The organism is Stutzerimonas chloritidismutans, assembly GCF_038562055.1.
GTDB classification, from domain to species: Bacteria; Pseudomonadota; Gammaproteobacteria; order Pseudomonadales; family Pseudomonadaceae; genus Stutzerimonas; species Stutzerimonas chloritidismutans_A.
The window spans coordinates 1-56879 of record NZ_JBCFXD010000011.1 but is presented as its reverse complement, the minus strand read 5'-3'; the positions used below and the strand labels follow the sequence as shown (position 1 = coordinate 56879).

General features: G+C 61.2%; 53 protein-coding genes and 1 pseudogene (1 of these 54 running past the window's edge). 22 read left to right on the top strand and 32 right to left on the bottom strand.

From position 1 onward, the window contains the following. Positions 1 to 621, top strand: partial view of an SPOR domain-containing protein gene (locus AAGW23_RS16465; RefSeq protein ID WP_342407422.1) — the 3' portion only. Its footprint begins 45 nt before the window's first position; only the last 621 of its 666 coding nucleotides appear in the window; its start codon lies beyond the left edge, outside the window; its stop codon occupies positions 619 to 621. 76 nt (positions 622 to 697) lie between these two features. On the opposite strand, the gene AAGW23_RS16460 is transcribed toward AAGW23_RS16465, so the two are convergent. The 4 genes from AAGW23_RS16460 to trxA all read right to left on the bottom strand — a co-directional run bounded on the left by AAGW23_RS16460 (position 698) and on the right by trxA (position 5114). Then, positions 698 to 1675, bottom strand: a complete 978-nt coding sequence (locus tag AAGW23_RS16460) for a CDP-6-deoxy-delta-3,4-glucoseen reductase (protein WP_342407421.1) — start codon at positions 1673 to 1675, stop codon at positions 698 to 700. A gap of 34 nt (positions 1676 to 1709) precedes the next feature. After that, positions 1710 to 3176 (bottom strand): 4-hydroxy-3-polyprenylbenzoate decarboxylase, encoded by a 1467-nt coding sequence (ubiD, locus tag AAGW23_RS16455; RefSeq protein ID WP_342407420.1) that lies wholly within the window; start codon positions 3174 to 3176, stop codon positions 1710 to 1712. 122 nt (positions 3177 to 3298) lie between these two features. Next, positions 3299 to 4558 (bottom strand): transcription termination factor Rho, encoded by a 1260-nt coding sequence (rho, locus tag AAGW23_RS16450; protein WP_045430829.1) that lies wholly within the window; start codon positions 4556 to 4558, stop codon positions 3299 to 3301. A 229-nt stretch (positions 4559 to 4787) separates the two neighbouring features. Continuing rightward, a complete protein-coding gene (trxA, locus tag AAGW23_RS16445) occupies positions 4788 to 5114 on the bottom strand; it encodes a thioredoxin TrxA (protein WP_019341284.1) in 327 nt (108 codons plus the stop codon). Between the two features lie 201 nt (positions 5115 to 5315). Between trxA and ppx the strand changes: the two genes are divergently transcribed. After that, positions 5316 to 6818, top strand: a complete 1503-nt coding sequence (gene ppx, locus AAGW23_RS16440) for an exopolyphosphatase (protein ID WP_342407419.1) — start codon at positions 5316 to 5318, stop codon at positions 6816 to 6818. Between the two features lie 55 nt (positions 6819 to 6873). Here ppx and ppk1 read toward each other — a convergent pair whose 3' ends face one another. Together ppk1 and hemB are read right to left on the bottom strand one after the other, a co-directional pair. Further along, positions 6874 to 9078, bottom strand: a complete 2205-nt coding sequence (gene ppk1, locus AAGW23_RS16435) for a polyphosphate kinase 1 (protein ID WP_342407418.1) — start codon at positions 9076 to 9078, stop codon at positions 6874 to 6876. Between the two features lie 19 nt (positions 9079 to 9097). Continuing rightward, entirely contained in the window at positions 9098 to 10111 is a 1014-nt protein-coding gene (gene hemB, locus AAGW23_RS16430) for a porphobilinogen synthase (RefSeq protein WP_342407417.1), read from the bottom strand. Positions 10112 to 10427: 316 nt separating this feature from the next. On the opposite strand from hemB, the gene elbB reads away from it, so the two are divergent. Further along, positions 10428 to 11090: an isoprenoid biosynthesis glyoxalase ElbB gene (gene elbB, locus AAGW23_RS16425; protein WP_342407416.1), complete on the top strand. Its 663-nt coding sequence runs from the start codon at positions 10428 to 10430 to the stop codon at positions 11088 to 11090. Positions 11091 to 11248: 158 nt separating this feature from the next. After that, positions 11249 to 11716 (top strand): thioesterase family protein, encoded by a 468-nt coding sequence (locus tag AAGW23_RS16420; RefSeq protein ID WP_342407415.1) that lies wholly within the window; start codon positions 11249 to 11251, stop codon positions 11714 to 11716. A gap of 46 nt (positions 11717 to 11762) precedes the next feature. On the opposite strand, the gene AAGW23_RS16415 is transcribed toward AAGW23_RS16420, so the two are convergent. The 5 genes from AAGW23_RS16415 to AAGW23_RS16395 are packed head-to-tail and all read right to left on the bottom strand — an operon-like array spanning position 11763 to position 16168. After that, complete coding sequence (locus AAGW23_RS16415; RefSeq protein WP_342407414.1) at positions 11763 to 12242, bottom strand: YaiI/YqxD family protein; 480 nt, start codon at positions 12240 to 12242, stop codon at positions 11763 to 11765. Beyond that, on the bottom strand, positions 12239 to 12871 hold the full coding sequence (locus tag AAGW23_RS16410; protein WP_342407413.1) for a LysE family transporter: 633 nt from the start codon (positions 12869 to 12871) through the stop codon (positions 12239 to 12241). Before AAGW23_RS16410 ends, AAGW23_RS16415 begins: the two co-directional genes overlap by 4 nt. Before the next feature lie 50 nt (positions 12872 to 12921). Then, positions 12922 to 13683: a TerC family protein gene (locus AAGW23_RS16405; protein WP_342407412.1), complete on the bottom strand. Its 762-nt coding sequence runs from the start codon at positions 13681 to 13683 to the stop codon at positions 12922 to 12924. A gap of 5 nt (positions 13684 to 13688) precedes the next feature. Beyond that, positions 13689 to 14261 carry a mechanosensitive ion channel family protein gene (locus tag AAGW23_RS16400; RefSeq protein ID WP_342407411.1) on the bottom strand — a complete coding sequence of 191 codons (573 nt, stop codon included), beginning with the start codon at positions 14259 to 14261 and terminating at the stop codon, positions 13689 to 13691. Next, the gene (locus AAGW23_RS16395) at positions 14258 to 16168 is read right to left on the bottom strand and encodes an ATP-binding cassette domain-containing protein (protein WP_342407410.1); all 1911 of its coding nucleotides are present in this window, start codon (positions 16166 to 16168) and stop codon (positions 14258 to 14260) included. Before AAGW23_RS16395 ends, AAGW23_RS16400 begins: the two co-directional genes overlap by 4 nt. 66 nt (positions 16169 to 16234) lie before the next feature. Between AAGW23_RS16395 and AAGW23_RS16390 the strand changes: the two genes are divergently transcribed. After that, the gene (locus AAGW23_RS16390) at positions 16235 to 16714 is read left to right on the top strand and encodes a TIGR02444 family protein (protein ID WP_342407409.1); all 480 of its coding nucleotides are present in this window, start codon (positions 16235 to 16237) and stop codon (positions 16712 to 16714) included. On the opposite strand, the gene AAGW23_RS16385 is transcribed toward AAGW23_RS16390, so the two are convergent. From AAGW23_RS16385 to AAGW23_RS16345, 9 genes are all read right to left on the bottom strand, one after another. Next, positions 16687 to 17439 (bottom strand): AlgP family protein, encoded by a 753-nt coding sequence (locus tag AAGW23_RS16385; protein WP_342407408.1) that lies wholly within the window; start codon positions 17437 to 17439, stop codon positions 16687 to 16689. The genes AAGW23_RS16390 and AAGW23_RS16385 overlap by 28 nt on opposite strands. A gap of 118 nt (positions 17440 to 17557) precedes the next feature. Continuing rightward, positions 17558 to 18022 carry a sigma D regulator gene (rsd, locus tag AAGW23_RS16380; protein WP_342407407.1) on the bottom strand — a complete coding sequence of 155 codons (465 nt, stop codon included), beginning with the start codon at positions 18020 to 18022 and terminating at the stop codon, positions 17558 to 17560. 252 nt (positions 18023 to 18274) lie between these two features. Beyond that, positions 18275 to 18766 carry a disulfide bond formation protein B gene (locus AAGW23_RS16375; RefSeq protein ID WP_342407406.1) on the bottom strand — a complete coding sequence of 164 codons (492 nt, stop codon included), beginning with the start codon at positions 18764 to 18766 and terminating at the stop codon, positions 18275 to 18277. A gap of 129 nt (positions 18767 to 18895) precedes the next feature. Next, positions 18896 to 20134: a heme biosynthesis HemY N-terminal domain-containing protein gene (locus AAGW23_RS16370; protein ID WP_342407405.1), complete on the bottom strand. Its 1239-nt coding sequence runs from the start codon at positions 20132 to 20134 to the stop codon at positions 18896 to 18898. After that, positions 20131 to 21405 (bottom strand): uroporphyrinogen-III C-methyltransferase, encoded by a 1275-nt coding sequence (locus AAGW23_RS16365; protein WP_342407404.1) that lies wholly within the window; start codon positions 21403 to 21405, stop codon positions 20131 to 20133. Before AAGW23_RS16365 ends, AAGW23_RS16370 begins: the two co-directional genes overlap by 4 nt. A 16-nt stretch (positions 21406 to 21421) precedes the next feature. Next, a complete protein-coding gene (locus AAGW23_RS16360) occupies positions 21422 to 22192 on the bottom strand; it encodes a uroporphyrinogen-III synthase (RefSeq protein ID WP_342407403.1) in 771 nt (256 codons plus the stop codon). Next, the gene (gene hemC / locus AAGW23_RS16355; protein ID WP_342407402.1) at positions 22189 to 23127 is read right to left on the bottom strand and encodes a hydroxymethylbilane synthase; all 939 of its coding nucleotides are present in this window, start codon (positions 23125 to 23127) and stop codon (positions 22189 to 22191) included. The genes AAGW23_RS16360 and hemC overlap by 4 nt, the downstream gene beginning before the upstream one ends. 137 nt (positions 23128 to 23264) lie before the next feature. Further along, positions 23265 to 24011 (bottom strand): LytTR family DNA-binding domain-containing protein, encoded by a 747-nt coding sequence (locus AAGW23_RS16350; protein ID WP_342407401.1) that lies wholly within the window; start codon positions 24009 to 24011, stop codon positions 23265 to 23267. Then, on the bottom strand, positions 24008 to 25090 hold the full coding sequence (locus tag AAGW23_RS16345; RefSeq protein WP_342407400.1) for a sensor histidine kinase: 1083 nt from the start codon (positions 25088 to 25090) through the stop codon (positions 24008 to 24010). The genes AAGW23_RS16350 and AAGW23_RS16345 overlap by 4 nt, the downstream gene beginning before the upstream one ends. Before the next feature lie 270 nt (positions 25091 to 25360). On the opposite strand from AAGW23_RS16345, the gene AAGW23_RS16340 reads away from it, so the two are divergent. The 4 genes from AAGW23_RS16340 (at position 25361) to AAGW23_RS16325 (ending at position 29922) form a co-directional block, all read left to right on the top strand. Further along, positions 25361 to 27292 (top strand): methyl-accepting chemotaxis protein, encoded by a 1932-nt coding sequence (locus AAGW23_RS16340; RefSeq protein ID WP_342407399.1) that lies wholly within the window; start codon positions 25361 to 25363, stop codon positions 27290 to 27292. Between the two features lie 98 nt (positions 27293 to 27390). Continuing rightward, positions 27391 to 28785, top strand: coding sequence for an argininosuccinate lyase (gene argH / locus AAGW23_RS16335; RefSeq protein WP_342407398.1), 1395 nt, complete (start codon positions 27391 to 27393; stop codon positions 28783 to 28785). Between the two features lie 55 nt (positions 28786 to 28840). Next, positions 28841 to 29323, top strand: a complete 483-nt coding sequence (locus tag AAGW23_RS16330; RefSeq protein WP_342407397.1) for a GNAT family N-acetyltransferase — start codon at positions 28841 to 28843, stop codon at positions 29321 to 29323. Positions 29324 to 29394: 71 nt separating this feature from the next. After that, positions 29395 to 29922 carry a hypothetical protein gene (locus AAGW23_RS16325; protein ID WP_200636289.1) on the top strand — a complete coding sequence of 176 codons (528 nt, stop codon included), beginning with the start codon at positions 29395 to 29397 and terminating at the stop codon, positions 29920 to 29922. Here AAGW23_RS16325 and AAGW23_RS16320 read toward each other — a convergent pair whose 3' ends face one another. Then, on the bottom strand, positions 29923 to 30888 hold the full coding sequence (locus AAGW23_RS16320; RefSeq protein ID WP_200636288.1) for a magnesium transporter CorA family protein: 966 nt from the start codon (positions 30886 to 30888) through the stop codon (positions 29923 to 29925). It abuts the gene before it with no gap. Positions 30889 to 31043: 155 nt separating this feature from the next. Here AAGW23_RS16320 and AAGW23_RS16315 point away from each other — a divergent pair. The 3 genes and pseudogenes from AAGW23_RS16315 to AAGW23_RS16305 all read left to right on the top strand — a co-directional run. Then, positions 31044 to 31301 (top strand): annotated as a pseudogene (locus AAGW23_RS16315) (hypothetical protein); the annotation flags it as partial. A gap of 77 nt (positions 31302 to 31378) precedes the next feature. After that, positions 31379 to 31624 (top strand): TIGR02647 family protein, encoded by a 246-nt coding sequence (locus tag AAGW23_RS16310; RefSeq protein ID WP_102837279.1) that lies wholly within the window; start codon positions 31379 to 31381, stop codon positions 31622 to 31624. A gap of 174 nt (positions 31625 to 31798) precedes the next feature. Further along, positions 31799 to 34630 carry a class I adenylate cyclase gene (locus tag AAGW23_RS16305; protein WP_342407396.1) on the top strand — a complete coding sequence of 944 codons (2832 nt, stop codon included), beginning with the start codon at positions 31799 to 31801 and terminating at the stop codon, positions 34628 to 34630. Between the two features lie 33 nt (positions 34631 to 34663). Here the strand turns inward: AAGW23_RS16305 and rnk are convergent, their stop codons facing one another. Together rnk and cyaY are read right to left on the bottom strand one after the other, a co-directional pair. Next, on the bottom strand, positions 34664 to 35071 hold the full coding sequence (gene rnk, locus AAGW23_RS16300) for a nucleoside diphosphate kinase regulator (protein WP_102837277.1): 408 nt from the start codon (positions 35069 to 35071) through the stop codon (positions 34664 to 34666). Positions 35072 to 35221: 150 nt separating this feature from the next. After that, positions 35222 to 35554, bottom strand: coding sequence for an iron donor protein CyaY (cyaY, locus tag AAGW23_RS16295; protein ID WP_342407395.1), 333 nt, complete (start codon positions 35552 to 35554; stop codon positions 35222 to 35224). A gap of 201 nt (positions 35555 to 35755) precedes the next feature. On the opposite strand from cyaY, the gene lptM reads away from it, so the two are divergent. The 6 genes from lptM to AAGW23_RS16265 all read left to right on the top strand — a co-directional run bounded on the left by lptM (position 35756) and on the right by AAGW23_RS16265 (position 40360). Beyond that, positions 35756 to 35896: an LPS translocon maturation chaperone LptM gene (gene lptM, locus AAGW23_RS16290; protein WP_342407394.1), complete on the top strand. Its 141-nt coding sequence runs from the start codon at positions 35756 to 35758 to the stop codon at positions 35894 to 35896. Positions 35897 to 35906: 10 nt separating this feature from the next. After that, complete coding sequence (lysA, locus tag AAGW23_RS16285) at positions 35907 to 37154, top strand: diaminopimelate decarboxylase (RefSeq protein ID WP_342407393.1); 1248 nt, start codon at positions 35907 to 35909, stop codon at positions 37152 to 37154. 10 nt (positions 37155 to 37164) lie between these two features. After that, positions 37165 to 37995, top strand: coding sequence for a diaminopimelate epimerase (gene dapF, locus AAGW23_RS16280; RefSeq protein WP_342407392.1), 831 nt, complete (start codon positions 37165 to 37167; stop codon positions 37993 to 37995). Beyond that, positions 37992 to 38687: a DUF484 family protein gene (locus AAGW23_RS16275; RefSeq protein WP_342407391.1), complete on the top strand. Its 696-nt coding sequence runs from the start codon at positions 37992 to 37994 to the stop codon at positions 38685 to 38687. Before dapF ends, AAGW23_RS16275 begins: the two co-directional genes overlap by 4 nt. 81 nt (positions 38688 to 38768) lie before the next feature. Then, positions 38769 to 39668 carry a tyrosine recombinase XerC gene (xerC, locus tag AAGW23_RS16270; RefSeq protein ID WP_342407390.1) on the top strand — a complete coding sequence of 300 codons (900 nt, stop codon included), beginning with the start codon at positions 38769 to 38771 and terminating at the stop codon, positions 39666 to 39668. After that, positions 39665 to 40360 carry an HAD-IA family hydrolase gene (locus AAGW23_RS16265; RefSeq protein ID WP_342407389.1) on the top strand — a complete coding sequence of 232 codons (696 nt, stop codon included), beginning with the start codon at positions 39665 to 39667 and terminating at the stop codon, positions 40358 to 40360. The genes xerC and AAGW23_RS16265 overlap by 4 nt, the downstream gene beginning before the upstream one ends. 102 nt (positions 40361 to 40462) lie before the next feature. Here the strand turns inward: AAGW23_RS16265 and sutA are convergent, their stop codons facing one another. The 5 genes from sutA to glnK all read right to left on the bottom strand — a co-directional run bounded on the left by sutA (position 40463) and on the right by glnK (position 44506). Next, positions 40463 to 40798, bottom strand: coding sequence for a transcriptional regulator SutA (sutA, locus tag AAGW23_RS16260; protein ID WP_342407388.1), 336 nt, complete (start codon positions 40796 to 40798; stop codon positions 40463 to 40465). A gap of 73 nt (positions 40799 to 40871) precedes the next feature. Next, the gene (locus tag AAGW23_RS16255) at positions 40872 to 41297 is read right to left on the bottom strand and encodes a secondary thiamine-phosphate synthase enzyme YjbQ (RefSeq protein WP_342407387.1); all 426 of its coding nucleotides are present in this window, start codon (positions 41295 to 41297) and stop codon (positions 40872 to 40874) included. A gap of 97 nt (positions 41298 to 41394) precedes the next feature. Next, positions 41395 to 42648: an ammonium transporter gene (locus tag AAGW23_RS16250; protein ID WP_102837268.1), complete on the bottom strand. Its 1254-nt coding sequence runs from the start codon at positions 42646 to 42648 to the stop codon at positions 41395 to 41397. 80 nt (positions 42649 to 42728) lie between these two features. Then, entirely contained in the window at positions 42729 to 44045 is a 1317-nt protein-coding gene (locus AAGW23_RS16245; protein WP_342407386.1) for an ammonium transporter, read from the bottom strand. A 122-nt stretch (positions 44046 to 44167) separates the two neighbouring features. After that, a complete protein-coding gene (glnK, locus tag AAGW23_RS16240; RefSeq protein ID WP_003096476.1) occupies positions 44168 to 44506 on the bottom strand; it encodes a P-II family nitrogen regulator in 339 nt (112 codons plus the stop codon). Between the two features lie 393 nt (positions 44507 to 44899). Between glnK and AAGW23_RS16235 the strand changes: the two genes are divergently transcribed. The 3 genes from AAGW23_RS16235 to AAGW23_RS16225 all read left to right on the top strand — a co-directional run bounded on the left by AAGW23_RS16235 (position 44900) and on the right by AAGW23_RS16225 (position 48893). Continuing rightward, entirely contained in the window at positions 44900 to 45163 is a 264-nt protein-coding gene (locus AAGW23_RS16235; RefSeq protein WP_102837406.1) for an accessory factor UbiK family protein, read from the top strand. Positions 45164 to 45196: 33 nt separating this feature from the next. Further along, positions 45197 to 46696: a YifB family Mg chelatase-like AAA ATPase gene (locus AAGW23_RS16230; protein ID WP_342407385.1), complete on the top strand. Its 1500-nt coding sequence runs from the start codon at positions 45197 to 45199 to the stop codon at positions 46694 to 46696. A gap of 226 nt (positions 46697 to 46922) precedes the next feature. Continuing rightward, positions 46923 to 48893: a choline BCCT transporter BetT gene (locus tag AAGW23_RS16225; RefSeq protein ID WP_342407384.1), complete on the top strand. Its 1971-nt coding sequence runs from the start codon at positions 46923 to 46925 to the stop codon at positions 48891 to 48893. Positions 48894 to 48927: 34 nt separating this feature from the next. Here AAGW23_RS16225 and AAGW23_RS16220 read toward each other — a convergent pair whose 3' ends face one another. After that, positions 48928 to 50568 (bottom strand): bifunctional diguanylate cyclase/phosphodiesterase, encoded by a 1641-nt coding sequence (locus AAGW23_RS16220; protein WP_342407513.1) that lies wholly within the window; start codon positions 50566 to 50568, stop codon positions 48928 to 48930. Between the two features lie 264 nt (positions 50569 to 50832). Between AAGW23_RS16220 and rep the strand changes: the two genes are divergently transcribed. After that, complete coding sequence (rep, locus tag AAGW23_RS16215) at positions 50833 to 52842, top strand: DNA helicase Rep (RefSeq protein ID WP_342407383.1); 2010 nt, start codon at positions 50833 to 50835, stop codon at positions 52840 to 52842. Positions 52843 to 52956: 114 nt separating this feature from the next. On the opposite strand, the gene AAGW23_RS16210 is transcribed toward rep, so the two are convergent. From AAGW23_RS16210 to AAGW23_RS16200, 3 genes are all read right to left on the bottom strand, one after another. After that, positions 52957 to 53721: an IclR family transcriptional regulator gene (locus AAGW23_RS16210; protein WP_342407382.1), complete on the bottom strand. Its 765-nt coding sequence runs from the start codon at positions 53719 to 53721 to the stop codon at positions 52957 to 52959. Between the two features lie 117 nt (positions 53722 to 53838). Beyond that, positions 53839 to 55341, bottom strand: coding sequence for a CoA-acylating methylmalonate-semialdehyde dehydrogenase (locus AAGW23_RS16205; RefSeq protein ID WP_342407381.1), 1503 nt, complete (start codon positions 55339 to 55341; stop codon positions 53839 to 53841). 3 nt (positions 55342 to 55344) lie between these two features. Further along, complete coding sequence (locus tag AAGW23_RS16200; protein WP_342407380.1) at positions 55345 to 56511, bottom strand: iron-containing alcohol dehydrogenase; 1167 nt, start codon at positions 56509 to 56511, stop codon at positions 55345 to 55347. Between the last annotated feature and the right edge of the window lie 368 nt (positions 56512 to 56879).

Genomic DNA, 56879 nt, shown 5'->3' with positions numbered 1-56879 from the left:
TACCAGGCACCGGCGAAGAAGCCGGTGCCCGGCTGGATCTGGCTCGTTTGTGGCTTGGTCATCGGTGGCTTCATCGTATTCCTGATGAATCTCGAACCTGGCGGCGATGAAATCAAACGCACCAAGGACACAGCCAAATCCAAGGAGCAGCCGAAGCGTTCGCCCCCCGCCACGGGCCAGCCTGCGAAACCAAAGTATGACTTCTATACGCTGCTACCTGAGTCGGAAGTGATCTTGCCGCCCGAGGCGCCCAAGCCTGAGCCCGAGCCGCCCAAGCCGGTCACACCAGAGGAGGCGGCCAAGGTTGACGCCGCGCGTGCCGAAGCCGCCCTGAACGGCCAGGTTCCTCCGCCTCCGCCTACAGTGGCCAAGGCACCGGTAACTCAGTTCTTCTTGCAGGCCGGTTCGTTCCGCAAGAAGCCCGAAGCGGAAAAGGTCAGGGCGCAGATCATTCTGCTCGGCCAGGATGTACGGGTTGAGAACGTAACCGTGCGTGACGAGGACTGGTATCGAGTATTGGTCGGGCCATTTGCCGACCGGGAAAGGCTCGATCAAGCCCAAAAGGCGCTATCATCGAGCGGTTACAAGAACCTGCTGCTTCAACAGCGCCAGGCACGCTGAGCCGAGGCCTTATCTCAAGCACGAGGGCAGCGCTGTAACCAGCGCTGCTTCATAGACATGCGGGCCCCGCACGCGCTCAGCTTTTGCGGTCCCGAGGCGCATAGGCGAATACGTCTGCACGCATCTGTTTTGCATCCATCCCCGCCTCCACCAAAGCATCCAGCGTGCCATAGACCATCGCGGGAGAACCGCTGGCATAGACGTGAATTGGCTCGAGATTAGTGAAGTCCTCGCAGACCGCTTCGTGCAGCATGCCGCGCCGTCCCGACCAGTCGCCGACGTCGCTGACAATCTTGTGCAGAGACAGATTGGGCATCTGCTGCCATTCCTGCCAATGCGGCAACTGATAGAAATCTTCCGGCCGCCGCACGCCCCAGTACAGGTGTACCGGATAGGCGAAGCCCTCGGCCCGGCAATGCTCGATCAGACTGTGCATCTGGGCCATTCCAGTGCCTGCTGCAATCAACACCAGCGGCCCCTCCGGCAATTCGGCGAGGTGGGTATCCCCAAAAGGCATCTGCACGCGGGCTGTAGCCGTGCGCCTGATCAGCTCCAGCAGGTCGATGGCTGACGATTCGCGCGCCAGTACATGGAGCTCAAGCTCACGCCCGCCCCCTGGCGCGGACGCCAAGGAAAAGGCGCTGTACTCACCGTCTTCCCGCTCCAGCAGCACGTATTGCCCGGCGTGATAGCGTGGCAGTTTTCCGGCCGGCGCGCGCAGCAGCAGGCGAAAAACGTCGCCGCCCACATCGTCGCAGCTGACGAGCTGGCAACTGAGCGTGCGCACCGGGAGCTCCCCCGGTGCGAGCACTCCGTCCCACAGCAGGACGCAATCTTCTTCGGGCTCCGCCAGGCAGGCGAAGACTTCGCCATGATCATGGGTTTCACCACGTTGACGCACCCGACCGTCTACCAGCAGGGCAGCGCAGATTAGGCAGTTACCGTTACGGCATGCCTGAGGACAGTCATAACCCAGCCGGCGCGCAGCGTCGAGGATCAACTCACCACGCTCGACGTCGAGCACTGCTCCGGAGGGCTGCAGAGTTACTTTCATCAATAAAAAACCTGAGTAAATGCGCGACTGGTCATCAGTCGATGCCCAGGTCGGCCCAGAGTTCGTCGACCCTACGCTTGACGGCCTCATCCTGCACGATGGCGCGCCCCCATTCCCGAGAGGTCTCGCCGGGCCACTTGTGAGTGGCATCGAGCCCCATTTTGCTGCCAAGGCCGGACACCGGCGAGGCGAAGTCGAGATAATCGATCGGTGTGTTTTCGATCAGCACCGTATCGCGCTTGGGATCCATGCGCGTGGTGATCGCCCAGATCACGTCATTCCAGTCCCGGGCATTGATGTCATCGTCAGTGACAATGACGAACTTGGTGTACATGAACTGCCGCAGGAAGCTCCACACGCCCAGCATCACACGCTTGGCGTGGCCGGGGTACTGCTTTTTCATGGTCACCACCGCCATGCGGTAGGAACAGCCTTCCGGTGGTAGATAGAAATCAGTGATTTCCGGGAATTGCTTCTGCAGGATCGGGACGAACACCTCATTGAGCGCAACGCCGAGAATTGCCGGCTCGTCCGGCGGCCTTCCGGTATAGGTACTGTGGTAGATCGCATCGCGCCGCTGAGTGATACGCTCGACGGTGAACACCGGGAAGCGGTCGACCTCGTTGTAGTAGCCGGTGTGATCACCGTACGGCCCCTCGTCCGCCATCTCGCCAGGCTGGATATACCCTTCAAGAACGATCTCCGCCCCGGCCGGTACTTGCAGATCGCTACCCCGGCACTTGACCAGCTCGGTACGGCTGCCGCGTAACAGGCCAGCAAAGGCGTATTCAGACAGCGAATCCGGGACCGGCGTGACAGCGCCAAGGATCGTCGCCGGATCAGCGCCGAGCGCCACTGCCACCGGATAGGGCCGGTCAGGATACTTCTCACACCACTCACGAAAGTCCAGCGCGCCGCCTCGATGACTGAGCCAGCGCATGATGACTTTGTTGCGACCGATCACCTGTTGGCGATAGATACCGAGATTCTGCCGCTCCTTGTTAGGACCTTTGGTGATCGTCAGGCCCCAGGTGATAAGCGGCCCAGCATCGCCTGGCCAGCAGGTCTGCACAGGCAACCTAGACAGATCGACATCGTCACCTTCGATGATCACTTCCTGACAGGGCGCGTCCTTGAGGACCTTGGGCGCCATGCTGATGACCTTCTTGTAGATCGGCAGCTTGTTCCAGGCGTCCTTCAGACCCTTCGGCGGCTCCGGCTCTTTGAGAAAAGCCAAGAGCTTGCCGATCTCGCGCAGCTCGGATACTTCGTCGGCACCCATGCCCAGGGCAACACGCTTGGGCGTGCCGAAGAGGTTGCCGAGAACCGGCATATCGAAGCCGGTCGGATTCTCGAATAGCAGCGCCGGGCCCTGCTTGCGCAGGGTCCGGTCGCAAATCTCGGTCATCTCCAGAACGGGGGAAACGGTGGTTGAAACGCGCTTGAGTTCACCGCGCTGTTCCAGACCTCGGATAAAGTCGCGCAGATCGCGATACTGCATGCTTGAGCCTCACAGGGGCCGGCAGGTGTCCGGGCGGAAAGTGTAGCCTTGGCGCAGGCCGATACAAAACCTGCAGACAGACAAAGGCCGGGTTTCCCCGGCCTCGGCAACAACCACAGACCTTATTTGCGCTTCATTGACATGAAGAATTCTTCGTTGGTCTTGGTGTCTTTCAGCTTGTCGAGCAAAAATTCGATCGCCGCGCTTTCGTCCATCGGATGCAGCAGCTTGCGCAGAATCCAAATGCGCTGCAGCTCTTCCTCGCTGGTCAGCAATTCTTCGCGACGAGTACCCGAACGGTTGATGTTGATGGCCGGGAATACCCGCTTCTCGGCGATACGGCGATCAAGCTGCAACTCGAGGTTACCAGTACCCTTGAACTCCTCGTAGATCACCTCATCCATCTTGGAGCCGGTTTCGACCAGTGCGGTGGCGATAATAGTCAGCGAACCGCCTTCCTCGATGTTCCGCGCGGCGCCGAAAAAACGCTTGGGCTTTTCCAGGGCATGGGCGTCGACACCGCCGGTCAGCACCTTGCCGGAGCTCGGGATCACGGTGTTATAGGCACGCGCCAGACGGGTGATGGAGTCCAGCAGGATGACCACATCTTTCTTATGCTCGACCAGGCGCTTGGCCTTTTCGATGACCATTTCAGCAACCTGCACGTGGCGGGTCGGTGGCTCATCGAAGGTAGAGGCAACCACTTCGCCACGCACGGTGCGCTGCATTTCGGTCACTTCTTCCGGGCGCTCATCGATCAGCAGGACAATCAGGTGACACTCGGGGTTGTTGCGGGTGATGTTGCTCGCGATGTTCTGCAGCATGATCGTCTTGCCCGCTTTCGGCGGGGCCACGATCAGACCGCGCTGCCCCTTGCCGATAGGAGCACAGAGGTCGATCACACGACCGGTCAGGTCCTCGGTCGAGCCATTTCCGGCTTCCATCGTCAGCCGCTTGTTAGCGAACAACGGGGTCAGGTTCTCGAACAGGATCTTGTTCTTCGCGTTTTCCGGCCGATCGAAGTTGATCGTATCGACCTTGAGCAGCGCGAAATAACGCTCGCCTTCTTTTGGCGGGCGAATCTTGCCGACGATGGTATCGCCGGTGCGCAAATTGAAGCGGCGGATCTGGCTCGGCGAGACGTAGATATCATCCGGGCCGGCGAGGTAAGAAGAATCCGCGGAACGCAAGAAGCCGAAGCCGTCTTGCAGGATCTCCAGCACGCCGTCACCGGAGATTTCCTCACCGCTTTTCGCGTGCTTTTTCAGCAGAGAGAAAATCACGTCCTGCTTGCGCGAACGGGCCATGTTGTCGATGCCCATCTGTTCGGCCATTTCCAGCAGTTCGGTGATGGGCTTTTGCTTAAGTTCGGTCAGATTCATAGAGAGAGATCAGAAGGGATGAAGAAAGCGATTTGCTTGAGAAGCCGCGCAGCAGGAGACGAACAGGTTCGTTGTGCTTTATGAGGCTGAAGTGCGTCGGCGACGGCATGCAGAGGGCGACGGAGAAGCGTCGCAGGGCCGAATTTAGCACCGTGCAGGCGAAGCGTCCACCCTGCAGTGATAAAAAACCCCCGCATTTGCGAGGGTTTTTTTGAGGCGCAACGATGGATCAGATATTGCTGTCCAGAAACGCGGCCAGCTGAGACTTCGACAGAGCGCCTACTTTGGTCGCTTCGACGTTACCGTTCTTGAACAGCATCAACGTTGGAATGCCGCGCACCCCATACTTTGGCGGGGTTTCCTGGTTCTCGTCGATGTTCAGTTTGCAGACTTTGAGCTTGCCTTCGTATTCCTTGGCGATCTCATCGAGCACTGGAGCAATCATCTTGCACGGTCCACACCACTCGGCCCAGTAATCGACCAGAACAGGACCATCGGCCTGGAGCACGTCCTGCTCAAAGCTGCTGTCACTGACATTGTTGATGTATTCGCTCATGGAGTTTCTCCAGGGTCAAAATCAGAAGTGACGCCATCATAGCCCGGCTTGGTGCGGATCGAAAGTCGCAGCCTGTCGCTCGGGCAATAGACCATGGGCGGCACCATGGAATAGACAACGGCAGATGGTGGCCCAGCGCTGCGCGTTGGCGGATGTCGACGATCATGTCAGGATGTCGGGGTTTTGCACAGAGACTGCCCCATGCGCCCAACAGCCGCCGAACCCTTTCCGATGATTGCCGCCCTAGATCTCGGCTCGAACAGCTTCCACATGGTGCTGGCCCGCACTAGTAACGGCGAGATGCGCATCCTCGAGCGGCTCGGCGAAAAGGTCCAGCTGGCCGCCGGCATCGACGAAAACAGACAGCTCGACGACGCTGCCATGCAGCGCGGGCTGGACTGTCTTCGCCGCTTCGCTCAGCTGGTCAACCATCTTCCCCAGGGTGCCGTGCGCGTGGTCGGTACTAATGCCCTTCGGGAGGCGCGGAACCGTGCACAGTTCATTCGCCAGGCCGAGACGATCATCCAGCATCAGGTCGAGGTCATTTCCGGCCGAGAGGAAGCGCGGCTCATCTACCTGGGTGTATCGCATACATTTCCCGCCTCGAGCGGCAAGCGCCTGGTCGTCGACATTGGCGGTGGCAGCACCGAGTTCATCATCGGGGAAGGTTTCGATTCGCTGTTGCGTGAAAGCCTCCAGATGGGCTGCGTGAGCTTTACTCAACGATTTTTCCAAGACGGCAAAATCACTCCGGCTCGTTACGCCCAGGCTTATACCGCGGCCAGATTGGAGCTAATGAGCATCGAGCACGGGCTGCGCCGACTAGGCTGGCAGGATGCAATCGGCGCCTCCGGCACCATCCGCGCCGTCGGCCTGGCGATCAAGAGTGCCGGGCTCAGCAACGGCGAGGTCACCGCTGATGGCATCGGCTGGCTCAAGCGCAAGCTGTTCAAGCTGGGCGATGTAGAAAAGCTCGACATGGACGGCATCAAGCCGGACCGCCGGGGAATCTTCCCCGCGGGACTGGCCATTCTCGAAGCGATCTTCGACGCCCTGGAACTCACCAGCATGGCGCACTCCGAAGGTGCATTGCGTGAAGGCGTGCTTTATGACCTTGTTGGCCGCCATCATCACGAAGATATCCGCGACCGCACCCTGAGCTTTCTCATGGAGCGCTACCACGTCGACACTGAGCAGGCGGCACGGGTAGAAAACAAGGCGCTTGAGGCGTTTGACCAGGTTTCGTCAGACTGGGGGCTGGATGAGGACTGGCTGCGCGAATTGCTTGGCTGGGCCGCCCGCGTACACGAGGTTGGCCTGGATATCGCTCATTATCACTACCACAAGCATGGCGCTTACCTGATCGAGCACTCCGACCTACCCGGCTTCTCGCGTCAGGACCAACAGATGCTGGCGCTGCTGGTTCGCGGCCATCGGCGCAACATACCCAAGCAGAAATTCGAAGAAATGAGCGAGGACGGCGTAAGGCTGACTCGACTCTGTGTGCTGCTGCGCTTCGCGATCCTTTTTCACCACATCCGCGGCCCGCAACAAGCGCCAGCGTTTCAGCTCAAAGCCGGCGACAACAGCCTGGACGTAGCTTTTCCTGATGGCTGGCTGGCCAACAATCCGCTGACGCAGGCGGATTTCGCGCTGGAAGCGGACTGGCTCAAGCGAATCGACTTCACCCTCAGCGTGCGCTGAATCCGGTGGGCGGCGGACGGCGGCGCCCACCGCCCCCCGGCAGGAACCGACGGCGTTATCGCGCAGTCGGGCTACCCAGACGCTCCAGCAAAGCGTTCTGCACACTTCGCGGATTCTGATTACCACTCGGACTGCTACGCAGGTAGCTACCGTCCGGCTGCAGCACCCAGCTCTGGGTGTTGTCGGTCAGGAACCCCTCCAGCTCCTTCTTCACCCGCGTCACCAGCTTCTTGCCCTCGACCGGGAAGCAGGTCTCGACCCGCCGATCCAGGTTGCGCTCCATCCAGTCGGCGCTGGACAGATAGAGCTTTTCGTCACCGCCGTTGAGGAAATAGAACACGCGGCTGTGCTCGAGAAAGCGTCCGATGATTGAGCGCACCTGGATATTATGCGAGACCCCGAGGATCCCGGGGCGCAGACAGCACATGCCGCGCACGATCAGATCGATGCGCACGCCAGTCTGACTGGCCTTGTACAGCGCTCGGATCATTTTCGCGTCGGTCAGCGAGTTGATCTTGAGAATGATGTGCGCAGGCCTGCCTTCGCTGGCGTGCTGTGTCTCCTGGGCGATCATGTCCAACAGCGCCTTTTTCAGCGTGAACGGCGCGTGCAAGAGCTTTTTCATGCGCATGGTCTTGCCCATGCCGATCAACTGGCTGAACAGCTTCGACACGTCTTCGCAGAGCGCGTCATCCGAGGTCAGCAGGCTGTAGTCGGTGTAGAGCCGCGCGTTACCGGCATGGTAGTTGCCCGTACCGAGATGGGCGTAGCGCCGCAGTTCACCATTATCGCGGCGCAGGATCAGCATCATCTTGGCGTGGGTCTTGTAGCCCACCACACCGTAGATCACCACGGCCCCGGCCTGCTGCAAGCGACTGGCCAATTGCAGGTTGGATTCCTCATCGAAGCGCGCCCGCAGCTCAATGACCGCGGTGACCTCTTTGCCGTTACGCGCGGCTTCAACCAGTGCATCGACGATTTCCGAGTTGGCGCCAGAGCGATAGAGCGTCTGTTTGACGGCCAGGACGCAGGGATCCTTCGCCGCCTCGCGCAGCAGGTCGATCACCGGAGTAAAGGATTCGTAGGGGTGCAGCAGCAGGATGTCCTGTTTGCCAACCACGCTGAAGATGTTTTCGCTGTTCTGCAACAGCTTCGGAATTGCGGGCGTGAACGGGGTGTACTGCAGTTCCGGATGGCTCTCCAGCCCTGTGATGCTGAACAACCGGGTCAAGTTGACTGGCCCGTTGACCCGATACAGCTCGCTTTCGCTCAGGCTGAACTGCTTGAGCAAAAAGTCGGCGAGGTGCTTCGGACAGGTATCCACTACCTCCAGCCGCACAGCGTCGCCATAGCGCCGAGAAATCAGCTCTCCGCGCAACGCGCGCGCCAGGTCCTCGACATCCTCGGTATCGACCGACAGGTCCGCATTGCGTGTCAGACGGAACTGGTAGCAGCCCTTCACCTTCATGCCATGGAACAGGTCGTCGGCGTGAGCGTGAATCATCGACGAGAGGAATACATGATTGGCACCAGGCCCGCCGACGTCCTCTGGCACCCGGATAACCCGCGGCAACAACCGCGGCGCCGGAATGATCGCCAACCCGGAATCGCGGCCGAAGGCATCAATCCCTTCAAGCTCGACAATGAAGTTCAGACTCTTGTTGACCAGCAACGGGAAGGGGTGAGTGGGATCCAGCCCGATGGGCGTGATGATCGGTGCGATCTCATCACGGAAATAGCGGCGCACCCATGCCTTGATCTTGGTTGTCCAGTTGCGCCGCCGAATAAAGCGCACCTGATGTTTGACCAGCTCCGGCAGCAACACCTCGTTGAGGATCGAATATTGCCGATTGACCTGCTCGTGGACCAGCTCGGAAATGCGCGCCAGCGCTTGGTGCGGCTGTAGCCCGTCCGCACCGGCCTGCTCACGCGCGAAAGTGACCTGCTTCTTTAGCCCGGCGACGCGAATTTCGAAGAACTCATCCAGGTTGCTGGAAAAAATCAGCAGGAACTTCAGCCGCTCCAGCAGCGGATAGGACTCGTCCAGCGCCTGCTCCAGCACGCGGATATTGAATTGCAGCTGTGATAGCTCACGGTGGATATAGAGGCTGTTGTCATCCAGATTCGGCGGCGGAGCTGGCGCTACTGGCACCTCCTCTGTTTTCTCCGCCTCCGGCGCTGGCGAGATCACTTCCTCGAGGGGCTGCGCCTCGATGGCCGTAGCCTGCAATTCAGTTTCGCTGAGTCCTTGGTTAGTCATCGATCTGCCTCGGCAGGGCTCATCGCCCCTGTTTTAATTGTTGTGCCGCCTGTTTGGCGAAATAAGTAAGGATGCCATCGGCACCGGCGCGCTTGAAGGCGGTCAGCGATTCGAGAATCACGGCGTCACTAAGCCAGCCGTTCTGGATCGCGGCCATGTGCATCGCATATTCGCCACTGACCTGGTAGACGAAGGTCGGCACTCGAAAGGCATCTTTGACCCGCCAAAGAATGTCCAGATAGGGCATGCCCGGCTTGACCATGACCATATCGGCGCCTTCTGAAAGGTCTGCGCCGACTTCGTGCAGCGCCTCGTCACCGTTGGCCGGGTCCATCTGGTAGGTGTTCTTGCTGCCCTTGCCCAGATTCGCAGCCGAGCCCACCGCATCGCGGAACGGTCCGTAGTAGGCGCTGGCGTATTTGGCCGAATAGGCCATGATCCGCACGTTATGGTGATCAGCTACTTCCAGCGCTTCGCGAATCGCCTGAATACGTCCATCCATCATGTCCGATGGCGCGACCACCTGTGCGCCAGCCTCTGCATGAGACAGGGCCTGACGGACCAGCGCATCGACCGTGACATCGTTCTGCACGTAGCCGTTTTCGTCGAGAATGCCGTCCTGACCATGCGTGGTAAAAGGATCCAGCGCAACGTCAGTGATGATGCCGAGCTCTGGGAAGCGCTCGCGCAGCGCACGTGTGGCGCGCTGGGCAATGCCCTCAGGATTCCAGGCCTCTGCCGCATCGAGGGATTTCTTTTCCAGAGGGGTAACCGGGAATAGCGCCAGCGCCGGAATACCCAGCGCGACCAGCTCTGCGGCCTCTTCCAGCAACAGATCGATCGAAAGACGCTCTACACCGGGCATCGACGGCACCTGCTCGCGACGGTTTTCGCCGTCGAGTACAAACACGGGCAGGATCAGATCGTCCACACTCAGCCGATTCTCGCGCACCAGCCGGCGGGAGAAATCATCACGACGATTACGACGCAGCCGAGTAGCGGGAAACAAGCGATTGGCAGGAACGAAACTCACAACAAACTCCCGGCCCGCCTGGCGGGCAATATGACGTTTATAAGCCGACAGCGTGACAAATTGGTGACAGGCCATCAGTGTCGGCTGAAGATGCCCCTCATTGTCGCCACCACGGGCAGGCTCTGCCAGTGCTTTGGACAGTCAATACCCGTAGCGAAGTGCCTGGCCCAGACGCGCCGGCGGTTGAACACCCGTCGCGTTGAGGCATCCAACCATAATCGCGGTGGGCTTACCTTGAGCCTTACCAAGGGCTAGCATCGAAGGCATTGGCCTGGCGCAGTTGCCAGGCTGCTGAATCTGACCAGGAGTATCCTCAATGAATAGAAAGGTCGCCGTGATTCTTTCCGGCTGTGGCGTATACGACGGCTCGGAAATCTACGAGAGCGTGATCACGCTGTTGCGCCTGGACCAGCGTGGCGCCAAGGTTCAGTGCTTTGCACCAGACATCCAGCAAATGCACGTGATCAATCACCTCACTGGCGAGGAAATGACCGAAAGTCGCAACGTGCTAACCGAATCGGCGCGCCTGGCCCGGGGGGAGATCAAGGCGCTGCACGAGGCCAATGTCGAAGAATTCGATGCGCTGATCATCCCAGGCGGTTTCGGCGCGGCCAAAAATCTGTCTGACTTTGCCACCCAGGGCGCCGGCTGTACGGTTCTCCCTGACGTATTGTCATTGGCCAAGGCATTTGCCGAGGCCGGCAAACCGGTCGGCATGATGTGTATTGCGCCGACCATGGCAGCGCAAATCTTCGGCCGCGGCGTGGTCTGCACGCTGGGCAACGACGACGATCCCGCTGCAGCCGCAGCGCGGGAGATGGGCATTGAGCACCAGGCCTGCGAGGTCACCGAGATCGTCGAGGACTCACGGCATAACCTGGTGACGACCCCGGCCTACATGCTGGCACAGTCCATCAGCGAGGCGGCCACGGGCATCTACAAGCTGGTCGACAGGGTACTGGCGCTGACCGGTAAATAGCAGCTCGCCGCCTGCTCGCGACTCCCGCCCGGTGGTGGTGGGAGTTGCGGCACGACCACCGTGGCGATACAGCCAATATCACCGTCGCTCCCGCCGCGCCACTGGTCAATCCCGTCGCCCTCCGGCAGCTTAGTTGGACCTGCCCGAGAGCCTGACGCATGAATCACCCGATCGATACCATCGAAGAACAACAACACGCCGTGCGCCAGCTGTTCGAACGCATTCCGTTCAACGAATACCTGGGCATCGAACTGGACGAAGTGTCCCGCCAGCGCGTGGTGATGCACCTGCCAATGAGACACGAGCTGGTCGGCAACTTCTTCCACGGCATTCTGCATGGCGGGGTAATCGCGTCACTGCTCGATGTCGTGGGTGGCGCCATGGCGATGATCGGAGCCTTCGAAAAGCATCAGCACCTGACGACCGAGGAACGTGCCTTGCGTCTGTCGCGCCTCGGCACCATCGACCTGCGAATCGACTACCTGCGCCCAGGCCGTGGCGAACGCTTTAGTGCCGCGGCAACGCTCTTGCGTTCCGGCAACAAGGTCGCAGTGGTGCGCTCCGAGCTGCACAACGAAGAAGGGGTGTTGATCGCAGTAGGCACCGGCACCTATCTCTGCGGCTGACCGAAAAATTCGACCTGCAACCTATTTGACCGGCTACCGCGGTCAGCTAACGGAGGCCGGTGCGGGAGAGCTGCGTCAACAGACGGTCCAATGCGTTGGCGAAGGCTTGACGGTCTCGGTCGCTGTACGCCGCCTGCCCACCGCCCACCTGGCCCTGCTCACGCAGATCAGTGAACAGATTGCGCACTGCCAGGCGATCGCCCATGTTGCGCTCGTCGAATTCACGCCCGCGCGGATCAAGGGCAGCGACGCCTTTCTTGACCAGGCGATCCGCCAGCGGCACATCGCTGCAAATCACCAGCTCGCCAGGCTGCGCGTGCTCGACCAGATAATCATCTGCGGCGTCCGGCCCGCTCGGGACGACGATCAGACGAACGCAGGCGAAGGCCGGTTTGATCTGGCTCTGACCCGCGACCAGCAAGACCTCGAACTTACGCTTGAGGGCGAACTTGATCAGCTGTTCTTTGGCAGCCTTGGGACAGGCATCAGCGTCAACCCATACCCGAAGCGGTGCAGCCCCCGTCATGCCACTGCCCGCCGCACCGTAGCCAGCAAAGCCGCAGCACCGGCAAACATGGCGGCGAAACTGCGATTGACCAGGCGCTGCTGACGCGGCGTACGCAACAAGCGCAAGACTCGGGACGCCAGCCCGGTGTAACCGGCCATGACGATCAGGTCGACTACCACCATCGTCGCGCCCATATGCAGGTACTGCAGTATCAGGTCACGCTGCGGGTCGAGAAATTGCGGCAGCACCGCGAGGATGAACACGATGGCCTTGGGGTTACTGGCATTGACCAGAAAACCGCGAAACACCAATGCCAAGGGTCGACCGATCGGCCGCGGCGCAGCGCTGTCGTCGAGCATCGAAGGCACCGCCTGCCACTGCTTGAGCGCCAGCCACAGCAGGTAAGCGACGCCGAACCATTTGATCAGACTGAAGGCGAGCGACGAAGTCGCCAGCACCGCACCGACCCCAGCGGCCACTACAGCAATCTGCACTGCCAGCGCGATCTGCAAGCCGATCGCGTTCCAATAACCGCGCCAGAAGCCGTATTGCAATCCGCAGGACATCGAGGCGATCGCCCCTGCTCCCGGCGAAAGGCTGATGACCCAACAGGCAACAAGGAAGGCAAGCCAGGTTTCGAGCGTCATGATTGATCCTCCACGAGGCTGCGCCTGCAGGCGCAGCTTTCAGCATTGCCTTAGTCCGGCAGGTCTTTGCCGAGCTTTACCGGCTCCTTCAGCTTGCGATTCATGGCCTTGCGCATACGAATGTTGATCGCCTCGACCCCAAGCGAGAAGACCATGGCGAAGTACACGTAGCCCTTGGGCACATGCGCACCGAAGGCTTCGGCCACCAACAGGGTGCCGACAACGATCAGGAACGACAGCGCGAGAATTTTAAGCGTTGGATGCTTCTCGATGAAGTCACTGATGGTTCCCGCGGCGAGCATCATCACGCCGACGGCGATGACGATCGCGGCAATCATCACCTGTACGTTATCCACCAGGCCCACTGCGGTGATTACCGAGTCCAGCGAGAAGACGATATCGATCACCGCGATCTGCAGGATGATGCCAACGAAGCCTGCTTTGACCGCACCTCCAGTGGTGCTTTCCGACTCTTCTTCGCCCTCAACGCTGTGCCAGATTTCCATCGTGCTTTTGAACAGCAGGAACAGGCCACCAAAAAACAGGATCAGATCACGCCCGGACACACCGTGCTCGAATACGGTGAACAAGTCATTGGTCAGGCGCATGACCCAGGCGATCGATAGCAACAAGAGAATCCGCGTGCCCATTGCCAGTGCCAGGCCGAAGAAACGCGCCTTGGGTTGCTGCTCTTTTGGCAAGCGTCCAACAAGGATGGAGATGAAGATGATGTTGTCGATACCCAGGACGATTTCCAGGGCGGTCAGGGTCAAGAATGCGACCCATATTTCAGGGCTGCTCAGCCATTCCATGCGTACTACTCTTGTGCGTTGTGATGAGGGGGCTGGATCTCGGTGCCGCGCCAGCGGCGCAATACCTTCTGGAAGAACAAGCTGTTGGGCACCTGAACGATGGCACCCGTTCCGCTATCGGAGGACTCCTCCAGCGTGGTGTACAGCAGGTTTATATCGATCACGCGCCCTTTGACGATCGGCTTGTCGAAGCTTTCCACCAGCTCCACCATGTCGCCCAACCGGAACGGGCCAACGGTCATGATCAGCACGGCGCAAAGCAGGTTGGAGAGCACACTCCAGATTGCAAAGAAGGCCACCGCCGCCACGGCCACGAATCCGGAGAAGGCGGTCCAGATAACCGTTGCGGATACACCGAAGCGCTCGAGCACCATGATCAGCGCGCCACCGATGATCAGCCAGCGGATGCCACCGCGCAGCGGCAGAAGCAATTCAGGCGGCAGCGGATAGCGACTGCCAAGCCGCCCGAGCCCGCGCACCACCAATCGCTGCAGGAGGTAGGCCGCCAGCAGGATCACCAGCACCTGCAACCCGAGCAACAAGGGATCGCGCCACTCCATCAGCAGTCGCTCGTTCATGCACTGCCCTCGAGCTCGCCCTGCAAGGTTTCCAGCGCCTCGAGCGCGCCCAGCCAGGCCTCTTCCAGCTCGCTCTCGCGCACCTTCAGCTCCGCCTGTTTGGCCAGCAGCTCGCGCAGTTCGTCCTTGCGAGCGACCTCATAGAGGGCTGTATCACCGAGGCGCTGCTCCAGATCGGCCAGTTTTTCATGGACTGCGACGAGATCCTTTTCGAGCTTGTCAGCCTGACGTTTTAGCGGCGCGAGTTGCTGTCGCAGCGCAGCCGCCGCCTGACGCAAGGCGCGCTTGTCGGTTTTGTCGCCGGCCTGCTCGGTCGTGCTCGCCGGCTGTTGCCGGGCGCGGTAATCAGCCAGCCAACGGGCATAATCTTCGAGGTCTCCGTCGAACGCTACGACCCGCCCTTCAGCGACCAGCAAGAATTCGTCGGTCGTGCTTTTGAGCAGGTGACGATCGTGCGACACCACCAAGACGGCGCCCTCGAAATCCTGCAGCGCCAGCGTCAGCGCCAGCCGCATTTCAAGATCCAGGTGGTTGGTCGGCTCGTCGAGCAGCAACAGATTGGGCTTGCCCCAGGCGATCAATGCCAGCGCCAGCCTCGCCTTTTCACCGCCCGAGAAATTGAGAACCGGTTCATCGCAGCGGTTACCGCGAAAGTCGAAACCACCAAGGAAATCACGCAGTACCTGTTCACGTTCGCCAGGAGCGATGCGCTGCAGATGCAACAGCGGACTCGCCTTGGCATCCAGAGCATCAAGTTGGTGCTGGGCAAAATAGCCGATCACCAGGTTTTCACCACGCTGCAGACGTCCCGCCAAGGGCTGCAGCTCGTTGGCAAGTGTCTTGATCAGCGTCGACTTTCCTGCGCCGTTGGGGCCGAGCAGGCCAATCCGCGCGCCGGGCACCAGCTGCAGCTTGACCTTGTCCAGCACCTGCTTGTCACCGTAGCCAAGACGCCCCTCGGTTAGATCCAGCAGCGGACTTGACACTCGGTCCGCCTCGCGGAAAGCAAAGTCGAACGGCGAATCGATATGTGCCGGTGCCAACTCCTCGAGCTTTTCCAGCGCCTTGATCCGGCTCTGCGCCTGACGCGCTTTGCTAGCCTTGGCTTTGAAACGCCGAATGAAGTCTTCCATGTGCTCGCGCTGTGCCTGCTGCTTTTCGAACGCCTGCTGCTGCTGCGCCAGGCGCTCGGCGCGGGCCCGTTCGAATGCCGAGTAGCCCCCGCGATAGAGCGTCAGTTTTCGCTGCTCGACGTGCACAACATGACCGACAACCTCGTCGAGGAAGTCGCGATCATGGGAAATCAGCATTAACGTGCCCGGATAGCTCTTGAGCCAGGCCTCTAGCCAGAGGATGGCGTCCAGGTCGAGGTGGTTAGTGGGTTCGTCGAGCAGCAACAGATCAGACGGACACATCAGCGCCTGCGCGAGGTTCAGACGCATCCGCCAGCCGCCGGAAAAGCTGCTCACCGGAAGATCCATCTGCTCGTTGGCAAAGCCCAGGCCAGCCAACAACTTGCGCGCTCGGGCGTCAGCGGTATAGCCGTCGGCATTGTCGAGTTCAGTGTGCAAGCGAGCCAGCGCGCCGCCGTCATGGGCGGCTTCAGCCTCAGTCAACGCCGCCTGAACGCGGCGTAACTCGGTATCGCCGTCCAAGACGTAATCGACCGCCAACCGGTCAAGCGTGTCGACCTCCTGGCGCATGTGCGCGATACGCCAGTCTGGCGGCAACTGACAATCACCTCCGTCGGGAGTGAATTCGCCACGCAGCAAGGCGAACAAGCTGGATTTGCCGGCACCATTGGCGCCGACCAGCCCGACCTTCTGGCCAGGATGGAGGGTCAGCTCGGCGCCTTCCAGCAAACGCTGGGGGCCGCGCTGTAGAGTCAGGTTCTGAAGTCGGATCATAATGGCGGCGGAGTCTATCAGGTCGCCCGGAAATCCATCCGGCTGCGCACGAAAAAATCCTTACAGATGAACAACGACGACCTCTGGAGTTTTGCCCTCGCCTGCTATGCAGAGCCCGGCGTGGAGAAGGCGTGCCTTGAGCTGCAAGCACTAGGGCTGGACGTCTGCCTTTTGATCACCTGCACCTGGCTGGAAATCCGGGGCGTCCGTCAAAGTGCGCACCGATTGGAAGAGCTGAAACAACTCAGCTTGGACTGGCAGCGCACAGTTGTAGTGCCACTAAGAAGTCTGCGCTTGGCGTGGCGCGAACAGGCAGCCACCGACACCGAGCTCGACGGCCTGCGAAAGTGCGTCAAGAGATTGGAACTGGATGCCGAACGGGTTCAGCTTGATCGCCTTCAACAAGCCACACAGCACTGGCGTACGGAGGACGGATCAGATGACTGGCTGAATCAGCTAAGCACGAGCGTCGACGGCGACGCCCGTGCATTACTGAACGTGCTGCGCCGTGCAGCTACTCAGCTGGACGCTGGCTGGGCGGACTGATCGGGACTACCAACCTTGGCTGAGGCCGGCTTGCGCGCGGCAGCGGGCTTGGCAGAGCTGGAAGGTTTGGTTGTAGATGCTTTTGGCTTTGCGCGGCTGCTGGCAGGCCGAGCGGGACGTTTCGCCGCGCTGGCTGCGGCAGCCTGGCCGCTGGAGGAGTTAGCCGTAGCGGACTTGCCACTCGCAACCTTGGAGACTGCCGGTCGAGCGCGCGTTGTGGCTGCGGGCTTGCCCGTTGCCGGGCTCGAACTGCTGCCAGACTGCTTGGTTGTCGCTGGCGCGGCCTTGCGTTGCGCGGAAGCCGAACGTGACGGTGAGGCTTTGCTTCGCGACGCCAGTGCCTTCGCTGCGGCCTCTTCTACCTGAGTGACACCTCTCGCCAGGCTCAAGCTCTGCTCGGCGTCGCGCTTGAGGTCGGCCAGGTAACTCAAGGTTTCGCTCTGCCGCGCCTGCAACAAGGCGAGCATGTCATCCAGTTCGGCCAGCCGGGCGCGAGCCTTGCTTTGGGCTTTCGACTTGCCAGCATTGCCAGCCTCATCGAGCTTGGCTCTCGCTTTGATCAGTTTTTCCTGCGTCTTGCCCCGCTGCTTTTCGAGCTTGGCCAGGAGAATCTCTGCGTCCTTCTGTGCATCGGTGCAGGCTTTTTCCAGATGCCCGACCAAACTCTTCGATAACTGCTGAAGCAAGTGCAGCGGAGTCGTGACCGCGTTTTTCTTTGCTGGCATGAAAGCGCCTCCTGGCTGGATTGGTGCAGCCATACTAGACGGGCTGCAGTGATCCGCCAACCAACCAGCGAAGCGTGCCGCAAGCAATCCTTCGCTCGCCCTGACCAGTAGGTGCCGGTCAGGCGGTAGCAGCGGGCTCTTTGTGCGCGGTGTGCAACACTTCGATCAGGCAGTCTTCCAGCTCGAAGCGCTCATGCAGCAACTGGCCCAGATGTTTCAGCTCTTCTGGAAGACCGGGGCTTTCCAGGCAATCGCCCTTGTCGCAACGATCATTAAACGCCACTGCGACCTGAGTTATCGCCTCGATACGCGGGTAAATCTGACGTGCCAGATCCAGCCCGCGCTTGTCACCAAAGGCTTCAGCTTCGTTGAGCAATTGCTCGTAGATCTCGAAATGACCAGCCGACACGTAGTCCAGCAGTATTTCGCAGAATTTCTGCAAGGCCGGGCGAGTAGCCGCTTCGCCCCCCCCATGCAGCCCATCGAATGCGTTGATCAATGCATGGCGTTCTTGCAGCCAGCGGTCGATCAGCAGGTGCACACCTCCCCAGCGTTCCTGGGCGTTCCGACAGCTCTCGAGCATGATGACCTCACTTTCCCTAATCGATGATGCCTGTTGCGCCTTCCGAGACGGTTTTTTGTCTTGGGATATCGGCCTTGGGTGAGTGACAGCGAAATTGGCAGAAAACCGACGCCGCCTGGGCAGACTAAGCTGCGCGGAACGAAGCATCAAGCAGCAGGGATGAATTTCATCTGGCCAGACTTGAGCATCAGCGCTTCGCCCTGCTCATTGACCATCAGGCGAGACGATCATTCGCTCGCCTGGACAAAAAGCCTAGTCGCGACGCAGCAACTGCCAGAAACAGAACACAGCCATCGCAATGAATGCGAGCAATGTCCACTCGGGAATGCTCATGCCAAGCAGTGTCCAGCTGACTTCAGCGCATTCGGCCGTACCATGAAGCACCAGCCGGGCTATCTCCTGGAACGGCAGCGCATCCATCATGTATTCGAGACTGGGCAGGCAACTCGGCAGCTGGTCGGCAGGCATGTTCTGCAGCCAGATCTGGCGTATCGCCGTCCCCCCTCCCGCCACGGCGAACAGGAGTGCGAAAGCTGAATAAACACGGCGACCGGTCCTGCCGGGACCGTGCAGGGCAGCGACCAGGCAGACCAGGCCAAAGCCGATGACGCAGATACGCTGAACGATGCATAACGGGCAGGGCGCCAGCCCGACGACATGCTCGAGATACAGGGCAGCGACCATCATCAACGCGCAGCCGATGAAGGCAAGAAGAAACAGCGAACGTGGGCTGGCCAAGTTCATGGCAACTCCGCAGACAGGAAAAGCTCGCTACGGTAGTGCGGCACGCGGCGGGCTGCAAGCCATACGCAAATCCCCGCAGGAGCGCGGGACGGATGTCACGACCCGAGCTGCCACGGCGACCGCTTATGACTAACTGCTGCTGGTTGTTTGTATCTGGTTGGCGCCGGGGTGATCAAGGAGCCCCAGGCCTTCCTGAAACAGCCGGTTGCTGCGCTCGTTGTCGCCCAGTTGGGCCAGCAATCGCGCAAGCTCGGCGCAGGTTTCTGGACGGTGCTCGAAACGCAGACTGGCCTCGAGGTAATCGCGCGCCTTGCCCCACAGCGCGTTGCGCATGCTCAGCCGGCCAAGCGCGAGCAGCAGCTCCGCATTCTCCGGATGAGCCTTGAGCCAGCCCTCTGCGTTCGCCAGCTGACGCGCCGCGTCCTGACCGCGGACACGGCCATAGCGCTCGACCAGACGATCATCGAACTGGCGCTTAAGCGCTGCATAGAGCACCTCTTCGGCCTTGGCGTCCGCACCCAAACGGGAAAGTCCGTCGGCGTAGGCACGCACCAGTAGCGACTCACTGCGCAGCCCGGAAGGGACGGCCTGCCATTTCTGATTGAGGGCCTGCAAAGCGTCCTCATTACTGGTCGTCGCGGCTTGGCCGGACTGCTCAAGTGCGGCAGTCCAGGCCAGCAGCTCAAGCTCACTCAGGCGAGCCGGAGGCAAAACACGGTGCTTGCGCAGCTCGGGCAGCAAACGGCATAACGCTGACCAGTCTTGCAGCTGAACGTAGAGCTGCTGCAGCAGGGTCAGCACATAGGCGTGACGAGGATGCTCGCTGTGCAGGGTATTGAGCGTTTCCCGCGCCTCTCGGTATTGGCCCCTGGCAATTTGCAGCTGAGCCTGGGTCAAGCCAACCGCAAGCTGTGATTCGGGCTCACGCTCCCTTGCCTTGCGCAGCAACTCATCGCTCTGCTCGTGCTCGCCCAACTCATTGGCGGCACGCGCCGCGCCAAGATAATGCACAAGCGGTTGGTGATCGTGCTCGGCCGCGGAGCGCAAATGGTCCAACGCGTGACTCCACTGACCTTCGGCCAGTTCTCGCATACCGCTTCGTGATGCCTTGCTGATACGCCGTTCGCGGTGGCGACGCGACCACGGATTAACCAGAGCCCCGGATGTATGCAAAAGGCCGAGCACCCAGTGCACCACCATTGCCAGCAACCAGAGGCAAGCGATCAGGCCCAGAAAAATCCAGAAACTCGATTCGTAGCGGAAGCGGTCGTAGCTGATCAGGACATAACCCGGATCCTGTGCGATGGCCCAGCCGAGAAACCCGACGATCGCTATAAGCAGGATCAGGACAAAGGCGAATCGCTTCATGCGCGCTGCCCCTCTTCGGTCGCGGCGCCGTCAGTAGCCGGCTGCTCCGGTTGTGGGCTCGCCTCTTCTGCCGGCTGTTCTGCGGGCTGTTCAGGACTGCTGTCAGCGGGCGACTCGGCACCTTCGGACGATTCACGCTTCTGCACATAGGTCTGCAATGCGCGGAGCGCCGGTGCGAGATCCGGCAGACTGACCGAGACCTGGCGTTTTTTCAGCTCTTCGATGCGGTCGCGCAGCCCTCGACTCTGACCGTTTTCTTCGCTGAAGAGGTCCTTGATCAACTGCGCCGCCTGATCGAGCGATTGCTGATAGACCTCTTCATTGCCATTGAGCACGGCCCACTGTGCCTGCTCGATAGCCAGCGACAAGGCCAAGCGCACCTGCGCCAAGCTTTGTCCGGCAAGCAGCGGTTTGACGCTATTACCGGAATCGAAGTCGATACGGACATACCGCGTCAGCTCATTCAGCCAACGCTGCCAGCGACTATCAGCCTGTCCGCCATCAGCACCGGGTCCCGCCTCGAATTCCGGTGCCAGGCCGTTGAGCTGGTTGGCCTGACCACGCAACGCGCCAAGCTGGAGAAACAACCCGGTACGGTCCAGCTCCGGCAGACTGCGCAATGCTTCAAGCCCTTCGAGCAACTTCTGCCGCGCTGCGTAAGCGCCGGGATCGTCCTGCTTACGCAGGATCAGGTCCGCCTCGGCAAGCAGCGATTCGGCGCTGTTCACGTCCTGCATCGCCGACAGACGCAACATTGCCATGCGCAGCAGATGCTCGGCCTCGGCAAGCCGCCATTGCTCGCGGCTAGCCCCGAGAACCTGTTCGACACGCCCCGCCAGCCGCTGCTGATCACTTTGCAGCTCGGAAAGCAAACGGCGACGATCCTCCAGCTGTTCGGCTGAGGGCAGTTGTTCCAGCTTACCGAGACGGCTGGCCAGTTGCTGGCTGCGCTCACCCAACTGGCGGGTCTGCTCGCTCATAGCCTGTGCCGACTGCTGCTGTTGCTGCTCCTGACCGGCGAGCTGCTGAGTCTGCCAGACGCTATAGCCCCCCGCAGCCAGACCGGCCAGGCCGACCAGCAACGCCAGACCGGCCAGCCCCTTGCCGCCGCTACGCGCATCGGGCTTGGCAGCGGACGGCGCTTTTGGTGGCGGCGACTTGGGCGCTTCTTTCGAATCCTTCTGCGGTTCTTTCTTGACCGGATTCTGAGCCGCGACGGAGTCGTTGCCTTTGGGTTGCTGCGGTGCCTTGTCGGAGTCTACTTCGCTCACGTTTCCATCCTTTGCATCAGGAAGCGGGCCCGGGAGTATCCCGGAGCGCCGCCAGCAAAGCCGCGGTTCCAGCACCGCGGCAGTCCACAATTCTTTTAGCACCCAAAGCCGCGGCCATTTCGGCCACACGCGGACTGGGTACGAACAAGGGTAGTTCACGCAGCGCTGACCATTCGAATCCTGCCAACTCGCGTAACGACTGCAAACCCTGTCCACTGCTGACCACCATGGCATTCAGCCGTTCCGAACGAACCAACTTGATGAGTCGGTCGCGCGGATACTCAGGCAGGTATCTTCGGTACAGCTGGAGGCTGTCTACGTGCGCGCCGCGGGCGCGAAGCGTGTCGGCGATAAGCTCACGCCCGCCTTCGCCTCGAAGGATCAACACCTTTGGATGAGGCGCGCTTATCGCCTTGGCAAGCCGTGGCAAGGCAAGCAGGGCTTCGCTGTCATCGCCTGCGACCGACCAGCTAACGTCCAGACCGTAATCGGCCAGTATCGCGCCAGTCGCGGCACCCACACTGAACCACGCCTGCCCTGCGGGCTGCTGCGGCCAGTAACGGCGGAGCAGCTCCAAGGCCAACCTGGCAGCCGGTTTGCTGACAACCACCACCGCAGCGTAACGGTCCAGCTCCAGCATGGTAGTGCGCTGCTGAGGTGTTTCGGCGAGGGCTTCGATAGCCAGGAGTGGCAGGCTTGCACTGTGGATACGCTGCGCCTCGAGCGTGGCGGCTAGCGCCGCACACTCCTCAGCCGGTCGCGTCAGCAATAGACGCCAGCCGCTCACGCCTTGCCGGCCTCGCCATAAATATCCTGGAGGATCTTTCCGGCGCCTTGCTGGAGCAACTCTTCAGCGATGCGCACACCGAGCGCTTCGGCTTCAGCACTGGGCGCGCGGCCTTCAGCGCGCAGGAGCAGAGCACCGTCGGGCTGTCCGACGAGCCCACGCAACCACAGTTGATTGCCTTCGAGTACCGCATAACAGGCGATCGGTACCTGACAGCCCCCGTTGAGGTGGCGATTCAGCGCACGCTCGGCCGTGACGCGAAGTGCGGTATGCGGATCGTTCATGCATTGAAGCAGCTCATGCAGCTCGGTGTCGCCGGTCCGGCACTCGATCCCGACCGCGCCCTGCCCGCCCGCGGGCAGGCTGTCTTCGACACTGATGCTGGCACGGATGCGCTCGCCGAAGCCTAGCCGGATCAGGCCGGCCGCCGCGAGGATGATCGCGTCGTACTCGCCTGCATCAAGCTTGGCCAGACGGGTGTTCACATTGCCACGCAGAAACTGAATCTTGAGATCGGGCCGACGCGCCAGCAGTTGAGCCTGGCGCCGCAGGCTGGAAGTGCCCACGACCGCACCGGGGGGCAGCGCATCGAAATTCTCGTAGTAATTGGAGACGAATGCATCGCGCGGATCTTCCCGTTCACAGATGCAGTACAGGCCGAGCCCCTCGGGAAACTCCATCGGCACATCCTTCATGGAGTGCACGGCGATGTCCGCCTCGTTCTCCATCAGGGCCGTTTCCAATTCCTTGACGAAAAGGCCTTTGCCGCCAATTTTTGCCAGCGGAGCATCGAGCAATTTGTCGCCCCGACTAACCATCGGCACCAGGCTCACCGTTATGTGCGGATGTGCGGCTTCCAGGCGCGCCTTGACATACTCGGCCTGCCACAGGGCCAGGGCACTCTTGCGGGTAGCGATGCGAATTTCGCGGGACATGAGCAATTCCAGACAGATTGAACTGCCGGCGATGATAACAGGCCAGGAATGGCGATCGGGTTGGCAGGGATCAAGGAAAGCCGTCCGGTGGACGGTTGAGCTGGAACGCGGCGCCTGTCCTTAGCGCCGATACCGAATCAGATGTTTTGCATCAACTTGCGCACACCAGCGACATGCCGACGGCTGACCGTCAACGGCTCGCCTTCAAGTCCCTTGAGGAACAGCTGAAAATGTCCAAGGGGCGTGCGCTGCAAGCGCTCGATACGGTCACGATAAACCAGCGCATTGCGGTGGATGCGGACGAAACGTTCGCCGAACTCATCCTCGAGCGCCTTCAGCGGCTCATCCAGTAGCACCTCGCCGCCTTCATGACGGAGGGTGACGTATTTGTGGTCGGCGATGAAGTAGATCACCTGGGGCAACGGTATCAGCTCAATGCCCTTGCGGGTCCGCGCACTGATATGGCTGCGCGGGCCGGTACCGCTCACTGCAGCCGGACGGGTCAGCGCCGCAAGCTGAACCCTGTTGGGCCGCTCGGCTTTCTTCAACGCTTCAGCGAGATGCTCAGGCCGTACCGGCTTGACCAGATAACCGACCGCACTGACCTGGAAGGCATCCAGCGCGAACTCGTCATGGGCGGTGCAGAAGATCACCGCGGGGGGTGCGTCGCGCTCGCACAGTTTGGCTGCAACCTGGAGGCCATCAAGCCCCGGCATACGGATATCCAGCAACACAACATCGGGACGCAGTTCCTCGATCAAGGACAGCGCCTCCTCGCCATTAGAGGCGGAAGGTTCCAGGACACGATAGCCGTCAAGGTCACCTACCAGTCGGCTGAGGCGCTCGCGGGCTAGAGGTTCGTCATCGACAATCAGCACATTCATACAGTTCTGGCTTCCTGCTTTTGTGTCGCACACGGATAGCGTAGACAGGTGTAGTAACGGGCATTACGCCGCTCCACGCTGAGACTCGCCGCGGGACCGAAAAGTGCCGTTAGTCGTGCGTCTATATTGTGCAACGCTTGCTGAGTACCTCTAGACGGGAGCTTTGGAGCCGCTTCGTCAAAGGGGTTACTGACCTGCAAATGGAACACGCCATCAGCATAGTACGCCGCCACGCTGACCACCCCGCCCTCGATTCTTGGCTGGATTCCATGTATCAGCGCGTTCTCCAGAAGCGGCTGCAGAGTCAGCTGGGGAATCGGTAGATCATCCGGCACGGCGTCGACCTGCCATTCGACTTCAAGTCGGTCGCCGAGACGGTACTGCTCAATTGACAGATACCGACGTGACAATTCCAACTCTTCCCGCCAGGGCACCAGGGTGCCGGGCCGCGCCAGGCTGGCGCGGAACAGATCGGACAGATCCAGCACCGCTTGCTCAGCCTTGGGCGGGTCACTGACGACCAGACTGGCGATGCTGTTCAGACTGTTGAACAGGAAATGCGGTCGAATTCGCGCCTGCAACGACTCGATGCGCGCGCGCAGCTCAGCCTGCTCCTGCCGCCGCCACTGGCTTTGCAGGTAGAAATAGCGCAACAGCAGGCCCGACATGATCAGGCTGATCAGCGCGTGACGCAGATACAGATTCACCTCACCTACGCGCGTCAGCGGGCCACCTAGCTGATAGATATCGGCGACTGCGGTGCACGCCAGCGTCAACCCAACCACCATGGCACAGCAGGCCAGTCCTGCCAGCCAGGCCGGCAACCTCGCCAGCAACGGTCGCAACTGACAGGTCAGACCGGCCGACAGCAACATCACCCACTGCACGAACAGGGACGACAACGCCAGGCGCATCCAGTTAAATCCAGGCTGCATCGGCTCGGCAAGCACCAGCACCAACACCAGCAACTCAGCGAGCAATACCAGACCAAGCAGGGCATCGGGCTGGCACAGCTCAGGCACGAAGAAGTCATCGAAAGGGGCCGCGGGCCGCGTCCGATCAGTTTTTTTTGTTCGCATGCATCGAGTGTCCGCGCCACGTGAGCGCAAAGCAAGGTGAGCCCGGCAAGGGGGCGCCGCCGTTACGCAGAGGCAGCCTAGTCTATCGGCTCGGTCAAGTCCGAAGGTGACGAGCGGTCGCCACTTCAAGGCTTCGGCAGTCATGAATGTGGCGCTATCGGCCGATAAAAGGAGTTCTACGAACGCCTCGCTATAGCGCATGATGGCTTAATGATTGCATCGCAGCATCAACTTCGCCCATCGCTACCGCTGCCTCAGGAGTATTGACCCGTGCTGCTGTTTTCCTCTCTGCGTAGCCGATTGCTACGACCGGTATTCCTGACACTGTGCGGCGCCGTTTTGGTGCAAGTCCTGGTTGCGCTCGCATTGACCCGGAGCACCATCGACGGGCTTGAGCAAGACATCGAACGAAGCCTGGGTGAGGACTCCACGCGCCTGCTGCAAGCGCTGCGGACTGCGGATGCCGAGGTTGGCGGCGGGCTTTCCGGCCTGGCCAAACGCATGACCGGTGACCTGTCCCGGGGACTGACGCAGCGATTGACCGAAGAGCAGGACCAGCTAAAAGACGTGCTTGAGCGACACCTCAAGCAATCCGGCGATGACCTCGCCACGCTGCTCGCCGGCGTTGCGCCAGCAGCGATCTGGGACAACGACGTACCGGCGCTGACTGAATTCGTCAGGATGGCTCACCGCAACCCGGCCGTCGTTTTCGTCGCGTATTTCGACGCCAATGGCAAACAGCTCACTCGCCATTTGAACCGACAAGACCCCAGAGTCAAAGCCCTGCTGGAAAAGGGCACGGGGCGTACCGCGTTCGACAAGGTGCTGTCAGCAGCCGAAAACGACCCGACGCTCTATCTCGCTAAAACATCGATCAACCCCAAGGGCGCGGACATTGGCCAGGTCATCCTCGGCTTCTCCACCTCTGCGGTGAGCGCAGAGCTGGCCGCCTTCGACAACCGCTTCCAGGCACTGGTCGCCAGCGGAGCAAAGCTGGTGGAAGCTGGACTCGCCACCACCGCCAGCGACAGTGCAAAGATCATGGCGTCAGGTCTGGCCGCTGCAACGGAGGTGGCACAAAGCATTGAGTCCAATAGCCAGAATGCCGTCGAGCGCTCAGCTTCGGCGCTGCTATGGAAAATCAGCGTCGGCCTCGTTGTCACCGGGGCATTGCTCCTGCTCGCCGTCACGTTGGTCCTTGGGCGTCAGGTGCTGCGCCGGCTAGGCCTGCTCAACACCGCACTGCGCGGGCTGTCGGCGGGCCACGGTGATCTCACCCAGCGCGTGAAGATCCACAGCGCAGACGAGGTGGGCGAAATGGCTGACGCGGTCAATCTGTTCCTGGCCAAGCTTCAGCCTATCGTTCAGGAAGCTCGCGCCATTGCCGTACAGACAGGTGCGGAAATCGACACCCTGGGCAACCGTAGCCGCTCGGCGGCAGCCGCCGCCGCGCGTCAACGTGACGAAGTCGCCGGAAGCCTACAAGCGCTGGCCGACATGACCCAGCGCGCGCAGGACGAAAGCAGAGCCATGCAAACCGCACTCGATCAAGTCGCCTCGATTCGCAAGGCCGCTGTAGACAACGAGGCGATTTCCGAGCAGGTAGGTCGCACGATCGAGGCACTTGGCAGTGGCGTACAGACAAGCGCCTCAGTCATCGAAGCACTGGCCCATCAGAGCGAACAGATTGAGGTGGTACTGACTGTAATCAGGGGCATCGCCGAACAAACGAATCTGCTTGCCTTGAATGCTGCCATCGAAGCCGCCCGCGCCGGCGAGAGTGGTCGAGGATTTGCCGTGGTGGCTGACGAAGTGCGAGCGCTTGCCAGCAAGACGCAGCAGTCCACCGGCGATATCCAGGCGCACATCGAAAGCCTGCAACGCGGTGCTCGCGATGCCGTCTCGGCAATTAACACAGTTGGCAAGCAAGCCGAAAGCGGCCTGGCCTCCCTGGTCAGCAGCCGCGACCTACAGCGCGCGCTACAGACTGCCGTCGAACAGGTGCATCGGGTGGTAAGGGATACAACCAACGGCGCAGAGCAGCAAGCCGGCGCTGCAACGGCCGTCCGCCAACGGGTCGAAGTCATTCTGAGCGAAGCCGAACGCTCCGCCGATGCGGTGACTGCGACCGCAGCCAGCGGCAAGGAATTGGGTGTGCTCGCGCAACGGCTCGAAGCCAGCCTCGGGCAGTTCAGGGCTTGATAAAGCCGCTCGCTTCACAGGGCCATCGCAGAAGCCGTGGCTAACCCTGTTATCATTTGGGCCCTTCAACCTGCCCATCTGATCCAGCGAGCGCATTCATGAGCACCGACAAGACCAACCAGTCCTGGGGCGGCCGTTTCAGCGAGCCCGTCGACGCCTTCGTCGCCCGATTCACCGCCTCCGTCGAGTTCGACAAGCGCCTCTATCGGCACGACATCATGGGTTCGATCGCCCACGCCACCATGCTGGAAAAGGCCGGGGTACTGACCGCAGACGAGCGCGATCAGATCATCGCGAACCTGAAAGACATTCAGGGCGAAATCGAGGCCGGCAGCTTCGATTGGCGCGTCGATCTGGAAGATGTGCACATGAACATCGAAGCCCGACTGACGGACCGCATCGGCGTAACCGGCAAGAAACTGCACACCGGCCGTTCGCGCAACGACCAGGTGGCGACCGACATCCGTCTCTGGCTGCGCGACGAGATCGACCTGATCCTTGGCGAAATCACCCGTCTGCAGCAGGGGCTGCTGGGCCTCGCCGAAGCCGAGGCGGACACCATCATGCCCGGTTTCACCCACCTGCAGACCGCCCAGCCGGTGACCTTCGGCCACCATCTGCTAGCCTGGTTCGAGATGCTCAGCCGCGACTACGAGCGCCTGGTCGATTGCCGCAAGCGCACCAACCGCATGCCGCTGGGCTCGGCCGCGCTAGCGGGCACCACCTACCCGATCCAGCGCGAAATCACCTGCGAACTGCTGGGGTTCGAAGCCATCTCCGGCAACTCGCTGGATGGCGTTTCCGATCGCGATTTCGCCATCGAATTCTGTGCCGCCGCCTCGGTGGCGATGATGCACCTGTCGCGCTTTTCCGAAGAACTGGTGCTCTGGACCAGCGCGCAATTTCAGTTCATCGACCTGCCCGACCGCTTCTGCACCGGATCCTCGATCATGCCGCAGAAGAAGAACCCGGACGTACCGGAACTGGTACGCGGCAAGACCGGCCGTGTGTTCGGCGCGCTGGCCGGCCTGCTGGTGCTGATGAAGGGCCAGCCACTGGCGTACAACAAGGACAACCAGGAAGACAAGGAGCCGCTGTTCGACGCCGCCGACACGCTGCGCGACTCGCTGCGCGCCTTTGCCGACATGGTCCCGGCCATCAAGCCCAAGCGCGAAATCATGCGCGAAGCGGCGCTGCGCGGCTTCTCAACCGCGACGGATCTGGCCGACTACCTGGTACGCAAAGGCCTGCCGTTCCGCGACTGCCACGAAATCGTCGGTCACGCGGTGAAGTTCGGCGTGCTGACCGGCAAGGACCTGGCCGAAATGAGCCTCGAGGAGCTGCGCCAGTTCAGCGACCAGATCACCGATGACGTCTTTGCGGTACTGACCCTGGAAGGTTCGGTGAATGCTCGCGATCATATTGGCGGTACGGCACCCGCCCAGGTTCGCGCCGCCGTTCAGCGCGGCCGCGACTTGCTGACCACTCGCTAAACCTCATCACGTGGCAGGCGCGACGCGGCTCGTGCCTGTCAGACCGGAGAGTTGTATGTCCCTGAACATCCGCCCTGCCAGTCGCGATGATGCCGCGCTGATCCTGCGCTTCGTCACCGAACTGGCAATCTATGAACGCGCCGAGCACGAAGTGAAAACCGACGTCGCCGGCATTGAAGCCAGCCTGTTCGCCGAAGACGCCAGCGCCAGTGCGCTGATCTGCGAGCGCGACAGCCAGCCGATCGGCTATGCGGTGTATTTCTTCAATTACTCGACCTGGCTCGGCCGCAACGGCCTCTATCTTGAAGACCTCTACGTCACCCCCGAGGCCCGCGGCACCGGCGCAGGCAAGGCGCTGCTCAAACACTTGGCGCGCCTGGCGGTGTCACGAGGTTGCGGGCGTTTCGAGTGGTCCGTGCTGGACTGGAACGAGCCCGCGATCAGGTTTTACGAGGCGCTGGGCGCGCGACCTCAGGACGAATGGACCACCTACCGCCTGGCCGGCGACGCATTGAAGGCGCTGGCGGAGCAAGCCTGAGGCAGGCATGCGCGGGAACTCGATCGGACGGATCGCGCCAAACGCAATGTCGCCCGAGCTGGCCCCCGCTTATGACCGACCTCAAAACGATGCTGCTTAATCAGGACACCCAAGGTGCTGAAGTATTCGACTCACCCAAGGAGCGCCTGAACTTCTATCGCTCGGAAATACACTTCGAGTCGACACTGCTGGCCAGCCGCACCAGTGGTTACCTGTCCTCGCAGTCGTTTCTGATGATCGCCTTCGCCTCTTCCATGGCCAACAGCAATCCCGACTGGGGCAGCCTGTTCCGGCTGGTTGTGCCGAGTGTTCTGGCACTCCTTGGGCTGCTCACCTCGCTGCATGCGATTCCCGGCATCCGCGCGAGCTTTGACGTGATCGAGCGCTGGCATCGCAAGCAGGCTGATCTGCTGCAAACCGAAGGCAATGTCGGACTGCTACCCAACCATGACTCGGCATTGTTTGGTGAAGGGAATAGCCCCCCAGGCGGCCAACGCTACAAGCGTACCCTGCTGTTTTCCTTAAGGACGCCGATCATCTTCGGCAGCGTCTGGGCATTGCTGGGCGCGTTCTGCATCGTCCTGTACTTCTTCGGCTGATCAGAGCCAATCCCGAAACTTGAACCAGGCATAAGGGATGATCGCCGACACGATCATCATCGCGAGCGCCATCGGGTAGCCGAACGGCCAGCCAAGCTCAGGCATGTGATCGAAGTTCATACCGTATACCGTGCCCACCAGTGTTGGCGGCAGAAACAGTACCGCCGCAATGGAGAACACCTTGATGATGGCGTTCTGCTCGATATTGATCAGACCCAGCGTGGCGTCGAGCAGGAATGCGATATCTCCCAGCAGCCGCGCCTGATGCTCCCCGAGCGAACGCACGTCGCGCTCCAACGCCTTCAGCAGGCCCTTGGCAACGCCCTGCCTGGGCTCATTGGCATGCAGTCGATAAAACGCCAACAGACGGGTTGAGCTGAACAGGCTTTCGCCCAACTGCGACAACAGCGAGCGGTTCTGCCCAAGCTGCTGGATGATCTGCTGCAGGTCCGTTCGCTGTTCTTTACGTTCATCGAAAATACACTTCGACAAGGTCTGAAGCTCGACCTGAACGCTTTCCAGGACGTCGGCAATCCGATCGACCACGGCATCCGCCAGGGCAAGAAAAATCTGGTGGCTGGAGGAAAAGGTCGACGGCTGCCGGGAACTCTTCGCCTCGAATTGCCGGAATGCACTGAGCTCGGTATAGCGAACGGTCACCAGGCAACGCTTGGTCAGGACAAAGGTCACCTGAGCATTTTCCGGTCGCCGGTCCGCAATCCCCATCACCACTGTAGTGGTCATGAAAATGGCCTCATCCTCGTCGTAGAAGCGCGAGGAATCCTCGATCTCAGCCAGTTCTTCCCGGGTTGGAATATCCAGTCCCAGGGCCGTTTCGATGAAACGCTCTTCCTCCGAGTCAGGCGATAGCAGATCGGCCCACAGTACATTCGCTGGAAGCGTTTGCAGATTCTCGGCAACACGCCTCACCAGCGCGCCGTTTTCAAGACAGTGAAAAATGATCATTGCTGTAGTCGCGTTCTCGATAAGTCATAGTAAGAATAGAAACCGACCCAAGCGAAGCGTTCAGCCGACCTTTCCGTAAAGGCAAGCTTGCCGGTACTCGCCTCGACACGCTATCGAGATTTCCACCTTACGAGAGTTGCGACATGAACGATGCCACGTCCGATGATGATGAAACCTTTGCCGAGGAAACCCTGATCCAGGCAATCGAAAACCAGCTTGAGGCCGGCGAACCCGCCGCCACTCAGGCTACGCTGAACAAACTGACCCTTGTCGGCTACGAGCGCGACGAGGTCCTCAAGCTGATGGCACTTGTGCTGGCTCGGGAGATCCGGCTGATGCTCGAGCAAGACCGTCCCTTCGACATCGATGGATACGAAACGCAGCTGCGTAACCTACCCGACCTCGCCGAATAGTCTTAGACAGAGGCAGGCGCGCACGCAGCATCTACACTTCGCAAACAGGGCCAAAGCCCATCACCCGAGGAGCAGACATGTCCTACACCCCAGAAGTAGTAGCCGAGCTGGAAATTCTTTGCCTGTTCAATCTCGACAACTCGCTCGAAGGCCTCAAAGTTCATCACGACGCCGGCCACACAGCCATCGCTGCCGCCGAGCGCCTGCACAGCAAAGGTCTGACAACCCTACCCGACGGCGGCTACCTGACGAGCCTTGGGCGCGATGCCGCGGAGCACGCCCAGGTGTTGCTGACGATTCTCTCCGAGACCGTTCCGGCTTAAGCTAAAGGCACTTAAACCCTGGCCGAGCGCGCTATTTTGAGGTTTAAACACCGCACAGGCGCTCGGCTATACCAGCCGCTTCTTAAAGCTGCGGCTTTCGCTGCCCGTGCTAGTTTTCGCCTCTCGCCTCGATCAACATGTCGGACAACATCGTTTGCCTGAACAAATCACCTCATGACACGCGCCCAGGAAATCCGTCCAGTCCTTGAAGAGGGAATCGATCGCAAGGTGCTTACCGCGCTTCGTGCTCGCTTTCTTTCATTGAACACCGCGCGCCTGGAGCGCACCCGCCTGGCCATGTCGTCCCGCCAACAGGCTGTACTCACGCTGTTGCCGCTGCTGTTCCATGTGAACCATCCGATGTTGCCGGGTTACGTTTCCAGTCTCACACCAGCCGGACTGGCGGGTTTTGAGCCTGACGCCGAAACATTAGCCGAAGCGCAACGTTTAAGCCGGTCGTTCAGCTACAAGCCTCTGCGCGGTAAGCCGCCGCAACCGATTCTCGGCCTGTTTCTGATGGGCAGTCTTGGCACTGTCGCTCAGGACGACCAAAGCGATCTGGATGTCTGGGTTTGCCATGATCCCCATCTTTCAGCGCAACAACTCAGCGAACTGCAACGCAAGTGCGAGCTCCTGCAGGGATGGGCGGCAAAGCAAGGCAGTGAGGCACATTTCTTTCTGATCGACCCGCTCCGTTTCACGCAGGGCGAGCGCGAAGCCAAGCTGACCTCCGATGATTGCGGGACCACTCAGCATTACCTGCTGCTCGACGAGTTCTACCGGACCGCGATCTGGCTAGGTGGGCGCACCCCCATCTGGTGGCTCGTGCCTGATTACGAAGAGCACCGCTACCATGACTACGTGCGCACCCTTTTGAACAAGCGCTTCGTGCGCAGCGACGAGGTATTGGATCTCGGCAATCTCGCCAGCATCCCGCCCGGCGAGTACCTCGGCGCGGGCCTTTGGCAGCTTTACAAGGCTATCGAGTCGCCCTACAAGTCGCTCTTCAAGCTGCTGCTGGTTGAGGTCTACGCCAGCGAACACCCGCAGGTGCGCTGTCTGGGCCTCGATTTCAAACAGGCGGTGTATGCCAATCGACTCGACTTGGACGACCTCGATCCTTACATAGTCGCCTACCGCAGAATCGAGCATTACCTCGCCAGCCGAGGCGATCAGGAACGCCTGGCGTTGCTGCGTCGATGTCTTTACCTGAAGGTCAACAAGCCCCTCAGTCAGCCGCCCAGCGGCCGCAGCAAGAGCTGGAAAAGGCGTTTAATCGAGCGTCTGTCGGCTGAGTGGCAATGGGATCATCGCCTGTTTGCTCAACTCGACGCGCGCAGCCAGTGGAAAGTGCGGCGGGTTGTAGAGGAACGGCGAGCACTGGTCAACGAACTGACCTACGGCTACCGCTTCCTCAGTGAGTTCGCGCGACGCCTGCAGATCACCAGCAGTATCAACGGGCGGGATTTCGGCGTACTTGGCAGGCGCCTGCATGCCGCGATCGAACGCAAGGCGGGCAAGGTCGAGGCCATCAACCTGGGCATCGCGCCCGACCTTGCAGAGCATAGCCTGACGCTCATCCAGGGCTATGACGCCGCAGACGACGTCTATTGGGCGCTCTACGAGGGCAATCTGAATGCTCAGCAGCTCGGTAATTTCTCGCCGCTGAAGCGCTCTCGTGAGCTGGTTCCGCTGCTGGCCTGGTGCCATAGAAACGGCATTATCGATACGGCCACGCATGTCGCTCTGCACCCCGGCGACAGCGGCCTGACTGAAGTCGAGTTGTTCGCACTGCTGACTGATATCCGACAGGCTTTCCCGATGCCGCCCGCGGCACTCGCTGACGAAGCGCTGCTGATCGCGGCCAGCCCGGTGAAGGTGTTGCTGCTGATAAACGTAGGGCTTGACCCCCTGAATCCTCAACAGCCCCTGTCGTTCGACGAGCTAACCGAATCCCTGCGGCATGCCGTTACGCGAGACAACCTGGTGCTGAGCATCGATCAACTGACGCTGAACAGCTGGAGCGAACTGATCGCGACGCGCTATGACGGCACATCCCCATTGCCGGACTGCCTGCGTGACTTCTTGCAGGAACTTCCCGTTCGTGGCGAGCGGCCCGACTTGCAGATACGCTGCTTCAGCCGAAACGCCGGCATGGCACTCGCACGGCGCATCAACACCGTCTTCACCGAGGCCCAGATGCTGCTAGACGAGCCGGGTGAGAGTCGTTACCTGCTGCAGGTCCGCCAGCACTACCACCTGCTCGATCTGGTGAGCGGGAATGTAAGGCATACCACGTTGAGTGACATGCCTGCCCTGCTGGACCACCTTGGCGAGGCTCACCACCGCGTACGGCCCATTCGCGTGGAACGACACGCACTCGAAGGGACCGACCTGCCCTTAATCCTTGGTCAGGCCAGAGCGCACTGCATTCAAGTCTTCTACCGTGTTCAGGAGAGCCAGGCGGAAATCACCGTTCTCGACGAGTTCAACGCACTCTGGCGACAGCAGCAACCCTATCGAGACGAGCAGAGCCTGCTGACGCCCTTGCTGCGTTTTTTGCAATCGGTGAGTTACCGCCGCAACACCCAGCTGCCGTTCGAGGAAAGCCGGCTGGCAGCGATGGACATCCTCTTCTACCGACTCATGGTACCGGCAGCCGGCCAGGCACTGGAGATAGAGCGCAGACCTTCGCCACGGGAAAATGTCGGCGATCCTTTCTATGACGTGCAGGCCATTGTCGAGCACAGCGAGAGAGGCCGCTCACGGGTGACCCTGTACTGTAACCATCAGGAATTTTCGAGCCTGGAATACAGCGCCGAGCTGTTCGCCGCCGTCGCACATTTCATTCTTGCGCAGCGACGCGGCGCCGAGCGCTACCCCTGTTACATCACCGATCTCGACATGTCAGGCCTGCACGGTACCGGTCGAGCACAGACAGTCCAGCACCTGCGCTACAAAGCGCATCTGGAAGCAGCACTCAACCAGGCGCTGAAGTCACTCTGAACCGTGGTGCGAACGCGCTTCGTCACATCCTTCTCAGAGATTGACGTCGCCCGCGGCTTCCGGCTGGTACTCGACAGCCAGCAAGGTGAGCTTGAGCACCTTGCCGCTGGGTGTCGGCCAATCGATGTGTTGGCCCACGGTCATGCCCAACAATGCCGTGCCTACAGGCGCCAGCACCGAAACGGTTCCTTCCTTGCCGGCATCCTGGGGAAACACCAGCGTCAGGTGATAATCCTTGCCGACACCCTCATCGCGGCAATGAACCCGGGAGTTCATCGACACCACGCCGGCGGGCAACTCGCTGCGCTCGACCACCTGGGCGCGGGACAACTCCTCTTCGAGCGCCTCGGCGGCCGGACCGTAGTCAGCCAGACCGTCGAGCAAGCGCTCGAGTCGCTGGAGATCGGGTTGAGTGATGATGATGGGCGGTGCGCTGGTCATGGGTGCGGGTAAGCTCCTGGAAAAGTAAACAGACAAAAAAACAAAACCCCGCCCAAAGGCGGGGTTATTTAACCTGTAACCGACCCTACCACAGCTCATTAAATAAGCAAGGGCACCCGTTTCGTGGCTTGGACCGGCTGCGCGCTACCCTCACAGGTCTTCGAATTCAAGCGCCTCGCCACCCTGCTGCTGGGTAACGCGGGACAAGAGTTCGCCGAGACGCTCATCGTTGGCATCACAGATCCACAGCGAGTTGGACTCGTCGTAGTCGAAATGGAATCCACCGGAACGCGCCGCCACCCACAGCTGGCGCAGCGGGGGCTGACGACTAAAGATAAGCTGGGTGCCATTCTCGAAACGCACGGTCAGCACACCACCAGAATTCTCCAGATCGACGTCCATTCCGCTGTGGTCGAACACGTCCTCGATTTCTTCCTGCACAGCGTCGACAAGATCGTGAAAGCGGGCTTCGCTCAGGCTCATGAATCCATTTCCTCGGTACGGGTTGCACGGCGGCACCGGGGGCCACCGACGATGCGGGCGAGCTTAGCAGGCCACCGCCGCGTCTAGCGAGCGGCTGTCAGGGCTGGCGTCCGATGTGGGACCGGCGAGCGCGGCCACATAGGCAATCCGACAGGTGCTGGGTATACTCCGGCCCATCGATTTTTCTAGGATTACACCCCAATGAAGCGTCTGCTGCTTCCACTCATCACACTGGCGGTTCTCGCTTCCGCGCTTACCGGCTGCGGCCAGAAAGGCCCGCTATACCTACCGGACGACGAGGCAACTGCCAAAGAGCGTTCCAAAGACCGATTCGAACTGTAAGGAGGCATTTATGGAGGCCTTCTCGTACCGCGACGGTCAGCTCTTCGCGGAGGGCGTGGCGCTGCCCGCTCTCGCGCAACGCTTCGGCACCCCTACCTACGTCTATTCTCGAGCGCATATCGAGGCGCAATACCGTGCCTACGCCGACGCGCTGCAAGGCATGCCGCATCTGGTCTGTTTTGCGGTCAAGGCGAACTCGAACCTTGGCGTACTCAACGTACTGGCCCGCCTTGGCGCCGGCTTCGACATCGTTTCGCGTGGCGAACTGGAGCGCGTGCTAGCGGCCGGTGGTCAGCCTGATCGCATCGTGTTCTCCGGCGTTGGCAAGACGCGCGACGACATGCGCCGCGCGCTTGAAGTCGGTGTGCACTGCTTCAACGTGGAGTCCACCGATGAGCTCGAGCGCCTGCAGCAGGTTGCAGCCGAGCTGGGCGCCGTCGCACCGGTTTCGCTGCGGGTCAATCCGGACGTCGATGCCGGAACCCATCCCTACATTTCCACCGGTCTCAAGGAAAACAAGTTCGGCATCGCCATCGCCGACGCCGAAGAGGTCTATGCCCGCGCGCACGAGCTGGGCAACCTGGAAGTTGTGGGCGTCGATTGCCACATCGGCTCTCAGCTCACTACGCTGCCACCATTCCTCGATGCACTCGACCGGCTACTGGCCCTGATCGACCGCCTCGCCGTGCGTGGCATCCGAATCAAGCATCTGGATCTAGGTGGCGGCCTGGGCGTGCGCTATCGCGAGGAGCAGCCACCGCTGGCCGGCGACTACATCCAGGCCGTGCGCAAGCGCATCGACGGGCGCGACCTGGCGCTGGTGTTCGAGCCCGGGCGCTCGATCGTGGCCAATGCTGGGCTGCTGCTGACCCGTGTTGAATACCTCAAGCACACCGAGCACAAGGATTTCGCCATAGTCGACGCAGCGATGAATGACCTCATCCGCCCTGCCCTTTATCAGGCCTGGATGGACGTCGTACCGGTGCAGCCTCGTGAAGGCGAGGCGCGCCATTACGACATCGTCGGCCCGATCTGCGAGACCGGTGACTTCCTTGCCAAGGAACGTCCGCTGGTGCTCGCCGAAGGCGATCTGCTGGCCGTTCGCTCGGCGGGCGCCTATGGTTTTGTCATGAGTTCGAACTACAACACCCGCGGCCGTGCTGCCGAGGTGCTGGTGGATGGCGACGAAGCCTACGAAGTGCGCCGCCGCGAAAGCGTGCAGGAGCTATACGCTGGCGAAAGCCTGCTGCCTGCCTGAGGCCACTACGATGCTTTTGCGTTTTACCAAGATGCACGGCCTGGGCAACGATTTCATGGTCATCGACCTGATCAGCCAGCACGCGCACATCCAGCCCAAGCACGCCAAGCAATGGGGCGACCGGCACACGGGCATCGGCTTCGACCAGCTGCTGCTGGTCGAGCCGCCGCACAACCCCGATGTGGATTTCCGTTATCGCATTTTCAACTCCGACGGTTCGGAGGTGGAGCAATGCGGTAACGGTGCGCGCTGCTTTGCCCGCTTCGTACTGGACAAGCGCCTGACCATGAAGCGGCAGATCCGCGTCGAGACCAAAGGCGGCATCATTGAACTGATCGTGCGGCCGGACGGGCAGATCACTGTCGACATGGGCCCGCCTCGCCTGAACCCGGCGGAGATCCCTTTCCTGGCTGATCAACAGGCCTTGAGTTATCCGCTAGAAGTCGATGGTCAGCAGCTGGACATCGCCGCGGTATCCATGGGCAACCCGCACGCCGTGCTGCGTGTGGAGGACGTCGACAACGCTCCAGTGCACGGCCTCGGGCCGAAGATCGAGCATCATTCGCGCTTTCCCCAGCGGGTCAACGCCGGCTTCATCCAGGTGATCGACCGTCATCACGCCAAGCTGCGCGTCTGGGAACGCGGCGCAGGCGAAACCCAAGCCTGCGGCACCGGCGCCTGCGCCGCAGCAGTCGCCGCGATACAGCAAGGCTGGATGGATTCTCCGGTGCAGCTCGATCTGCCGGGTGGCCGTCTGTCCATTGAATGGGCAGGCGCCGGACAGCCCGTTATGATGACCGGCCCCGCCGTTCGCGTATTCGAAGGACAGGTTCGCCTATGACCGAGCAAAACCAGGACAAGCCACAGCTGCCGGACGCAGAAGCCGTCGCGGCTTATCTGCGGGCTCATCCGGAGTTCTTTGTCGATCACGACGAGCTGATTTTAGAGCTGCGTATTCCCCATCAGCCTGGGACAGCCGTGTCGCTGGTCGAGCGGCAGGTCAAGCTGTTGCGTGAGCGCAACATCGAGGTGCGCCATCGCTTGTCGCACCTGATGGATGTGGCGCGCGATAACGACCGGCTGTTCGACAAGACGCGTCGACTGGTGCTGGATCTGCTGGATGCCAACAGCCTGGAAGAAGTCATCGGCGCGGTGGACGAAAGCCTGCGCCACGAGTTCCAGGTGCCGTTCGTGAGCCTGATCCTGTTCAGCGAAACGCCGCTACCGGTGGGGCGCAGCGTCACCAGCGCAGAAGCCCAGCAAGCGATCGGCGGGCTGCTTGGCAGCGGCAAGACCGTCTGCGGCGTGCTTCGTCCGCATGAGCTGGCTTACCTCTTCGGCGAACAGGAAAGCCGCGGCATCGGCTCGGCGGCGGTGGTCGCCCTGAACCAGCAGCAGGGCATTCTCGCCATTGGCAGTGAAGACCCGCAGCACTACAAGAGCTCACTGGGCACCTTGTTCCTCGGCTACATTGCCGAAGTGCTGACCCGCGTGCTGCCGTCCTACTCCACACCGCTGCGCTCGGTGCGCTGAGCCGCAGACCACCTAGACAGCGCGCCCTGCCCTGAGTCCCAGGCCCAGCCAATGGCTAGCCGGCACTCCCAGGAAGCCGCTATGCAAACCGACCTTGACGCCTACTTCGAACACTTGCGCAGCGAGCGACAGCTGTCGCCGCATACACTCGACGGCTATCGTCGCGACTTGGCCAAGGTAGTCAGCTTCTGTGACAAGCAGCGACTGGCTGACTGGGAGCAACTTAAAAGTCCGCATGTACGCCAGCTTATTGCCGAGCAGCATCGTCAGGGCCAATCCGGACGCAGCCTCGCTCGGTTGCTGTCGTCGATGCGTGGACTGTATCGCTATCTCAACCAGGAGGGCCGCTGCGCACACGATCCGGCTGCCGGCATCTCTGCACCCAAGGGCGAACGACGCCTGCCGAGACTGCTCGACACCGACCGGGCCATGCAATTGCTCGATGGCGGTATCGAGGATGACTTCATCGGCCACCGCGACCAGGCGATGCTGGAGCTGTTCTATTCATCAGGGTTGCGCCTGGGCGAGCTGGTCGGGCTTAACCTCGAGCAACTGGATCTGCCCGCCGGACTGGTCCATGTTCAGGGCAAGGGCAACAAAGCGCGGGTGCTCCCTGTCGGCCGCAAAGCGCGTGAAGCACTCGAAGCCTGGCTGCCGCTTCGTGCATTGAGCAATCCTACGGACGGTGCGGTGTTCGTCAGCCAGCAGGGGCGTCGCCTGGGACCACGAGCGGTGCAGTTACGGGTGCGCCAGGCCGGTGTGCGCGAACTGGGTCAGCACCTGCACCCACACATGCTCAGGCACAGCTTTGCCAGCCACCTGCTGGAATCCTCCCAGGATTTGCGCTCCGTGCAGGAGCTGCTCGGCCATGCAGACATCGGCACCACTCAGATTTATACCCACCTGGACTTTCAGCATCTGGCCAAGGTCTATGACCTGGCGCACCCACGCGCCAAACGCAAGCAAGGCAGTGAACCATGAGTATTCAACTGATCACCTTTGACCTTGACGATACACTGTGGGACGTCGGCCCGGTCATTCACAGCGCGGAGAACAGCCTGCGCGACTGGCTGGGTCAGCATGCACCTCGACTCGGTGGATTCCCGGTGGAATCGCTCGCTGCGATCCGCCGCCTGCTAGTCGAGGCGGAGCCAGACCTTAAGCACCGTATTAGCGAACTACGGCGCCGCATCCTATTCCATGCCTTGCATGACGCCGGTTACCTGGAGGACGAGGCACGTGCCCTCGCCGATCAGGCATTCGAAGTCTTTCTCGAGGCGCGCCACGCCATCGACCTCTTCCCTGACGTCCACCCTACGCTTGAGCACCTGGCCAACCACTACACGCTTGGCGTGCTGACCAACGGCAATGCCGACATCCGGCGGCTGGGCTTGGCCGACTACTTCCAGTTTGCCTTGTGCGCGGAGGAGCTGGGCATCGGCAAGCCGGACCCTCGGCCGTTTAAGGAAGCGCTCGCTCGAGCGGGCATAGCCGCCGAGCACGCCGTCCATATCGGCGACCATCCCGAGGATGACATCGGCGGAGCGCAGCGCGCTGGCGTTCGTGCTATCTGGTTCAACCCGAGCGGAAAAGCGTGGCAGCACGAAGGCCAGCCCAACGCCGAGGTTCGCAGCTTGGCAGAGTTGCCTGCGCTGCTCGCGCGGTGGCGATAGCCTGACGCCCCCGCAGATACGACAAAGCCCAACACGACTGTGTTGGGCTTTGTTGCAGTCACGCCTAGCGACGTGACGCCTCGTCGAATCCAGCGGTTGACGCTAGATAGGACGGCTGCCGTATTTGCTGTCGGGCTTCTTGGGCGGATCAGCAACGACGTTGGGTTCGACTTCCTGTACGCGTCCCCCGCGTGCCAGAAACTCTTCCATCGCACGAGCCAACTCGTCCCGTTCCTTCTGCTTGGCCTCCAGACTCGGCAGTTCTTCGACCACGACCGCCTTGGCCTTCTTTTTACTGGTCGGTGTCGCACGGTCGCTGTCGGTGCTTTCGTCGTCGGCGCTGTTGTCGGCTTCGCCGTCATCGGCAGCGGCCAGCTCCTCGCCTTCATCCTCGTCGCTTGTGTCCAGATCGTCTTGTTCTAATTCTTCGTCGCTCATGTTCAACCTCGTACTTGCCAAAGCGGAAGTTATAGCCCAGCGATGGGCTTTGTTCGCCATCGCCAAAAAAAATTCAACTTGCCATTCCGTGCAACGTGGCCAGTACCTGCCTGGCGCCAGCTTGATCCCGATGTTCCCCCAGATAAACGCCTTGCCAGATTCCCAGCGCCAAGCGCCCTTCGCGTACGGGCAAACTCACCTGGCAACCCAGCAGGCTCGCCTTGAAATGTGCCGGCAGATCGTCCGGCCCTTCGTAATCGTGTTCGTAGCCCGCTTCGCCCTGCGGTACAAGACGGTTGAAAAACCGCTCGAAATCGCGCCGAACTGCACCATCGGCATTCTCATTAATGGTCAATGAAGCCGAGGTATGGCGCAGCCACAGGTGTAACAGACCGGCCTCACATTGTTGCAGTTCCGGCAGCTGTGCAAGCAGCTCGTCGGTAATCAAATGGAAGCCTCTCGGCCTTGGGCGCAGCGTGATGAGTGTCTGTCGCCACATTGTCATAGACCCTTTAGGCTGCTGAACGCGCGCATTCTAGCGCGGCGCCAGAAAAAACAAAGGGCGCCCTGAGGCGCCCTTATCAACAGCGGTGAACTCAGCGCTTGTTGGTGAACTCTGGATAAGCCTCGAGGCCGCACTCGACAACGTCGACGCCCTCGTATTCTTCCTCTTCGCTCACCCGCAGGCCCATGACCGCTTTGAGGATGCCCCAGACGATCAAGCTGGCAATGAACACCCAAGCGAAGATCGACACCAGGCCCAGCAACTGCGCGCCGAATGTCGCGTCCGCATTGGTCAGCGGCACCGCCAGCAACCCCCACATGCCCACCACGCCGTGCACCGAAATGGCACCCACCGGGTCATCGAGCTTGAGTTTGTCCAGGGCCAGGATGCTGAAGACCACCAGCACGCCGCCCACGCCACCAATGAGCACCGACTGCAGCGCGCTTGGTGTCAGGGGCTCAGCGGTAATGGCAACCAGACCTGCCAATGCACCGTTGAGGACCATGGTCAGATCCGACTTGCCGAACAGCAGGCGTGCCGTGATCAGCGCCGCAACCAGGCCACCGGCAGCCGCCATGTTGGTGTTGGTGAACACCTGAGCCACCGCGTTGGCGTCTTCGATGGTGCTCATCTTCAGCTGCGAACCGCCGTTGAAGCCGAACCAGCCCATCCACAGGATAAAGGCACCCAGGGTCGCCAACGGCAGGTTGGCGCCGGGGATCGCGTTGATCTGTCCGTTAGGGCCGTACTTACCCTTGCGCGGACCGAGCAGCAGCACGCCGGCCAGGGCAGCGGATGCGCCCGCCATGTGCACCAGACCAGAGCCCGCGAAATCGAGGAAACCGGCCGCATCGAGGAAACCGCCACCCCATTTCCAGAAGCCCTGTACGGGATAGATCACGCCAGTCATCACCACCGCGAAGGCGATGAATGCCCAGAGCTTCATCCGCTCGGCCACTGCACCCGACACCACTGACATGCAGGTTGCGGCGAAGACGACCTGGAAGAAGAAGTCGGCACGGGTCGAGTAATACGGCGCGTCCTCACCCCCTGCGGCGACCACGTCCACAGCATTCTCGTCACCGATCAGGAAGCCCAGGCTCGGCAGGATGCCGCCGTCCGGACTGGAGTACATGATGTAGTAGCCGATCAGCAGGTACATGATCGACGCCACGGCGTAGAGCACGATGTTCTTGGTGAGAATTTCAGCGGTGTTTTTCGCCCGAACCAAACCGGCTTCGAGCATGGAAAAACCGGCCGCCATCCACATCACCAGCGCACCGCAGATGAGGAAGTAGAAGGTATCAAGTCCGTACTGGACGGGTATCAAAGCTGTGCTATCCATTTTTTATCACCTTTTGCCGAGCGCCTTGCAGCGCTGTTCGGTTAAGGCGCCCGGGTTGGCTCCGGGCGCACTCCGTGTGCTTACAGGTTGTAGCCGCGCTCGTTGTGCAGGCTGAGGTCCAGGCCGATGGTTTCTTCTTCTTCGGAGACACGCAGCCCCATCACCACATCGATCACCTTGAGGATCACGAAGGTGACGATGGCGGTGTAGACGACGGTGAAGAGCACCCCCTTGAACTGAATCCACAGCTGCAGTGCGATGTTTTCCACCTCACCGAAGCCGCCCAGTGCCGGGGCCGCGAACACACCAGTCAACAGCGCGCCAACGATGCCGCCGACCCCATGCACACCAAAGGCGTCCAGGGAATCGTCGTAACCGAGCTTGCGTTTAAGGCTGGTGGCACAGAAGAAACAGATGACGCCCGAGGCGAGACCGATGATCAGCGCGCCCATCGGGCCGACGGTGCCGGCTGCTGGGGTAATGGCAACCAGGCCGGCTACCACACCTGAAGCAATGCCCAGTGCACTGGGTTTGCCGTGGGTCAGCCATTCGGCAAACATCCAGCTCAGCGCGGCAGCAGCGGTTGCGATCTGCGTGACCAGCATGGCCATGCCAGCGGTGCCATTGGACGCGAGCGAAGAACCGGCGTTGAAACCGAACCAGCCGATCCACAGCATCGCCGCGCCGACCAGGGTCAGGCCGAGGTTGTGCGGGGCCATTGGGGTGGTCGGGAAGCCCTTGCGCTTACCGAGCACGATGCACGCCACTAGGCCAGCAATACCCGCGTTGATGTGAACCACGGTGCCGCCCGCAAAATCAAGCACGCCCCAGTCCCACATCAGGCCGCCGTCGCCGCCCCAGACCATATGGGCGATTGGCGCATATACCAACGTGAACCAGACGCCCATGAATACCAGCATCGCGGAGAACTTCATGCGCTCGGCGAAGGCACCGACGATCAGCGCCGGGGTAATGATGGCGAACGTCATCTGGAAGGTGATGAACACGCTTTCCGGCACGGTGCCGGTGAGGCTGTCGGGCGTCAGGCCACTCAGGAACGCACGCCCAAGTCCGCCGACGAAAGAATTGAGGTTGGTGACGCCTGCTTCCATGCCAGCCGTGTCGAACGCCAAGCTGTAGCCGTAGACCATCCACAGGATGCTCATCAGGCCGGTGATGGCGAAGCACTGCATCATGACGGACAGGATGTTCTTGGAACGGACCATGCCGCCGTAGAACAGCGCCAGGCCTGGAATCGTCATGAACAGCACCAGCGCAGTGGCTGTGAGCATCCATGCCGTATCGCCGGAATCAAGCGTTGCCTCCTGAGCCATAGCGATGCCGGGGCTTATCAGAGACAAAAGGGCTCCTAGCCCTGCGAATTTTCGCAGAGTCATGGTTTTACTCCTGGGGCGTGGGGTTCGTAGGCCTGCTAGGCAGGCAATCGCAATGCTCGGGCGGTGCGTGGCGACGTGTCGGGCGTTACCGCCCGCTCAAACGCGCGCTACGCGCCGGGACGTCAGATTGCGTCGGTATCGGTTTCGCCAGTGCGGATGCGAATGGCTTGCTCCAGATTCACGACGAAGATCTTGCCGTCGCCAATCTTCCCGGTGTTGGCCGCCTTGGTGATGGCCTCGATCACGCGATCGAGCTGGTCATCGGCGATTGCGACATCAATCTTCACCTTCGGCAGAAAATCGACCACGTATTCAGCGCCGCGATAAAGCTCGGTATGACCTTTCTGGCGACCGAAACCCTTGACCTCGGTGACCGTAATGCCTTGAACGCCAATCTCGGACAGCGACTCGCGTACGTCGTCCAGCTTGAACGGCTTGATGATGGCAGTGACTAGTTTCATGAAACTTCTCCCGTTTAGGTGGACTTGCCCCAGAAGTACGAACCCGGCTCAAGTCTAAGCGCAGTGTCTGGCTCTTGTAACGCGCCGGCGTTGCCGAGCGACCATCCGACACCATCAACCGATCCGACGAAACGTCCCGAATCGCCCATGCACCGCAACCTGCTGGTGCATCTGTCACATGGAACTAAGCAGAATCAATGCCAGCTTTTTGCAATGCCCGGCCTCAGGGCTCCGCAAAGGCGGCACGGGCCTACGTCGAGGCGCGCCCGCCGGATCACGCACCATCCCGGTGCACGACAACGCAACGGTGTGCCCGCAATCGTGCACTGGCGCCCCCAGGACGCCTGAACTGCCCGTGCTACACTGCGCGTCGCTCAGATACAGGTAATACTCATGTTCCCACCCAAAGCTTTTCTCGACGCCGTCGGCGCCCAGGCCTCGCGGCTTTTCAGCGGTGAAAACCCCCTGCCCCGCGCAGAAGTCGAAGCCCAGCTCAAAGGCATCGTGCAAGGTGCGCTGAGCAAGCTCGATGTGGTCAGCCGCGAAGAATTCGACAGCCAGATGGTGGTGCTTGCACGCACCCGCGCGAGGCTTGAAGCCCTCGAAGCCAAGGTCGCCGAGCTGGAAGAGAAACTCGCGCCACCCGCCTCCGAATAGGCCGGCTGGCGTCTCGATCAAAGGAGTGATCGGATGTCCCTCGCAATAGTCCACAGCCGCGCCCAGGTCGGCGTGGAAGCGCCCACCGTGACAGTGGAGGCGCACCTCGCCAACGGGCTGCCTTCGCTGGCGCTGGTTGGCTTGCCGGAAACGGCCGTTAAGGAAAGCAAGGATCGCGTGCGCAGCGCGATCCAGACGTCCGGCTTCGATTTCCCGGCTCGACGAATCACCCTCAACCTTGCTCCAGCCGATCTACCGAAGGATGGTGGCCGTTTTGATCTGGCTATCGCGCTGGGCATATTGGCGGCGAGCGGTCAGATACCCGCCGACCGCCTCGACACGCTCGAATGCCTGGGCGAACTGGCGCTTTCCGGCTCACTGCGACCGGTTCAAGGTGTGCTGCCTGCGGCTCTCGCAGCCCGCCAGGCCGGACGCGCACTGCTGGTACCGCGAGCCAATGCCGAGGAAGCCAGCCTGGCGTCGGGATTAGTGGTCTACGCGGCCGACCATTTGCTGGAAGTCGCTGCACATTTCAACGGTGTGACTCTGATCGAACCCTTCCAAGCCCAAGGGCTGTTGCGCCAGGTGCTGCCCTACCCTGATCTGTCTGATGTGCAAGGCCAGGCAGCAGCCAAGCGTGGGCTGCTGGTGGCTGCCGCGGGTGGCCATAACCTGCTGCTATCAGGACCTCCTGGTACCGGCAAGACCTTGCTGGCCAGCCGGCTCCCAGGCCTGCTTCCGCCTCTGGAAGAACAGGAAGCGCTGGAAGTCGCCGCGATTCAGTCTGTCGCCAGTCAGTCACCCTTAGCGCATTGGCCACAGCGTCCTTTTCGGCAGCCCCATCACAGTGCATCGGGACCGGCGCTGGTCGGCGGCGGCAGTCGGCCCAGGCCAGGCGAAATCACGCTGGCGCATCAGGGCGTGCTATTTCTTGATGAGCTCCCCGAGTTCGACCGCAAGGTCCTTGAGGTTCTGCGCGAGCCGCTGGAATCTGGCTGCATCGTCATCGCGCGAGCACGCGACAAGGTGCGCTTCCCCGCCCGTTTCCAGTTGGTCGCGGCGATGAATCCCTGCCCGTGTGGTTACCTGGGCGATCCCAGCGGGCGCTGTCGCTGTTCGCCTGATCAGATTCAACGCTACCGCGGGAAGCTATCCGGACCGCTGCTCGATCGTATCGACCTGCACCTGACAGTCGCGCGCGAAGCCACGGCTTTGAACGCCCCCCTGGCTGGCAACGAAACCACACAACGGGTCGCCGCTCAGGTGGCCGAAGCGCGGCGCATTCAGCTCGAGCGACAGGGCTGCGCCAATGCCTTCCTCGATCTTGCCGGTTTGCGCCGTTGTTGCGCATTGCAGCCCGAGGACCAGCAGTGGCTCGAGCGCGCTTGCGAACGCCTCGGACTGTCCCTACGCGCTGCACATCGGATCCTCAAGGTCGCACGCACACTGGCAGATATTCAGCAGGCCGAATCCATTGGTCGCGCGCACCTGGCCGAGGCATTGCAGTACCGGCCTGGCAACCAGGCGGGTTGAACCCAGGGACCAAACCCTTTGCAGGCTCAACGGTGATCAACTTAGCGCACGCAGCAGCCTGAAAAGACCGAAAAATACGCTGCGCATGGCGGCATCTTACGGTTACATCCAAGCGCCCACACCCAAACGTCAGGGTGCGGGCCCGGTCTAAAGCTGACCGATATGTTAGATTGCGTCCTCTTCGCCACAGGCGGCCACTCCCCAATCTGTAATCAAGGAGCGCAGCATGGAGGCCAACAAGTCTTCCTCTCCCACCCTCAATCCCCCGGTGTTCTACGGTTCTGCCGTGCTTATCCTGTTGCTGGTGATCTACAGCGTCGCGACCCCGGAACACGCTCAAGGCGTGTTCAGCAACGTCCAGGCCTGGATCATCGCCAACGTCAGCTGGCTCTACATTCTTGCTGTCGCGGTCATCCTGCTAATGGTAGTACTGCTGGCGCTCAGCCGTTACGGCGAGATCAAACTGGGCCCTGACCACAGCGAGCCGGACTACAGCTATCTGACGTGGTTTTCAATGCTGTTTTCGGCAGGTATGGGCATCGGCTTGATGTTCTTCGGCGTAGCCGAGCCGGTCATGCACTTCCTCTCGCCTCCGGTCGGTGAAGGCGGCACCGTCGCCGCCGCGCGCGAAGCCATGAAGATCACCTTCTTCCACTGGGGCCTGCACGCCTGGGCCATCTACGCCATCGTCGCGATGATCCTGGCCTATTTCAGCTTTCGCCAAGGCCTGCCGCTGACCCTGCGCTCAGCGCTGTATCCACTGATTGGCGAGCGCATTCATGGCCCGATTGGGCATGCGGTGGACATCTTCGCCATCATCGGTACCGTGCTGGGGGTTGCCACCTCGCTGGGGCTGGGCGTCACCCAGATCAATACCGGCCTGAATCACCTCTACGGCGTGCCCATTTCCGTTCCGGTGCAGATCATGCTGATCGCCGGAACGACCGTCCTGGCCACCATCTCGGTGGTCACCGGCCTGGACAAGGGCGTACGGCGACTGTCCGAGCTGAACCTGACTCTGGCGGTGCTGTTGCTGTTACTGGTGCTGATCGCCGGCCCGACCGTGTTCATCCTGCAGACCTTCGTGCAGAACACCGGTAATTACTTCTCCCAGATCGTCACCGCCACGTTCAACCTCTATGCCTACGAACCGAACGACTGGATCGGTGGCTGGACCTTGTTCTACTGGGGCTGGTGGCTGGCCTGGTCGCCCTTTGTTGGCCTGTTTATCGCCCGCATTTCACGTGGCCGCACCATCCGCGAATTCGTCACCGGCGTGCTGCTGGTGCCAACGGCTTTCACCCTGCTATGGATGACCGTGTTCGGCGACACGGCAATTCACATGATTCTCTGGGACCACGTCACCAGCCTGGGCGAAGCCATCGAGCGGGACAGTTCACTGGCACTGTTCGCCTTCCTCGAACATTTCCCCTTCGCCTCGCTGCTGTCGCTGATCGCCATCATCATGGTGGTGGTATTCTTCGTCACTTCGGCAGACTCCGGCGCCCTGGTGGTGGACATGCTCGCCTCCGGCGGCATGGACAAGACGCCGACCTGGCAGCGGGTGTTCTGGGCTGCTTCCATGGGGATCGTCGCTATCGCGCTACTGCTCGCCGATGGCCTGACCGCTCTACAGACAGCGACCATTGCCAGTGCCCTGCCCTTCACCATAGTGCTGCTCTGCGCCATGTGGGGCTTGCTCAAGGCGCTGCGCGTCGATGCTACCAAGCAGGGCCTGCGCTACCAGGCGGTCAGCACGACACCGACCGCGCCACAGTCTGAGGGCGGCTGGCGCCGCCGGGTGCAGAACATGACCCGCTATCCACGCCGTCGCGATGTGGAACGCTTCATCAGTCAAATCGCCGCACCTGCTTGCGCGGCCGTCGCTGAGGAGTTGAGCAAACAGGGATATGGCGTGGAGCTGACCACGGGTGACGACAACCGAACCGGCTTGCAGATTACCCACGAAGGCGCGCCCGATTTCTTCTACCAGGTGCGTCCGCGCGGCTATCCGATGCCGAGCTTCGTCGCGACCGAGGACGAGGACGGCGATGAGCCCACCTACTTCCGCGCCGAGGTCCATCTCAAGGAAGGCGGGCAGAACTACGATGTGATGGGTTGGAGCCGTGAGGGTGTGATTGGCGACATCCTCGACCAGTACGAGAAACACATGCACTTCCTGCACATGGTTCGCTGATGTACCGCGCCGGGCTCTTGCCCGGCGCTTCGTTTCAGCCGCTGGCTTCGGCTGTGTGTCCGCCATTGAGAAAAGAGCCGAGTTCGGCCAGGGGCAGCGGCTTGCTGATCAGATAGCCTTGCACCTGGTCTGCACCGAAGCGACGCAATTGGCCTAGCTGAGCCGCGCCCTCCACGCCTTCGGCCACCACTTCCAACCCCAGATTGTGCGCCAGGTCGATCATCGCGCGAACCAGCCGGCCATTCTGGGGGCGAGCAGCCATCTGGTCGACGAAACTCTTGTCGATCTTCAGCAGGCTGATCGGCAGTCGGCTGAGGTGTACGAACGAAGAGAATCCGGTTCCGAAATCATCCAGCGAGAAGCGCACACCTAACGCAGCCAAGGCGTTCATGGTGCCGCGCACCTGGTCGCTGCGCCGCATCACTGCGGTTTCGGTGAGTTCGAACTCCAGCCAATGCGGATCGACACCGCGCTCCGCGATGAGCCGCTGAAGGGTTGTCAGCAACTGGCTGTCCTGAAACTGGCGGAACGACAGATTGACAGCCATGTGCAGCTCGCCCGCACCGCTTTCGCGCAAACTTTGCATGTCACGCAGCGCCCGCGCGATCACCCAGTAGCCGAGCGGTACGATCAAGCCGCTTTCTTCTGCCATGGGGATAAATTCGTCAGGCCCGAGCAGCCCACGCTCCGCATGCGGCCAGCGCACCAGTGCTTCCATACCTACGATGCGGCCTGTATCGATACACAGTCGCGGCTGATAGTGCAGCTCGAGGTCATCGCGCCGAAGCGCTCGACGCAATTCGCCTTCAAGATCGGCAAGGTGAGAGGCGCTACGGTTGACCCGCTCGTTGTAGAGATACCAAGTACAGCCTTGATTCGCTTTCGCTTGGCGCATGGCCACCTGCGCCAGCCAGAGCAGCTGATCGGGGTCTGCATCGGCCTTGGCGTGCGCCAGCCCGAGACTGCAGCCAAGCATCAGGGTATCGCCATCAATCCAGTAAGGCTCGGCCATCGCCTCAACGATTCGGTCTGCGATGCGCTCCGCACGATGGGGTTGGCGCTCGGTATCCAGCAACACCGCAAACTCGTCGCCGCCCAGCCGGGCCAGGGTATCGCCCACTTCCAGCTGCGCCTTCAGGCGCGCCACGACTTGCAGAATCAGGCGATCCCCAGCCTGATGCCCAAGGGCATCGTTGACCCGGCGAAAGTTGTCCAGATCCAGGCAACCGAGCGTCAGACCTTGTCCTTCGTGCTCGGCCAGTCGCGATGCGAGCAACGCCTGAAAACCCTGGCGATTGGCAATGCCGGTCAGCGGGTCCTGTACGGCCAGCCGCTGCAGCGCGCCCTCCAGGTTGAACCGTTCACGCGCATAACGCACACAGCGCCCCACCATGTCCGAGCTCAAACGAGGCCCGGGTAGCCAGTCGATGACACCTTCCGGCAGTTCCGCGGGTTCATCTTCGAGCAACAGGATGGTAGGCCAGGGGAAGTGCGCCGCCGCGGGGCGACAGCCCGGCGTGGCAATCAACAAGGCGGGGCTGGACTCGGCAAGCAGAGCGGTGGCGGTCGACCAGTCTTCGGCCATGCTCAGCCGATGACGGCCGCGCACAGACGACAGGGCAACCTGAAGCTCTTCGGTCCACTTGGGCACATCGGCCAGCAGAACCAGACGCATGGGTTGTGTAGAGGATCTCACGGCGTTTTCCCGGTTCGAACGGAGCTGAAGGTGGCTCACCACCTCGACGGTTACACGTCCATGTGTGAAGCGGGGCGGCAAGCTGAGCAGCCTAAAACGGGCGCCGCGGCGCATAGACTAGTGCATCGTGACGATTAACCATGCCTTGTGGGCGACGACCGGTAGTGCCAGTGCACGGACGTTACCAATTAGCGAGGCCAGCCCTGCTAAACTCTCGCCCCCGCTTCAACAGACCAAACGAGAATGTCCCGACTCAACCCTCGGCAACAGGAAGCCGTGAACTATGTCGGCGGCCCCCTTCTGGTGCTCGCCGGTGCCGGTTCCGGCAAAACCAGCGTGATCACTCGCAAGATTGCCTATCTGGTACAGCAGTGCGGCGTCCAGGCCCGCCACATCGTCGCCATGACCTTCACCAACAAAGCCGCGCGCGAGATGAAGGAACGCGTCGGCACCTTGCTCAAAGGCGCCGAGGCACGCGGGCTGACAGTGTCCACCTTCCACAACCTGGGGATGAACATCATCCGCAAGGAATACGCGCGCCTGGGCTACAAGCCCGGCTTCTCGATCTTCGATGACGGCGATATCAAGGCGCTGCTCACCGACATCATGCAGAAGGAGTATTCCGGCGATGACGGCGCGGACGAGATCAAGAACACCATCGACAGCTGGAAAAACGACCTGATCCTGCCCGACGAGGCGCTGGCCAATGCCCGCAACCCCAAGGAGCAGACCGCCGCCATCGTCTACCTGCACTACCAGCGCACGCTCAAGGCGTACAACGCGGTGGATTTCAACGACCTGATCCTGCTGCCGGTGAAGCTCTTCCAGGAGCACGCCGACATTCTGGAAAAGTGGCAGAACCGCATCCGCTACCTGCTGGTCGACGAGTATCAGGACACCAACGCCAGCCAGTACCTCTTGGTGAAACTGTTAGTCGGCATGCGCAATCAGTTCACCGTGGTCGGTGACGACGACCAGTCGATCTACGCCTGGCGCGGCGCGCGCCCGGAAAACCTGATGCTGCTCAAAGAGGACTACCCGTCCCTGAAAGTGGTGATGCTCGAACAGAATTACCGTTCCACCAGTCGCATCCTCAAATGCGCCAACATCCTCATCGCCAACAATCCACACGTGTTCGAGAAGCAGTTATGGTCAGACATGGGCCATGGCGACGAGATCCGCGTGATTCGCACGCGCAACGAAGACGCCGAGTGCGAACGCGTGGCATTGGAGATCCTCACCGAGCACCTGCGGACCGAACGCCCCTACAGCGATTTCGCCATCCTCTATCGCGGCAACTACCAGGCCAAGCTGATGGAGCTGAAACTTCAGCACCACCAGATTCCCTATCGCCTGTCCGGCGGCACCAGCTTCTTCGCCCGCCAGGAAGTGAAGGACCTGATGAGCTACTTTCGCCTGCTGGTGAACCCGGACGATGACAATGCCTTCCTGCGCGTCATCAACGTACCGCGCCGAGAGATCGGCTCGACCACCCTGGAAAAGCTCGGCAACTACGCCAGCCAACGCAATATTTCGATGTACGCGGCCGCCGACGAGATCGGCCTCGGCGAACACCTCGACGCGCGCTTCACCGACCGCTTGGGGCGCTTCAAGCGCTGGATGGACGGCGTGCGCCAACAATGCGCGCAGAACGATCCGATCGCCGCCATCCGCAGCATGGTCATGGACATCGACTACGAGAACTGGCTGCGGCAAAACGCTTCCAGCGACAAGGTGGCCGACGCACGCATGGGCAACGTCTGGTTTCTCGTCGATGCGCTAAAAAACACGCTCGATAAAGACGAAGACGGTGACATGACCGTCGAGGACGCCATCGGCAAGCTGGTCCTGCGTGACATGCTCGAACGCCAACAGGAAGAGGAAGAAGGCGCCGAGGGTGTGCAGATGATGACTATGCATGCCTCTAAGGGCCTGGAATTCCCCTCGGTGTACATCATCGGCTTCGAAGAGGAGATCCTGCCGCACCGCTCCAGCATCGAATCGGACACCATCGAGGAGGAACGGCGCCTGGCCTACGTCGGGATCACCCGCGCCAAACGCAACCTGGCGCTGACCTTTGCCGCCAAGCGCAAGCAGTACGGCGAGGTGATCGACTGCACACCGAGCCGCTTCCTCGACGAACTGCCGCCCGAGGATCTGGTCTGGGAAGGCCAGGAGGACGCACCGGTCGAAGTCAAAGCGGCCCGCGGCAACGATGCGCTGGCGGCGATGCGAGCGATGTTGAAGAAGTAGCCGCAGGCGGTTCGGTCAGACGCAGGGTGGATCACGCTTCATCGATCCGCCAGGTGGCGGTCCACCGAGCGGGATCACGGTGGATGCAAGAAGCAACATCCACCCTACGGCACCTCATCCGCTGACAATCGCCTCCAGCTCCCCCGCCGCCACACGCAGACGCGGCACGAACACCAGCAGCGAGTCCATCGAGCAGCGAATCACCGGCGCATGGGTGAACAGGCAGGCGCTCAGTTCGCCACGGCCATCGCGCACTGGCACGGCGCAGGCAACCATGCCGTCGATGAATTCCTCCGAATCGGTGGCCAGCGCCTCTTCGCGAATCCGCACCAGATCGTCACGCAAGGCACTGAGGTCAGTAATCGTATTGCGCGCCAGCTGCCGAATCGGCAGGCGCGGCAGGATGCGTTCGAGCTGATCGTCGGGCAGCGAAGCGAGGTAAAGCTTGCCGCTGGCGGTGCACCAGAGCGGCGTATGGCTGCCGATGGGCAGGTTGATCTGCAGCGGCCAGTTGGTCTGCACCCGGTCGAAATAGAGCATGTCCAGACCGTCCGGCACGGAGAGGCCGCAGGTTTCGCCAATCTCGTCAGACAACTGCCGCAAGATCGCCTGACGCAACGCCTTGTGCCGACCGCTGCCAAGAATATTCACCGCAGTGGCGTGCAGCCGATCACCCGGCAGCAGGCCGCCACGCAGGCCGAACTGCAGAAAGCCTTCCTTCTCCAGTGTCTGCACCAGGCGATGGGCGCTGGCCTTGGGGATGTCCAGCTTGTCCGCCAGGGCACTGGCGGACAGCGGCTCCGCGGCGCCCGCCACGGCTTCGATGATCTCCAGCACTCGGGTAATGGAGGAGCCTTTTTCACGAGGGGTACTGCGCATGGCCAAGCCCGTTGCGGTAGATAGATAAAACAGCCGCCCCGAAGGGCGGCGAAGCTTACTCGAGATGAAACGAAACGGGTCCAACACGCCTGATAACCCGTTCCACGACCTGCGGCCTTACTTCATCGTCGGCATCGAGAAATCCGCCCCGGCCCGGATGCCGGTCGGCCAGCGCCGGGTCACGGTCTTCATCCGGGTGAAGAAACGTACGCCGTCCGGACCATGCATGTTCAGCGGCCCGAAGATCGAGCGCTTCCAGCCGCCGAAGCAGTGAAACGCCATCGGCACCGGAATCGGCACGTTGACGCCGACCATGCCGACCTTGACCTCTTCCTCGTACTGGCGCGCGGTGTCGCCGTCACGGGTGAAGATCGAGGTGCCATTGCCGAACTCGTGGTCGTTGACCAGTTTCAGCGCCTCGTCGAAGGACTGCACCCGCACCACGGCCAGCACCGGACCGAAGATCTCTTCCTGATAAATACGCATCTCTGGCGTCACACGGTCGAACAGGGTCGGGCCAACATAGAAACCGTTCTCGTAGCCCTCGACCTTCAACCCGCGCCCGTCGCAGACCAGGGTCGCGCTCTCTTCCACACCGAGATCGATATAGCCGACCACCTTCTGCTGATGCTCGCGGGTAACCAGCGGCCCCATGTGCGGCTCAGGTTCGACACCGGTGCCAGGCCCGGTGCGCATCTGGCCGATTTCGCTCTTGAGCATCTCGACCAGGTTGTCGGCCACTTCGTCGCCGACACAGACCGCCACCGAGATGGCCATGCAGCGCTCGCCGGCCGAGCCGTAGGCGGCGCCCATCAGAGAGCTGACCACCTGCTGCGGATCGGCATCGGGCATGATCACCATGTGATTCTTCGCCCCACCCAAGGCCTGGCAGCGTTTACCGTGGGCCGAGGCGGTGCTGTAGATGTATTCGGCAATCGGCGTCGAGCCGACAAAGCTCACCGACTGCACACGCTCGTCAGTCAGCAGCACGTCCACCGCTTCCTTGTCGCCGTTGACGATGTTCAGCACGCCCGCTGGCAGTCCGGCTTCGGCCAGCAATTCCCCGAGCAGCAGGGTCGCGCTCGGGTCCTTTTCCGAGGGCTTGAGGACGAAGGTATTACCGCAGGCGATGGCCACCGGCAGCATCCACAGCGGCACCATGGCCGGGAAGTTGAACGGCGTGATGCCGACGCAAACACCCAACGGTTGCATCAACGAATTGGAGTCGATGTCGCGCCCGACGTTGGGCGAGAACTCGCCCTTGAGCAGATGCGGAATGCCGCAGGCAAACTCCACCACTTCAAGGCCGCGGGTGACTTCACCCTGGGCGTCGGAGAACACCTTGCCGTGCTCCAGCGAAATGAGCCGGGCGACGTCATCACGACGCGCTTCGAGCAGCGCTTTGAAACGGAACATGACGCGAGCACGAACCAGCGGCGGCGTCTTCGACCAGCCTTCGAACGCGGCCTGGGCCGCGGCGATGGCCTCGCGGGTTTCATCTGCCGAAGACAGCGAGACGTAAAGGCGTGGCTCGCCGGTCGCCGGGTTGTAGACGGTCGCGTGGCGTTCGGAGCGGCCAGCGACGGCCTCGTTGTTGATCAGGTTGCCGAGGGTCTGCATGGGTCACTCCTGGTTCCAGGCGGTTTCGTAGAGATCGATGATTTCCGCTTCGGTAGGCACGCGCGGGTTGTTGCCGGGCGAGCCCGAGGCCAGTGCCTGCTTGGCCATGGTTTCGCGCAGTTCGAAGAAGCGCTCGCGGGTAATGCCGAACTGCTCGGGGCTGGGCACCTGCAGTTCCTGGTTGATCGCGCGCAGCTCGGTCAGCAGTTTTTCATTGGCCGCTTCGACGCTGTCGGTCTGTGCGGCGACGCCCATGGCCCGCGCGCAGTCGGCGTAGCGCTCAGGCGCGGCGGGAATGGAAAACGCGGTGATCGCCGGCAACAGCATGGCGTTGGACAGCCCATGCGGCACGTGGAAGAACGCACCGATGGGCCTGCTCATGCCATGCACCAGCGCCACCGAGGCATTGGAGAAGGCGATGCCCGCCAGTGTCGCGCCCAGCATCATCGCCTCACGGGCCTGGCGGTTGCCGGGCTCGTGGAACGCGGGGCGCAAATTCGGCGCCAGTAGGCGCATGGCTTCGAGCGCCTGAGAATCACTGTAGAGACTGGCCTTGCGACTGACGTAGGCCTCGATGGCATGGGTCAGCGCATCGATACCGGTGTCGGCGGTCACACGTGGCGGCAGCGACAGGGTCAGTTCGTAATCGATCAGCGCGGCCACCGGCATGAAACCGAGGCCGGCGCAGAGCATTTTCTCGTCGCTGGTTTCGTCGGTAATGATGGTAAAGCGCGTGGCTTCCGAGCCCGTCCCGGCGGTGGTGGGGATGGCGATCAGCGGCAGGCCGGCTTCGCTGACATCGCGCGGAAAACGGTAGTCGCGCATCTCCCCGCCAAACTTGCCGAGGATGCCGATGGCTTTGGCCGAATCAATAGGGCTGCCGCCGCCCAGCGCAATGATCGAGTCGTAACTGCCCGCACGCACCATCTCGACGCCAGCTCGGATTGACGCGGCGGTCGGCTCAGGCAGGGTGTCGGCGAAGCAGTCGCTAGGGATATCGGCCTTAGCCAGGGTTTCGCTGATCCGCGCGACGTAGCCCAACTCGACCATCATCCGGTCGGTGACGATCAGTGGCCGCTTGCAGCCGAGGTTCTGGAGTACGGAAACAATCTGCTGACTGGCGCCGGCGCCGATTTCCATCAGGCGCGGCAAGACGATGCGATGGCTCATGGTGTTCTCCGGTGGGCATTAGCGGGACGTACATCACCGGCGATGGCCGCCGACGAACCCGCGAGAGGCCTGGTCTCGATTGCTATGTTGAGACAGTTCGTCTCACTTGGTTCTGAGACTAGAAACAACCCACGCAGACGTCAACCTAAAACGAGACGTTTTTTCTCGTTATAGCCTATCACGTATGCCGTCCGCGCAGCCCTTAGGCTTTGGATCGGTTCGCCAGCAAGCTAACTCCCTGCCCAAGCGAGCCGGCAGTGGTCTTGATAACCTAAACGGCCATCGGTCTCCTAGATACCGTCTTGCCCCTTAGTGCGCAATGGCGAGTCTGGGGTCGAAAGGTTGCCCTGACTTGAGCACGCCATAAG

Coding starts and splice junctions, on each gene's coding strand:
- AAGW23_RS16460 (WP_342407421.1), bottom strand. CDS start 1,675: ATGAAAGTAACTCTGCAGCCCTCCGGAGCAGTGCTCGACGTCGAGCGT.
- ubiD (WP_342407420.1), bottom strand. CDS start 3,176: ATGCAGTATCGCGATCTGCGCGACTTTATCCGAGGTCTGGAACAGCGC.
- rho (WP_045430829.1), bottom strand. CDS start 4,558: ATGAATCTGACCGAACTTAAGCAAAAGCCCATCACCGAACTGCTGGAA.
- trxA (WP_019341284.1), bottom strand. CDS start 5,114: ATGAGCGAATACATCAACAATGTCAGTGACAGCAGCTTTGAGCAGGAC.
- ppx (WP_342407419.1), top strand. CDS start 5,316: ATGCGCCCAACAGCCGCCGAACCCTTTCCGATGATTGCCGCCCTAGAT.
- ppk1 (WP_342407418.1), bottom strand. CDS start 9,078: ATGACTAACCAAGGACTCAGCGAAACTGAATTGCAGGCTACGGCCATC.
- elbB (WP_342407416.1), top strand. CDS start 10,428: ATGAATAGAAAGGTCGCCGTGATTCTTTCCGGCTGTGGCGTATACGAC.
- AAGW23_RS16420 (WP_342407415.1), top strand. CDS start 11,249: ATGAATCACCCGATCGATACCATCGAAGAACAACAACACGCCGTGCGC.
- AAGW23_RS16415 (WP_342407414.1), bottom strand. CDS start 12,242: ATGACGGGGGCTGCACCGCTTCGGGTATGGGTTGACGCTGATGCCTGT.
- AAGW23_RS16410 (WP_342407413.1), bottom strand. CDS start 12,871: ATGACGCTCGAAACCTGGCTTGCCTTCCTTGTTGCCTGTTGGGTCATC.
- AAGW23_RS16405 (WP_342407412.1), bottom strand. CDS start 13,683: ATGGAATGGCTGAGCAGCCCTGAAATATGGGTCGCATTCTTGACCCTG.
- AAGW23_RS16400 (WP_342407411.1), bottom strand. CDS start 14,261: ATGAACGAGCGACTGCTGATGGAGTGGCGCGATCCCTTGTTGCTCGGG.
- AAGW23_RS16395 (WP_342407410.1), bottom strand. CDS start 16,168: ATGATCCGACTTCAGAACCTGACTCTACAGCGCGGCCCCCAGCGTTTG.
- AAGW23_RS16390 (WP_342407409.1), top strand. CDS start 16,235: ATGAACAACGACGACCTCTGGAGTTTTGCCCTCGCCTGCTATGCAGAG.
- AAGW23_RS16385 (WP_342407408.1), bottom strand. CDS start 17,439: ATGCCAGCAAAGAAAAACGCGGTCACGACTCCGCTGCACTTGCTTCAG.
- rsd (WP_342407407.1), bottom strand. CDS start 18,022: ATGCTCGAGAGCTGTCGGAACGCCCAGGAACGCTGGGGAGGTGTGCAC.
- AAGW23_RS16375 (WP_342407406.1), bottom strand. CDS start 18,766: ATGAACTTGGCCAGCCCACGTTCGCTGTTTCTTCTTGCCTTCATCGGC.
- AAGW23_RS16370 (WP_342407405.1), bottom strand. CDS start 20,134: ATGAAGCGATTCGCCTTTGTCCTGATCCTGCTTATAGCGATCGTCGGG.
- hemC (WP_342407402.1), bottom strand. CDS start 23,127: ATGTCCCGCGAAATTCGCATCGCTACCCGCAAGAGTGCCCTGGCCCTG.
- AAGW23_RS16350 (WP_342407401.1), bottom strand. CDS start 24,011: ATGAATGTGCTGATTGTCGATGACGAACCTCTAGCCCGCGAGCGCCTC.
- AAGW23_RS16345 (WP_342407400.1), bottom strand. CDS start 25,090: ATGCGAACAAAAAAAACTGATCGGACGCGGCCCGCGGCCCCTTTCGAT.
- argH (WP_342407398.1), top strand. CDS start 27,391: ATGAGCACCGACAAGACCAACCAGTCCTGGGGCGGCCGTTTCAGCGAG.
- AAGW23_RS16330 (WP_342407397.1), top strand. CDS start 28,841: ATGTCCCTGAACATCCGCCCTGCCAGTCGCGATGATGCCGCGCTGATC.
- AAGW23_RS16325 (WP_200636289.1), top strand. CDS start 29,395: ATGACCGACCTCAAAACGATGCTGCTTAATCAGGACACCCAAGGTGCT.
- AAGW23_RS16320 (WP_200636288.1), bottom strand. CDS start 30,888: ATGATCATTTTTCACTGTCTTGAAAACGGCGCGCTGGTGAGGCGTGTT.
- AAGW23_RS16310 (WP_102837279.1), top strand. CDS start 31,379: ATGTCCTACACCCCAGAAGTAGTAGCCGAGCTGGAAATTCTTTGCCTG.
- AAGW23_RS16305 (WP_342407396.1), top strand. CDS start 31,799: ATGACACGCGCCCAGGAAATCCGTCCAGTCCTTGAAGAGGGAATCGAT.
- rnk (WP_102837277.1), bottom strand. CDS start 35,071: ATGACCAGCGCACCGCCCATCATCATCACTCAACCCGATCTCCAGCGA.
- cyaY (WP_342407395.1), bottom strand. CDS start 35,554: ATGAGCCTGAGCGAAGCCCGCTTTCACGATCTTGTCGACGCTGTGCAG.
- lptM (WP_342407394.1), top strand. CDS start 35,756: ATGAAGCGTCTGCTGCTTCCACTCATCACACTGGCGGTTCTCGCTTCC.
- lysA (WP_342407393.1), top strand. CDS start 35,907: ATGGAGGCCTTCTCGTACCGCGACGGTCAGCTCTTCGCGGAGGGCGTG.
- dapF (WP_342407392.1), top strand. CDS start 37,165: ATGCTTTTGCGTTTTACCAAGATGCACGGCCTGGGCAACGATTTCATG.
- AAGW23_RS16275 (WP_342407391.1), top strand. CDS start 37,992: ATGACCGAGCAAAACCAGGACAAGCCACAGCTGCCGGACGCAGAAGCC.
- xerC (WP_342407390.1), top strand. CDS start 38,769: ATGCAAACCGACCTTGACGCCTACTTCGAACACTTGCGCAGCGAGCGA.
- AAGW23_RS16265 (WP_342407389.1), top strand. CDS start 39,665: ATGAGTATTCAACTGATCACCTTTGACCTTGACGATACACTGTGGGAC.
- sutA (WP_342407388.1), bottom strand. CDS start 40,798: ATGAGCGACGAAGAATTAGAACAAGACGATCTGGACACAAGCGACGAG.
- AAGW23_RS16255 (WP_342407387.1), bottom strand. CDS start 41,297: ATGTGGCGACAGACACTCATCACGCTGCGCCCAAGGCCGAGAGGCTTC.
- AAGW23_RS16250 (WP_102837268.1), bottom strand. CDS start 42,648: ATGGATAGCACAGCTTTGATACCCGTCCAGTACGGACTTGATACCTTC.
- AAGW23_RS16245 (WP_342407386.1), bottom strand. CDS start 44,045: ATGACTCTGCGAAAATTCGCAGGGCTAGGAGCCCTTTTGTCTCTGATA.
- glnK (WP_003096476.1), bottom strand. CDS start 44,506: ATGAAACTAGTCACTGCCATCATCAAGCCGTTCAAGCTGGACGACGTA.
- AAGW23_RS16235 (WP_102837406.1), top strand. CDS start 44,900: ATGTTCCCACCCAAAGCTTTTCTCGACGCCGTCGGCGCCCAGGCCTCG.
- AAGW23_RS16230 (WP_342407385.1), top strand. CDS start 45,197: ATGTCCCTCGCAATAGTCCACAGCCGCGCCCAGGTCGGCGTGGAAGCG.
- AAGW23_RS16225 (WP_342407384.1), top strand. CDS start 46,923: ATGGAGGCCAACAAGTCTTCCTCTCCCACCCTCAATCCCCCGGTGTTC.
- AAGW23_RS16220 (WP_342407513.1), bottom strand. CDS start 50,568: ATGCGTCTGGTTCTGCTGGCCGATGTGCCCAAGTGGACCGAAGAGCTT.
- rep (WP_342407383.1), top strand. CDS start 50,833: ATGTCCCGACTCAACCCTCGGCAACAGGAAGCCGTGAACTATGTCGGC.
- AAGW23_RS16210 (WP_342407382.1), bottom strand. CDS start 53,721: ATGCGCAGTACCCCTCGTGAAAAAGGCTCCTCCATTACCCGAGTGCTG.
- AAGW23_RS16205 (WP_342407381.1), bottom strand. CDS start 55,341: ATGCAGACCCTCGGCAACCTGATCAACAACGAGGCCGTCGCTGGCCGC.
- AAGW23_RS16200 (WP_342407380.1), bottom strand. CDS start 56,511: ATGAGCCATCGCATCGTCTTGCCGCGCCTGATGGAAATCGGCGCCGGC.